This window comes from Pseudomonas parakoreensis (assembly GCF_021602155.1).
In the GTDB taxonomy this organism is placed as follows: Bacteria; Pseudomonadota; Gammaproteobacteria; order Pseudomonadales; family Pseudomonadaceae; genus Aquipseudomonas; species Aquipseudomonas parakoreensis.
Genome location: NZ_BQHY01000019.1, coordinates 1 through 57,067, shown reverse-complemented (window position 1 = coordinate 57,067; position 57,067 = coordinate 1). Strand labels below are relative to the sequence as shown.

Sequence of the window (57,067 nt, the reverse complement as noted above, 5' to 3'; positions counted from 1 at the left end):
CCCACCGCTGGCTCTATGCGCGCCCTGCGACCGGCCACGAATGGGGCACGCTGGCCGACGCCGATCTGGGCCTGTATGCCTGCGGCGACTGGTGTCTGTCGGGGCGCGTCGAGGGGGCCTGGCTCAGCGGCCAGGAAGCTGCGCGCCGTTTGCATGAACACTTGCAATGAACCGCATCAATCCGCAAAAGCTGCTGCTCTCGAAGTGGACAGCAGCCCACCCGCAAAACCGTGAAAAGCATTTTCTGGTCACCGAGCTGTTCCGTGATGAGGAAGGTACGGTGCTGGAGATCGAGTTGCAGGCAGTCCTGACGCAGCGCAGCGAAAGGCTTGATTGGCAGCGCCTGAAAATTTCGACTGAATGGCTCCAGGGCTGGAAGTAACCACTCCCCGTGATCCGACGCCTTCGCGAGCAAGCTCGCTCCCACAGTTGAGAGCGTTAAACCTGGAAAAACTTATACAAATGAGTTGACTTGTACACGCATGAATCTATGCTGAGGAAAAGTTGTACAGAAATAAATACCTGTACAGGAATAGATTCGAGGTGTGCATGTCCGATCTTTCTGCTTTGCGGCCCAAAATCGCCATCAGCGCCTGCCTGATGGGCGCCGAAGTGCGCTACAACGGCGGGCACAAGGAATCGCGGCTGTGCAGCCGCACCCTCGCCGAGCATTTCGAATTCGTCCCGGTTTGTCCTGAAGTCGCGATTGGCCTGGGCATTCCTCGCGAGCCGATCCGGCTGGTCGGGGATCCGGACGCTCCTGAAGCGGTCGGCACCGTCAACCCGCAGATCAATGTCACCGAACCGCTGGCGGCCTACGGGCAGAAAATGGCCGGCGAGCTCAATGACATTTGCGGCTACATCTTCATGCAACAGTCGCCTTCATGCGGTCTGGAGCGGGTCAAGGTCTATCACGCCAACGGCGCGCCGGTGAATGGCGGCGGCCGTGGCATCTATGCCCAGGCGTTCTGCGCACAGCACCCGGATCTGCCAGTGGAAGAAGCCGGACGTCTGAACGATCCGGTGTTGCGGGAGAACTTTATCACCCGCGTACTCGCCTACAGCGCCTGGCAACAAGTGCTCAAACAAGGCTTGAGCCGCCGCGCACTGACCGAATTCCACTCGCGCTACAAATACCTGTTGATGGCGCACAACCCTGAGCAATACAAAGCCTTGGGCAAATTGCTGGGCAACATGGCCCAGACCGATCCGGTCGAACTCGGCCCGCGCTATTTCAGCGAGCTGATGAGCGCGTTGAAGAAATGCGCCACCCGCCGCACCCACAGTAACGTCCTGCAGCACATCAGCGGCTACCTGAAACAGGCGATCAGCCCTGAAGACAAACAGGAAATGCAACATGTCATCGGCCAATACCGTCACGGCATCGTGCCGCTGGTGGTGCCGCTGACCTTGCTCAAACATCATTTTCGCCAACACCCGGATCCGTACATCGCGCAACAGGTGTACCTGCAGCCGCATCCGGAAAACCTCAGCCTGCGAAACGCCATTTGATGAACGACACACTCGACAGCAGCGCCCGGGAAGACCTCGGCGCGGACTTCAAGAAAGCCCTCGACGAGGGCTGGCTGCCCATCCGCGAAGTGGCGCGGCAGACCGGCGTCAACGCCATTACCCTGCGCGCCTGGGAGCGCCGTTACGGGTTGATCGTGCCGCAGCGCACGCCCAAGGGCCATCGTCTGTACTCCAGCGAACATGTGCAACGGATCCTGACCATTCTGACCTGGCTCAACCGAGGCGTGGCGGTCAGTCAGGTCAAACCGTTGCTCGACGCGCCGCAAGCCTTCACCGAGACGGTGGAGAATGACTGGCAACGACAGCGTCAGTCCTTGCTCGGCGCCGTCATCCAGCTCAATGAGCGCAATCTCGACGACAGCATCAACCAGGCCATGGCCCTGTACCCGCCACGCACGCTGTGCGAGCAATTACTCCTGCCGCTGCTGGCCGAACTCGAACAGCGCTGGCAAGGACAGTTCGGTGCGCAGATGGAGCGTGTGTTCTTTTATTCGTGGTTGCGCAGCAAATTCGGCGCGCGCATCTACCATAACAATCGGCAATTGCACGCTGCACCGCTGCTGCTGATCAATCACTCGGACCTCGCGCTGGAACCACACCTGTGGCTCTGCGCGTGGCTGATCAGCAGTGCCGACTGCCCGGTACAAGTGTTCGACTGGCCTCTTCCGGCCGGAGAACTGGCGCTGGCGGTCGATCATCTGCAAGCGCGAGGAGTGCTGCTGTATTCCAGCAAGGCAATGAACCTGGCGCAGCTGCCGAAACTGCTGAACGGCATCAGCGCGGCAAAAATGCTCGTCGGACCAACGGTATGCATCCACCAGACCGAGTTGTCCGTAAGACCCCTTGAGATCGCTGATTTGATCCTGGCCGAAGATTCGCTCTCGGCCCATCAGGTACTCGTTCAGCGTGGGCTGATTTAATGGAAACCGCGATGCAATTGATCTGGCTGCGCAGCGACTTGCGCCAACATGACAACACCGCCCTCGCGGCTGCCGCTGCGCGCGGCCCGACGGTTGCCGTGTATCTGTTGAGCCCGCAGCAGTGGCTGGAACATGACGACGCGGCGTGCAAGATCGACTTCTGGCTGCGCAACCTGCGTGAATTGAGTGCCAGCCTTGGTGCGCTGAATATCCCGTTGCTGCTGCGCACTGCCGACCATTGGGATCAGGCACCGGCGGTGTTGCTTGAGCTTTGCCGGCAACTGAACGTGGAAACCGTGCACGCCAATGAAGAATACGGCGTCCACGAAAGCCAGCGCGACGCCGCAGTCGCCGCGACCCTGAGAACCAGAGGCATCGCGTTTCACAGCTACCTCGATCAACTGCTGTTCAGACCCGGCACGGTACTGACCAAAACCGAAACTTACTTTCAGGTGTTCAGCCAGTTTCGCAAGGTTTGCTATGAGCGCCTGCATCGTTCGGTGCCAGCGTTGGTAAAAGCCCCCGGCAAGCAAGCGAAGCTGAATGTCGACAGCGATCCGGTGCCGGCCTCAATCAAAGGTTTTGCAGCACCGAGCGAGTCATTGCGCGCCCTGTGGCCGGCAGGCGAGCAGGAAGCCCGGCGCCGTCTCGACACCTTCGCCGACGCGCAGATCGACTACTACCAGAGCGAACGCGACTTCCCGGCCAAACCCGGCACCAGTCAACTCTCGGCCTATCTGGCCGCCGGGGTGATTTCGCCGCGCCAATGCCTGCATGCGGCCCTGCAAAGCAATCAGGGCGAGTTCGACAGCGGCAAGGTCGGCGCGGTGACGTGGATCAACGAGCTGCTGTGGCGTGAGTTCTACAAGCACATTCTGGTCGGCTACCCACGGGTATCGCGTCACCGCGCGTTTCGCACGGAAACCGAGGCCCTGGCCTGGCGTGATGCGCCGGACGATCTGGCCGCGTGGCAAGAAGCGCGCACCGGTTTGCCGATCATTGATGCGGCCATGCGCCAATTGCTGGAAACCGGCTGGATGCACAACCGTCTGCGGATGGTGGTGGCGATGTTCCTGACCAAAAACCTGTTGATCGACTGGCGTGAAGGCGAGCGTTTTTTCATGCGTCACCTGATCGACGGCGACCTGGCAGCGAACAACGGCGGCTGGCAATGGAGCGCTTCGACCGGTACTGATTCGGCACCGTACTTCCGTATTTTCAACCCGATCAGCCAATCGGAAAAATTCGACAGCGAAGGCTTGTTCATCAAGCACTGGCTGCCTGAGCTGGCTGGCCTGAACAAGAAAGAAGTACATGACCCGGCCAGCGCCGGCGGACTGTTCGGCGTCGCCAACTATCCGGCGCCGATCGTCAATCTCGGGGCTTCGCGCGAACGCGCGCTGGCGGCTTTCAAGAACCTGCCGTCGCGCTCGTCTACAGGAGAGGTCCATGAGTGAATTCCTGCGCCGCTTCGCCCACCAGTTTGCCGGGTTGAACAAAGACAACTTGCAACGCCTGGGCGAGCTGTACAGCGATGACATTCACTTCACCGACCCGCTGCATGAAGTGCAGGGTTTGAAACAACTGCGCCATTACTTCAGCGAGTTGTATGCCAACGTCAGCGAGCTGCGCTTCGATTTCCACGGCTTCGACCAGATCGCTGACGGCGAAGGCTACTTGCGCTGGGTCATGAGTTACCGCCACCCGCGTCTGGCCGGCGGCCGTTTGATTCGCGTCGCCGGGTGTTCGCACCTGCTCTGGCGAGACAAGGTTTATCGCCACCGGGATTATTTCGATGCCGGGGCCATGCTGTATGAACATTTACCCGTATTGGGCCGGGCGATCGCCTGGTTGAAAAGGAGAATGGGATGAGTCGTACACCTCCGCGGCGGTATTGGCTGACCGGTGCCAGCAGTGGCATCGGCGCAGCACTGGCTGAAGAGATTCTGAAAAGCGGCGCGCATCTGGCCGTCAGCTCGCGGCAAGTGGCACCACTTAAAGTGTTGTCGCAACGCTATCCGGGGCAAGTGCTGGTGGTGGCGGGCGATCTGACCAACAGTCAGACCGTGCGCGAAATCGGTCAGCAGATCGAACAGGCCTGGGGGTCACTGGACAGCGTGATTCTCAATGCCGGCACCTGCGAATACGTGGACGCCCGCCAGTTCGATGCCTCGATCATCGAACACGTGGTGCGCACCAACCTGCTCGCCAGCAGTTACTGCATCGAAGCCGCCCTGCCGTTGTTGCGCAAAGGTACCGCGCCGCATCTGGTCGGCATGGCCAGCTCCGTGACCTACCTGCCGCTGCCTCGGGCCGAAGCCTACGGCGCGTCGAAAGCCGGGCTGCGCTATCTGTTCGAATCGCTGCGGATCGATCTGGCCGTCGAGGGCATCGAAGTCACCATCATCAGCCCGGGTTTTGTCGAAACCCCGCTGACCGCGAAAAACGACTTCCCGATGCCGTTGAGCTGGCCTGTGGATAAAGCCGCGCGGCACATCTTCGCCAAGCTCAAGGATCGTCCGCTGGAGATCGCCTTTCCCGCACTGTTCATGGCGGCGCTGTGGCCACTGTCGAAGCTGCCGGCGCGCCTGCAACTGGCGATCGGCAAGCGCATGGTGCGCAGCAACCCACCGCTGCGAGACCCGATATGAAGATTGCCATTGTCGGCAGCGGGATCGCCGGCCTGACCTGCGCCTACCTGCTCAATCGCCGACACGACATCACGGTGTTCGAGGCCAGCGACTGGGTGGGCGGCCACACGCATACCGTGCAGGTAACCGTCGACGGCCGCGAATACCACGTGGACACCGGCTTCATCGTGTTCAACGACTGGACCTACCCGAACTTCATTCGTTTGCTCGGCCAGCTCGGTGTGTCGTTCAAACCGACCGAAATGAGCTTCTCGGTGACCGACCCGGACACCGGCCTGGAATACAACGGCAATAACCTCAACAGCCTGTTCGCCCAGCGCAGCAACCTGCTGTCACCGGGCTTCTGGGGGATGTTGCGCGACATCCTGCGCTTCAATAAAGAAGCCCAGCGCGACCTCGCCGAACAGCGGATCGCCGCCGACACCACCCTCGACGATTACCTCAAGGCTGGCGGTTACGGTGAACGTTTCATCCTGCACTACATCGTGCCGATGGGCTCGGCGATCTGGTCGATGCCGATGGCCGAGATGCTCAATTTTCCGCTGCAATTCTTCGTGCGTTTCTTCAAGAACCATGGCCTGTTGTCAGTCAGTGACCGCCCGCAGTGGCAGGTGATCGAGGGCGGCTCAAGTGCTTATGTCGCGCCGCTGACCGCCGCGTTCGGGGACAAGATCCGTCTCAGTTGTCCGGTGACGCGCATCGATCGCGATGAACACGGCGTGGTTATCCACAGCCCGGCCGGCATCGAGCGTTTCGACAAAGTCGTGCTCGCCTGTCACAGCGATCAGGCCCTGCAACTGCTGGGCACGCCCAACCATAATGAACGCTCGATCCTCGGCGCCCTGCCTTATGCCGATAACGAAGTCGTATTGCATACCGATACCCGTCTGCTGCCGACCCGAAAACTGGCGTGGGCCAGCTGGAACTATCGCTTGAGCGGCGCCGGCCATACTCACGCGGCAGTCACTTACGACATGAACATCCTGCAGGGCATTCAGAGTGACACCACGTTCTGCGTCAGCCTCAACCAGAGCGCCGGGATCAGCCCGTTCAAGGTACTCGCCAAATACACCTACGCCCACCCGCAATTCAGCCTTGCGGCCGTTGCGGCGCAAAACCGCTGGGCCGAAATCGACGGTCAGCAGCACACCCACTACTGCGGCGCTTACTGGGCCAACGGCTTTCATGAGGACGGCGTGGTCAGCGCATTACGCGTGGCCGCCGCGTTCGGGGAAAGCTTATGAACAGCGCCCTGTACAGCGGCTGGATCGGTCATCGGCGCTTTGCGCCCAGACGCCACGAATTCCGCTACCGCATCGGTCTGTTGTACCTCGATCTGGCCGAACAGGACGCCGTGTTCGAACTGTCGCCGTTTGCCAGCCGCAGCCGTTTTGCGCCGTTTTCGTTTCGCGAAACCGATTACCTGAAAGCCTTTACCGGCAGCGGCATGCGCCTGATCGACGCGGTACGCCAGCAGGTCGCAGGCGCCATTGGCTATCAGCCGCAAGGTTCGGTCTGCCTGCTGACCCAGCCGCGCAGTTGGGGTCTGGCGTTCAATCCGGTGAGCTTCTTTTATTGTCACGAAGCCGACGGGCAACTGGCGGCGATTCTTTGCGAAGTGACCAACACGCCGTGGCGCGAACGTTATCACTACGTTTTGCCCGCCCGCACGCCGCCCCACTTGCAAGACTTTCATCAGCATTTCGCCGTGGCCAAGGCCTTTCATGTTTCGCCGTTCCTGCCGCGCGATCTGGAGTACCGCATGAGTTTCAGCCCGGCTGCGCAAAACCTCGGCGTGCACATGGCCGACTGGCAGGGCGACCTCAAGCTGTTCGACGCCACGCTGAACTTGCAACGCGAGCCCCTTGATCGCCGCAGCCTGCACCGCTACTTGCGGCGTTTTCCGTGGATGACCGCGAAAACCTGTCTGGCCATTTATTGGCAAGCCCTGCGCCTGTTGCTCAAACGCGCGCCGATTTTTGCTCATCAGGCTGCCGACGGCAGCTTCCAAATCGCCACTGTGCCTCCCAAGGAGCACCGCCATGAAATCCTCTAGCCTGACTGTCAGTCGCTTCAGCACCAACGGCTTGACCGGCTCGCTGCTGCGGCGCGGCGTATTGCGGCAACTGAGCCGACTCAAACACGGGCAATTACTGGTGGTCGAGGACGGCGAACGCCTGATGTTCGGTACGCCGGGCAGCCACCTGCTCGGTGAAATCCATGTCCAGGATGCAGCAGTGTGGGGCATGGTCGCCGGCAACGGCTCGATCGGTGCCGGTGAAGCGTTTATCCACGGTTACTGGAGTTCGCCGGACCTGACCGCGGTGGTGCGCGTGTTCGTCAGCAACCTCGACGTACTCGACGCCATGGAACGCGGTCTGGCCCGCCTCAGCCGGCCACTGGTGCAAGGCCTGCACTGGCTCAACCGCAACACGCGCAAGGGCTCGCAGAAAAACATCGCCGCGCACTATGACCTGGGCAACGATCTGTTCGAACAGTTTCTCGACCCGACCATGATGTATTCGGCCGCGCAGTTCCTCACGCCCGAGGACAACCTGGAACAGGCACAACTGAACAAGCTGGAACGGATCTGCCAGAAGCTCGCGCTCCAACCCGAAGACCACCTGCTGGAGATCGGCACCGGCTGGGGCAGCATGGCGCTCTATGCTGCGCAGCATTACGGTTGCCGCGTCACCACCACGACCCTGTCGAAAGAGCAGTACGCGTTTACCGCCAAGCGCATTGAAGCCCTGGGGTTGCAGGATCGGGTGACGCTGCTGCTCAAGGATTACCGCGACCTCACCGGCGAGTACGACAAACTGGTGTCGATCGAAATGATCGAAGCGGTTGGCCATCGCTTCCTGCCGACCTACTTCAAACAATGCGCGCACCTGCTCAAGAGCAACGGCCTGATGCTGTTGCAGGCAATCACCATCCGCGAGCAGCGCTACGAGCAGGCCAAGCGCGGCGTCGACTTCATCCAGCGCTACATCTTCCCCGGCGGCGCCCTGCCCTGCGTACAAAAAATGCTTGAAGTGGTCAGCCGCGAAACCGACATGAACCTGCTCCACATGGAAGACTTCGGCCTGCACTACGCCCGTACCCTGCGCCTGTGGCACGAAAACTTTCGCCGCGCCCATGGCCGTTTGAGCGAATTGGGTTACGACGATTACTTCCTGCGGCTGTGGGAGTTTTACCTGTGCTACTGCGAAGGCGGTTTTCTGGAGCGCACCATCGGCACGGCGCAATTGCTGCTGGCGAAACCGGCGGCCATGCCGGCGCCGTTGCTCGGGCGCTTCGATGCTTGAGCGAGTGGCCAATGCCGTACTGTTTCAGGTCGGCTGGCTGGCTTGTGTCATCGGTGGCAACAGTCTGTGGCTGCTGCTGGCGCTGGCGGTGTTGGTGATTCACCTGGGCTGGATCAGCAGTTGGGCGGCGGAAGGTCGCTTGATCCTCAGCGTGGTGATTGTCGGCACGGCGGTAGACAGCCTGTTGCGGGCTGCCGGGGTGTTCGAATTCCAGGATCTGTCGCCGCTGATTCCGCTGTGGCTGATGCTGCTCTGGGCCTTGCTCGCCACCACGTTGCGGCATTGCCTGCAATGGAGCGCCCGTCCCTGGTGGCTGGCCAGCGCACTCGGTGCAGTGGGCGGCGCTGTCTCCTATTACGGCGGCGGACATCTGGCCGGCGTGCGATTCCCCTACGGTGAAGTGCCGACCCTGATCGGCATCGGCCTGCTGTGGGCCCTGCTGTTTCCGTTATTGCATGCCATGGCGCGGCGCTTGAGCCACTGAGCGTCTGTCAGACCTTTCACACGACAACCGGCGGCTGCCTTACACTGCCCGGCATGAAAACCATTCCCCACCAGCAAATCACCGAGCCAGCGGTCACCTGCTCGACCTGCGCGGCGTGCTGCTGCCAGCTTGAAGTGATGCTGATCACCGACACCGGCGTGCCTGAGCGCTTTATCGATAACGATGAGTGGGGCGGTGAAGTGATGCTGCGTCTGGACGACGGCTGGTGCGCGGCGCTGGATCGCGACAGCATGATGTGCACGATCTACGAACGACGTCCGCTGATCTGTCGCGAGTTCGAGATGGGAGCACCGGAGTGCCTTGAAGAACGCAAAGGCATTGCCACGGCCTACCGTTGATTAGATGCAAAAAGATCGCAGCCTGCGGCAGCTCCTACAGGGGATTGGGTTTTCCTGTAGGAGCTGCCGCAGGCTGCGATCTTTTGATCTTGCTTACAGCGGCATCGTGTAATGCAGCGCGTAGCTTTCTACACCGTCGTTGCTGCTGGCCAGGCCGGCGTTGGAATAGTGCGTCGCACGGATCCCGACTTCATGCCCGCCATTGAAGCGCAGGCCAAAACCGATGCGGTCTTCGAACTGCAAAGAGCCGCCGATGTTGTTGCTTTCATATTTGGTGTTGGAGAACGCTGCGACACCAATGCCCGCTTCAACATACGGCTTGACCGACTGACCGGCAAACTCGTAAACGAACACCGGCGAGAACGACAGGCTGTTGTTGCTGGAAGTCTTGTCACCCTCCCAATACGTGTAGGCACCGCTCCAGTAACCGGTCAGGCGACCGACGTCACTTTGCAGCCAGCTCTTGTCCCAATCGAAATTCATGCCGAGGCGATACGTCATTGTCGAATCGCTGGTCGCACCCACTGCAAACTCAACGCCTGCCGCTTGTGCGGTAATACTTTGCCCCATCAGTGCAGCCGCAATCGCGGCCAAGCAGAATAGTCGCTTCACTTTGAAACTTCCTTTTCCGGAACGATCGTTTGGTTTTTTAGTAAACCCAGCGGTATAGAAATCAGCGCTTGAGCAGAAGTTCAGCTGACTTTTTAGATATTTCACATTTTTTTTACAAGGTGAATTTTTTGACGTCGCCAGTGGCTTGGCCCAACAGGGGCAGGATTTTGCGAAAGGACGCCGGATCCGCGCTGGTCCAGAATCTGACTGGCTGGTTCGGTCCGTGGGCGAGCAACCCGCGCTCGGCCAGCAGCCGCTGCAACTGGCGGGCGACGGCGGCACCGGTGTCAATCAGGCTGATGCTGTCGGGAATCATCGTCTTGAGCATCGGCTTGAGAAACGGATAGTGAGTGCAACCGAGAATGATCGTGTCGCAACCATTGGCCAGCAGCGGCTCGACATAGTGCTGGAGCAATGCGCGCAGCTCGGCGCTATGCAGATCGCCGCTTTCAATCAGCTCGACCAGACCGGGGCACGGCTGGGTGATGACGCGAACGTCGGTAGCGAAACGATCAAGCAACGCGGCGAACTTGGCGCTCTGCAACGTGCCGGTGGTGGCAAGTACGCCAACCACACCGCTACGGGTCGCGGCAGCAGCAGGTTTGACCGCGGGCTCCATGCCGACAATCGGCCACTCGGGGAAATCCCGGCGCAGATCGGCAACAGCGGCCACCGTCGCGGTGTTGCAGGCAATCACCAGGGCCTTGGCGCCCTGCTCGCGGAAAAAACCGGCCATCACCTTGCAGCGCTGGCGGATGAACTCAGGGGATTTCTCGCCGTAGGGAATGTGCCCGCAATCGGCGAAGTACAGCAGTGACTCATGGGGCAGCAACCGCTGGACTTCGGCCAGTACCGACAAGCCGCCGACACCGGAATCGAACACCGCGATCGGTGCCTCACGCATCGTGCGATCCGCAGACGCTGCAGCCCGGATCGCGCTTGACCCGCAGCTCACGAAAGCGCGAACCCAAGGCATCGATCAGCAGCAAGCGGCCTACCAGTGGTTCGCCGAAACCGACCAGCACTTTCAAGGCTTCGAGCGCCTGAAGACTGCCGACCAGGCCCACCAGTGGCCCGACCACACCGGCCTCGCTGCACGTCAATTCGGCTTCGCTGCCATGCCCGTACAGGCAGTGGTAGCACGGACTTTCCGGGCGACGCGGGTCGAACACCGCCAACTGCCCTTCCAGACGAATCGCCGCGCCGCTGACCAGCGGCTTGCGCGCGGCCACGCATGCGGCGTTGACCGCTTCGCGGGTGGAGAAATTGTCGGAACAGTCGAGCACCAGATCCACCGCCGACACGGCAGCGGCAAGGGAGTCCTCGTCCAGCGCCTGACGGTGCGGCACCAGTTGAATCTCGGGGTTGATCGCGCCGAGGCGCTTGAGCGCCGAGTCGACCTTGCTCATGCCGACGCTGTCGGTGTCATGAATGATCTGACGCTGCAGATTGGTCAGGTCGACCGTGTCGAAATCCGCCAGATGCAACTCACCGACACCGGCCGCTGCCAGATACAGCGCGACCGGCGCACCGAGACCGCCAAGGCCGACGATCAGCACGCGGCTGTCTTTGAGCTTCAGTTGCCCATCGATGTCGATGTGTTGCAGCAGAATCTGCCGGCTATAGCGCAGCAATTCCTGATCATTCAGCACGGCAGGCGCCCCAGGCTGATCCGTTGATGGCCGCCCAGATCGGTGCGGCTGTGGACTTGTTCAAAACCGCGGGTCAGCAACAGATCACGCACGGCCTCGGCTTGATCATAGCCGTGTTCGAGCATCAGCCAGCCGCCGGCTTCCAGATGATCCGGCGCCTGGGCGACGATCAGGCGCAGATCATCGAGCCCGTCGATACCGGCCACCAGCGCACTGGCCGGTTCGAAGCGCACGTCGCCCTCGACCAGATGCGGGTCGGCAGCGGCGATGTAGGGCGGGTTACTGATGATCAGATGGAAGCGCTGGCCTTCGAGGGAGCTGAACCAGTGGCTGCTCAGCACCGTGGCGTTGTTCAGGCTCAAGCGCTGGCGGTTGCGTTCGGCCAGGGCCACGGCTTCCAGCACGCGATCCACCGCCGTGACTTGCCACGCCGGGCGTTCGCTGGCCAGAGCCAAGGCAATCGCGCCGCTGCCGGTGCCCAGATCGAGCACTTTGGCCGGCGTCGCCGCCAGCAACTCCAGCGCGGCTTCGACCAGCAATTCGGTGTCCGGGCGCGGAATCAGCGTGTGCGGTGCAACTTCCAGATCGAGTTTCCAGAACCCCTGCTGACCAAGAATATAGGCCACCGGCTCACCGCCGCGACGTCGCTGCAGATACTCGGCGAAGAGCAGCGCCGCTTCGCTGGGCACGATGCGCTCAGGCCAGGTGTGGAGGAAGCTGCGCGGCTTGCCCAGTGCCGCCGCCAGGAGCAATTCGGCATCCAGACGCGCCGTCGGCGAATCCGGCAGTTCGGCGGCACGCAACAGACTGGCAATGATGGTCATTTATTCACCTATCGCTGCAAGCTGGTCGGCCTGGTATTCGGCCAGCAAAGGCTCGATCACCGCTTCAACGCCACCGGCGAGAATTTCATCCAGGGAGTACAGAGTCAGGTTGACGCGATGGTCGGTGACCCGGCCCTGAGCAAAGTTGTAAGTACGAATACGCTCGGAACGGTCGCCGGAACCGACCAGCAATTTACGCTCGCTGGCAATCGCATTGGCCGCTGCGGCGGTCTGCTGGTCGTTGAGCTTGGCCGACAGCCAGGCCATCGCCCGCGCGCGGTTCTTGTGCTGGGAACGTTCTTCCTGGCACTCGACGACGGTGCCGGTCGGTATGTGCGTGATGCGGATCGCCGAATCGGTGGTGTTGACGTGCTGACCACCGGCCCCGGAGGAGCGGTAAGTGTCGACACGCAAATCCGCCGGGTTGATCTCGATGGCTTCCCGCTCGTCCGGCTCGGGCAACACCGCCACGGTGCAGGCCGAGGTGTGGATACGGCCCTGGGACTCGGTGGCGGGTACACGCTGTACGCGGTGCGCGCCGGACTCGAATTTCAGCTTGCCGTAAACGTTGTCGCCTTCAATGCGGGCGATGACTTCTTTATAGCCACCGTGCTCGCCTTCGTTTTCCGAAAGGATCTCCACGCGCCAGCCACGCCGTTCGGCGTAACGCGAGTACATGCGAAACAGATCGCCGGAGAAGATCGCCGCTTCGTCGCCACCGGTACCGGCGCGAATTTCGAGAAAGACGTTACGCCCGTCATTGGGATCCTTGGGCAGCAACATGCGCTGCAGATCATCTTCCAGTCTGATCAGCAATTCCTTGGCTTCGCGGACTTCCTCCACGGCCATTTCACGCATGTCCGGGTCGCTGTCCTTGAGCAGCGCCTGGGCGCCTTCAAGATCACTTTGTACGCCGAGCAGCTTTTTATAGCCTTGTACCACCGGCTCGAGTTCGGCGTATTCCTTGGAATAAGCGCGGAATTTGGCCTGGTCGGCAATGACTTCGCCGTCGCCGAGCAGCGCGGTCAGTTCCTCGAAACGGTCCTGGAGGGTGTCCAGCTTGTTGAGCAGTGACGCTTTCATTGCGGTTTTTTATCCGAAAAACTATCCGGTGAGCCCTCGAGGGCGAAGAGTTCCTGGGCCATGGCCAGCGCATCGAGGCGGCCTTCGGCAGAAAGCTTTTTCAACTGCACGCTGGGCGCATGCAGCAGTTTATTGGTCAGGCCACGGGCCAGTTGCCCGAGCACCTCTTCGGCGTTGCCGCCGTTGGCCAGCAGACGCAGGGCCTTTTGCAGCTCCTCGTCGCGCAGGCGTTCGCTCTGTTGCCGATAAGCCTTGAGCACATCGACCGCCGCCAGTTCGCGCAGACGCACCATGAAATCGTCGGCGCCGACCGAAACCATCTCTTCCGCCGCCTGGGCTGCGCCCTGCCGACTCTTGAGGTTCTCGGCGACCACTTCGTGCAGATCGTCGACGCTGTACAGGTAAACGTCGTCGAGTTCGCCGACTTCCGGCTCGATGTCGCGGGGTACGGCGATGTCGACCATGAAGATCGGCTTGTGCTTGCGCTGCTTCAGCGCGCTTTCGACGGCGCCTTTACCGAGGATCGGCAACTGGCTGGCGGTCGAACTGATCACGATATCGCTGCGCACCAGTTCTGCCGGAATGTCCGAGAGCAGCACCGCATGCGCGCCGAACTGCTCGGCCAGCAGGCTGGCGCGTTCCAGCGTACGGTTGGCCACCACGATGCGCTTGACCCCCAGCTCGTGCAAATGGCGGGCGACCAGCGTGATGGTCTCGCCGGCGCCGATCAACAGGGCCTGGCTGCGCTGCAAATCACTGAAAATCTGTTTGGCCAGGCTGACGGCGGCAAACGCCACGGACACCGGGTTTTCGCCGATGGCGGTGTCGGTACGGACTTGCTTGGCGGCGTTGAACGTCGCTTGAAACAGCCGCCCCAGCAGCGGGCCGATGGTGCCCGCCTCACGCGCCACGGCGTAGGCCGATTTCATCTGGCCGAGAATCTGCGGTTCGCCCAGCACCAGCGAGTCGAGCCCGGAGGCGACGCGCATCATGTGACGAACTGCCGCATCATCTTCGTGCACATAAGCGCTCGCGCGCAGCTCATCGAGGCTTAAATGGTGATAATCCGCCAGCCAGCGCAGAACCAGATCAGCGGAAATCTGATCCTGTTCTATATAAAGCTCACTGCGATTGCAGGTGGAGAGGATCGCAGCTTCGCGGCTGTCGGTGAGTCGGCAGAGCTGCTGCAAGGCCTCAACCAGCTGCTCAGGGGTAAAGGCCACGCGCTCGCGGACGTCTACTGAAGCAGTCTTGTGGTTAATACCGAGTGCAAGGAAGGCCATTCAAGGTCGCTGATGGTGACGTGAAGCCGGCAATTGTCCTACTTCGTCAGATTCAGAACAACTACCGCTGACTATTGTCCCAATTGTCGGCCACTATAAAGGCCACATTCGAGACTCGGTTATGTTTGACCGAAGGCTTGTGTCATGATGATCCGACCGCAGGTTAGTCGTCCTTCTCCTATATGAATAGATCTTCCGCGTTGCTCCTTGCTTTTGTCTTCCTCAGCGGCTGCCAGGCCATGGCACCCGTTTCGCCGGACGGTACCCCGCCGGTCGAAGACACCACGCCCGCGCCTGAAAAACCCAAGGTTTACAGCTCGTTCAGCGAAGAAACCGTGTTCAGCCTGCTGAGCGCCGAACTCGCCGGCCAGCGCAATCGTTTCGACATTGCCCTGGACAACTACGTGACCCAGGCGATCAACACCCAGGATCCGGGGGTTTCCGAGCGCGCGTTCCGCATCGCCGAATACCTCGGTGCCGACCAGCCTGCGCTGGATACCGCACTGATCTGGGCAAAAAACGCCCCGGACGACCTCGAGGCGCAGCGCGCCGCTGCCGTGCAGCTGGCCCGCGCCGGGCGTTACGACGACTCCATGGTCTACATGGAGAAAGTTCTGCAGGGCAAGGGCGACACTCATTTCGACTTCCTCGCACTGTCGGCGGCCGACACCGATCAGGAAACCCGCAACGGTTTGATGAAAAGTTTCGACCGTCTGCTGCAGCGCCACCCGAAGAACAGTCAGCTGATTTTCGGCAAGGCCCTGTTGCTGCAACAAGACGGCGACAATAAAGCCGCACTGACCCTGCTCGAAGACAACCCGCCGGAAGAAGGCGAGATTGCGCCGATCCTGCTGCGCGCGCGCCTGCTGCAAACCCTGAATCGTGGCGACGAAGCATTGCCACTGCTGCGCAAAAGCATCAAGCAATACCCGGACGACAAGCGCCTGCGCCTGACGTATGCGCGCACCCTGGTCGAACAGGACCGGATGGACGACGCCAAAGTCGAGTTCTCCACCTTGGTTCAGCAATACCCGGAAGATGACGAACTGCGTTACTCGCTGGCATTGGTCTGCCTGGAAGCCAAGGCCTGGGACGAGGCCAAGGGCTACCTGGAAGACCTGATCGCCCGGGAAAGCCACGTCGATTCGGCACACCTGAACCTCGGCCGCATCGCTGAAGAGCGCAACGATCCACAGGGCGCGCTGATCGAATACGCCCAGGTCGGCCCAGGCAATGACTATCTGCCGGCGCAACTGCGTCAGGCGGACATTCTGATGAACAACGGCAAGACCGCCGAAGCCCAGAGCAAACTGGCGGCCGAGCGCGATGCCCAGCCGGATTACGCAATCCAGCTGTATTTGATCGAATCCGAAACCCTGTCGGCCAACAAACAGGACGACAAGGCCTGGAAGGTCCTGCAGCAAGCGCTGCTGCAATACCCGGACGATCTGAATCTGCTCTACACCCGCGCCATGCTCGCGGAAAAGCGCAATGACCTGGCGCAGATGGAAAAAGACCTGCGCCTGATCATCAAGCGCGACCCGGACAACGCCATGGCGCTCAATGCGCTGGGCTACACCCTGTCCGATCGCACTACCCGCTATGCCGAAGCCAAAGCCCTGATCGAACAGGCGCACCAGATCAATCCGGAAGACCCGGCGGTACTCGACAGCCTTGGCTGGGTGAATTTCCGCATGGGCAATCTGGACGACGCCGAGAAGTATCTGCGTCAGGCTCTCGAGCGCTTCCCGGACCACGAAGTCGCCGCGCACCTGGGCGAAGTCCTGTGGGTCAAGGGCAATCAGCGCGAAGCCAAACAGGTCTGGGGCAAATTCCTCAAGGATCAGCCCGACAGCACCATCCTGCGCAGTACCATCAAGCGCCTGACCGGATCCGAGACTCTTTAACTCATGTTTTTGCGCCACGTTATTGTTTTCAGTTTCATCGCCCTGCTCGCCGGTTGCGCGGGCTTCGGTGCTCGCGAATCGGTCGAGGGCCACGGCAGTCCGGCTCAGTGGGCCGCGAACAAACAACAGCTGACCGGCCTCGACGGCTGGCAGATCGACGGCAAGATCGGCATCCGCGCACCGAAAGATTCCGGTAGCGGCACGCTGTTCTGGCTGCAACGCCAGGACTATTACGACATTCGTCTGTCCGGCCCGCTGGGTCGTGGCGCGGCGCGTCTGACCGGGCGTCCGGGCAAGGTCTCGCTGGAAGTCGCCAATCAGGGCCGCTATGACGCCGAGTCGCCGGAAGCGCTGCTCGAAGAGCAACTGGGCTGGAAGCTGCCCGTGTCGAATCTGGCCTGGTGGGTCCGTGGCCTGCCGGCGCCCAGCAGCAAAAGCCGTCTGACCCTGGATAACGACAGTCGTCTGGCCAATCTGGAACAGGACGGCTGGAAGGTCGAGTACCTCAGCTACGCCGAGCAGAACGGTTACTGGCTGCCCGAGCGGATCAAACTGCATGGCACCGATCTGGACGTGACGCTGGTGATCAAGACCTGGCAACCGCGTAAATTGGGGCAATAACCCATGACCGCTCCACGTCTGACGCTGCCGTCGCCGGCCAAGCTCAATTTGATGCTGCACATTCTCGGGCGCCGTGCAGACGGTTATCACGAACTGCAGACGCTGTTTCAGTTTGTCGATTACGGCGACGAAATCACCTTCGCCGTGCGCGACGACGGCGTGATTCAGCTGCACACCGAATTCGCTGGCGTGCCCCACGACAGCAATCTGATCGTGCGCGCGGCGAAAATGCTTCAGCAACAGTCCGGCTGCACACTGGGCATCGACATCTGGATCGACAAGGTGCTGCCGATGGGTGGCGGCATCGGTGGCGGCAGCTCGAACGCGGCCACTACCCTGCTCGGTCTCAATCACCTGTGGCAACTGGGCTGGGATGAAGATCGCCTCGCGGCACTGGGCCTTTCGCTCGGCGCTGACGTGCCGGTTTTCGTTCGTGGTCACGCGGCATTTGCCGAAGGCGTGGGCGAAAAACTGACCCCGGTCGAACCCGAAGAACCGTGGTATCTGGTGCTCGTGCCGCAAGTCTCTGTAAGTACGGCAGAAATTTTTTCCGATCCTTTGTTGACACGTAACACGCCGCCCATTAAAGTGCGCCCCGTTCCCGAGGGAAACAGTCGAAATGACTGCTTGCCGGTGGTTGCAAGGCGTTATCCAGAGGTACGTAACGCATTGGATTTGTTAGGTAAATTTACCGAAGCAAAACTCACCGGAACTGGAAGTTGTGTGTTTGGGGGCTTCCCAAGCAAAGCTGAAGCTGATAAAGTCTCGGCCCTTCTTACAGAGACCCTTACAGGGTTTGTAGCAAAAGGAAGCAACGTTTCGATGTTGCATCGCAAGCTGCAAAGTCTGCTCTAAAAGGAATCAAGTGCCAGGCACTTGAAGCAACAGATACAGGGGCGTCGCCAAGCGGTAAGGCAGCAGGTTTTGATCCTGCCATGCGTTGGTTCGAATCCAGCCGCCCCTGCCATTTTCTATACTCATCCAGGTTACCCTCAGCCTCTAGGTACTGCGCGTGTCCAAGATGATGGTCTTTACGGGGAACGCTAACCCCGATCTGGCTCGGCGTGTTGTACGTCAGCTGCATATCCCTCTCGGTGACATCTCTGTCGGCAAGTTTTCCGACGGCGAAATTACTGCCGAGATCAATGAAAACGTTCGCGGTAAAGACGTTTTCATTATTCAGCCGACTTGCGCCCCGACCAACGATAACCTGATGGAACTGGTCGTGATGGCTGATGCCTTCCGCCGCTCCTCGGCTACTCGTATCACTGCTGTTATTCCTTATTTTGGTTATGCCCGTCAGGATCGCCGTCCGCGTTCCGCACGTGTGGCTATCAGCGCGAAAGTCGTTGCTGACATGCTTACCGTAGTCGGCATCGACCGTGTGCTCACGGTTGATCTGCATGCTGACCAGATTCAGGGCTTCTTCGATATTCCGGTAGATAACATCTACGGCTCCCCGGTTCTGGTGGATGACATTGAAGATCAGCGCTTCGAAAACCTGATGATCGTGTCCCCGGACATTGGTGGCGTCGTGCGTGCACGTGCCGTTGCCAAATCCCTGGGCGTGGATCTCGGGATCATCGACAAACGCCGTGAGAAAGCCAATCACTCTGAAGTGATGCATATCATCGGTGATGTCGAAGGGCGTACCTGCATTCTGGTCGATGACATGGTCGATACCGCCGGCACTCTGTGCCACGCGGCCAAGGCCTTGAAAGAGCATGGCGCAGCCAAGGTCTTTGCCTACTGCACACACCCTGTGCTGTCGGGTCGGGCCATCGAGAATATCGAAAATTCCGTGCTGGACGAGCTGGTGGTGACTAACACCATCCCGCTGTCCGCTGCAGCACAAGCCTGTGCACGTATCCGTCAACTGGATATCGCACCGGTTGTTGCCGAAGCGGTTCGCCGCATCAGCAATGAAGAATCGATCAGCGCGATGTTCCGTTAAGGGCCCTGCCCTTCTCGAAATGTCTCGTTGACGAAAAGCGCCCCGCCCCGGCATTCCTGTCGGGGCGGGGCTTTTTTGCCCATACCGTGTTTGGCGCTGGTCGCAAACGCCGCTCGGTCATGGCTATTTTGGAGATACAAAATGAACGATTTTACTCTGAATGCTGAAGTGCGTTCCGACCTGGGGAAAGGTGCGAGCCGCCGCCTGCGTCGTCTCGCCGCTCTGGTTCCAGCTGTTGTTTACGGTGGCGACAAAGCCCCTGAATCCATCAGCATGCTGGCCAAAGAAGTTGCCAAACTGCTCGAAAACGAAGCGGCTTACAGCCACATCATCGAGCTGAACGTTGGTGGCAAGAAACAAAACGTCGTGATCAAGGCACTGCAACGTCACCCGGCCAAAGGCCACGTGATGCACGCTGACTTCGTACGCGTTGTCGCTGGCCAGAAACTGACCGCTATCGTTCCTGTGCACTTCATCAACGAAGCTGCTCCAGTGAAGAAAGGCGGCGAAATCTCGCACGTTGTTGCCGAGATCGAAGTTTCCTGCCTGCCAAAAGACCTGCCTGAGTTCATCGAAGTCGACCTGGCTAACGCTGAAATCGGCACCATCGTTCACCTGTCGGACCTCAAAGCTCCTAAAGGTGTCGAGTTCGTTGCTCTGGCACACGGCGATGACAAGGCAGTAGCCAACGTCCACGCTCCACGTGTTGCTCCAGAAGCTACCGAAGAAGGCGCAGCAGAGTAATTTCACTCTGTTCGTCGGAGTGAGTGAAACATCGCGGACTGGAACGTAGCGAGAAAGCGGGCGGGAACGCGGAGTTTACATTCATGGTAAATGAGCAATTTTCGTCCACTTTCGCCGCCTTCACTGATCGCGGCGATGTCAAACACCACTCCAAGGAAGGGCCCCTATCGTGACTGCCATCAAACTGATCGTTGGCCTGGGAAATCCAGGCGCCGAATACGAACAGACCCGGCATAACGCAGGGGCCCTTTTTGTTGAGCGCATCGCTGCCGCGCAAGGTGTGAACCTTGTGGCCGATCGCAAATATTTCGGCCTGACCGGGCGCTACTCGCATCAGGGTCAGGATGTTCGTCTGCTGATTCCCACCACCTACATGAACCGCAGCGGCCAGGCCGTCGCGGCACTCGCCGGGTTCTTCCGCATCAAGCCTGAAGAAATCCTGGTGGCGCACGACGAACTCGATCTGCCTCCGGGCGTCGCCAAGCTCAAGCAGGGCGGCGGCCATGGCGGTCACAACGGGTTGCGCGACATCATTGCGCAACTGGGCAATCAGAATACGTTCTACCGCCTGCGGCTCGGCATCGGCCACCCGGGCGTCGCCAGTATGGTTTCAAATTTCGTCCTGGGTCGTGCGCCACGCGCCGAACAGGAAAAACTCGATGCCAGCATCGACTTTGCCCTCGGCGTGCTGCCGGATATCCTCGCCGGTGAATGGAACCGCGCGATGAAAAACCTGCACAGCCAGAAGGCCTGACTCTAATCCGAGGGGAAACACCATGGGATTCAATTGCGGCATCGTCGGCCTGCCTAACGTCGGCAAGTCCACCCTGTTCAACGCCCTGACCAAATCCGGTATCGCGGCCGAGAACTTCCCCTTCTGCACCATCGAGCCGAACAGCGGCATCGTGCCGATGCCGGATCCGCGTCTGGACGCTCTGGCGGCCATCGTCAATCCGAAGCGCATCCTGCCGACCACCATGGAATTCGTCGACATCGCAGGCCTGGTAGCCGGCGCCTCGAAAGGTGAAGGTCTGGGCAACAAGTTCCTGGCCAACATCCGTGAAACCGACGCCATCGCTCACGTGGTGCGCTGCTTCGAAGACGACAACGTGATCCACGTGTCCAACAGCGTCAACCCGAAGCGCGACATCGAAATCATCGACCTGGAACTGATCTTCGCCGACCTCGACAGCTGCGAGAAGCAACTGCAGAAAGTCGCGCGCAATGCCAAGGGTGGTGACAAGGACGCAGTGGCTCAGAAAGCCCTGCTGGAGCAATTGATCCCTCACTTCACCGAAGGCAAGCCTGCGCGCAGCCTGATGAAGAACATGAGCGCCGACGAGAAGGCGATCATCAAGGGTTTCCACCTGCTGACCACCAAACCGGTCATGTACATCGCCAACGTCGCTGAAGACGGTTTCGAGAACAACCCGCACCTGGACGTGGTCAAGGCCATCGCCGAAGAAGAAGGCGCCATGGTGGTTCCGGTGTGCAACAAGATCGAAGCGGAAATCGCCGAGCTCGAAGACGGCGAAGAGAAGGACATGTTCCTCGAGGCGCTGGGCCTGGAAGAGCCTGGCCTGAACCGCGTGATCCGTGCCGGCTACGAAATGCTGCACCTGCAGACCTACTTCACCGCAGGCGTCGAAGAAGTCCGCGCCTGGACCGTCCGCGTCGGTGCCACCGCACCCCAAGCTGCCGGCGTGATCCACACCGACTTCGAAAAAGGCTTCATCCGCGCCGAAGTCATCGCTTACAACGACTTCATCCAGTACAAGGGCGAAGCCGGTGCCAAGGAAGCCGGTAAATGGCGCCTGGAAGGCAAGGACTACATCGTCAAGGACGGTGACGTGATGCACTTCCGCTTCAACGTGTAAGCGTTACGTCCAAGAAAAAGCCGCGTTTGATACGCGGCTTTTTTGTGCCTGAAATTTACTGCTGAACATATTTCCCCTGTGGGAGCGATGTGGAGTCAGGCCTTTTTAGTGCGTGGCAAGAAGATCGCCAGCACGCCAAACAACGGCAAAAACGAGCACAGGAAATACACGTACTCGATGCCGTGCACATCCGCCAGATGCCCGAGCAACGCCGCACCGATCCCGCCAAAACCGAACATCAAGCCGAAGAACACGCCGGCAATCATCCCGACATTACCCGGCACCAGCTCTTGCGCGTACACCACAATCGCCGAGAACGCCGAGGCGAGGATGAAGCCGATCACCACACTGAGGACAGAGGTCCAGAACAGATCGACGTGCGGCATCAGCAAGGTGAACGGTGCCACGCCGAGAATCGAAAACCAGATCACCGCCTTACGCCCGATCTTGTCGCCAATCGGCCCGCCGAAGAACGTCCCCGCCGCCACCGCACCGAGAAACAGGAACAGGTGCAACTGCGAACTGGCCACCGACAGGTCGAACTTCTCGATCAGGTAGAAGGTGAAATAGCTGGTAAGGCTGGCCATGTAGAAATACTTGGAAAACACCAGCAAGCCGAGCACCACCAGCGCACTGATCACCCTGCCCTTCGACAGCCCGTGAGTCGCCGCCTGGCCAGCCTTGAGCTTGAACAGGTTCAAGTGATGGGCGTACCAGCGACTGATGCGGTACAGCACGAACAGCGCAAACACCGCGAACAGACCGAACCACGCCACGTTGCCCTGACCGAACGGAATAATGATCGCCGCTGCCAGTAACGGGCCGAACGCGGAACCGGCGTTACCGCCGACCTGGAAGGTCGATTGCGCCAGACCAAAGCGCCCGCCCGAGGCCAGCCGGGCAATTCGCGAGGCTTCGGGGTGAAAGGTCGAAGAACCGATACCGATCAATGCCGCCGCCAGCAGAATCAACGGGAAACTGCCGACCACCGACATCATCACGATGCCGATCAGCGTGCAGATCGAGCCCGCCGGCAACAGCCACGGTTTTGGATGGCGATCCGTGTGATAACCGACCCAAGGCTGTAACAACGATGCTGTCAGTTGAAAGGTCAGGGTAATCAAACCGACTTGGGTGAAGCTCAAGCCATAGTTGGCTTTGAGCATCGGATAGATCGACGGTAGCACTGACTGAATCAGGTCGTTGATCAAATGCGCCAGCGCCACCGCGCCGATGATACGCATCACCAACGGGCTGCTTTGGGAAGGAGAGGACGCCGAGGCAGCGGCGGTCTGAGCGTTGCTGATAGCCATGGAAGTTTCCGTACAGCAGATGGGTGCACGCGGGCAGGTGCGTCAATGTGCCATTTTTCGGTGCATCAGCGCCATCCCCTTAGCCAGCTAACTAATCAACCGAATAACAGACCAATCTCTGTAGGAGCTGCCGAAGGCTCGGGCCGCGATCGGACGATCTTTTGATCTTGATCTTAAAAACAAAGATCAAAAGATCGTCCGATCGCGGCCCGAGCCTTCGGCAGCTCCTACATGGGATAGGTGATAGCTCAACGCCATGGTCTGAATCTTGCCTTGCTTCTCCCCTCGAACGCGGCGGCCTTACAAAGGTCGTCGAGAATGGGAAGTTTCGCTACAGAGCCGGCCTACCGAGCGGGCGAGAGTGAACTTTCGAGGCCTTTTAGCAGGGCACAACATCGAGGTCGCACGACCGCGATGCACGCCATTGGTGCGTGGTGTCCAGAGGAGTCATGGGGCATGCAGGCTTTCCTTTCACCGGGGATCAAATTGCTGGGGCGGTTTGGCTTCGCGCGTAAATTCCAGCTGTTGTTTCTGCTGTTCATTCTACCGTTGGCCGGCAGCCTGTTGATGATTGGTCAGGACTATCGCAACAAACTCAATCTGATTGCCGGTGAGCGTGCCGGCGTGCGCCAGTTGCTCAGCCTCGATGCCCTGGACAACTTGCTCGCCGCCCAGCGTGACCGCGCCGCCCGTTGGCGCGCCACCGAAACCAATCGCCAGCCGACCCCGGCCACCCTCGCCGCCATGGCGGCATTCGATGCAGTGCAACCGGCCCTCCAGCAAGCCACCAGCGATCTGGGCAATGCTCTGAACAAGGAAGGCGCCGAAGGTGAAACTTTCGCCCGCTATCAAGCCCTGCAAACTGCGCTCGGCGGTCTGGATTCGAAAAGCCTGAGCAGCGTCGGCTGGTGGCCGGACGGTTACGACCGCTTCACCAACGCCCTCAGCGCCCTGCAAGCGTTGCGCGAGCAAATCGTCATGGACAACCGCCTGACGCTGGCGCCATGGCTGGAAACCTATCTGCTGACGCAGATCTCCACGCAGCACGCACCGGATCTGATCGAGCGCGTAGGCCGCCTCGCTGCCGTCGGCCAGGCTTCGGTGGTCTCGGGACAATTCACTTTGCAGAGTCGCTTGCAACTGCGCGATCTGCGTGGCCGCATCGGCGATGCCCGCGAACAGCTTGTCAAAACCGCAGGTCTGCTCGAAGCGCGTCTGCCGAGCGATTTGCACGCCTGGGCCGGTCAGTATCACGACAGCCTCAAGCGCCTTGATGCCGGGCTGAAGGTGCTGGATGACGGCGTGTTTGGCGGCAGCATTACACTCAAACCGGAAGACTTCGAACGCAACCTTGATGCTCTGCTGGGCGATCTCGCCTCATTGCGCCAGCAATCACTGCTGTCGCTGGATCAGCGCCTGGACGCTTACCACGGCTCGGCGATTCGCCAATTCATCGTGGTCGCCGCGGTGTTCGGTTGCCTGTTGCTGGCGGCGTTGTACCTGTTCGTCTGCCTGCAAGCTTCGATCCGCCGCAGCGCCAGCGGCATTACCCTGCTTGCCGAAGCCCTGCGTGACGGCAACCTGAGCCTGCAAGTGCCGGTGGTGGGCCGCGACGAGCTGGCGGCGATCAGCACCGCGCTCAACGTCGCCGTAGTGCAACTGCGCGCGAGCATGCTCGGGGTCGATCACGAAACCTCACAACTGAGCCACGCGGTGCGCAGCCTCAACGATCATTCCAGCGGCGCGCTGAGCGAAGTCGAAGCGCAGCAGTTGCAGATCAGCCAGATCGCCGCCGCTGCGACGCAACTGGCCGCCACTTCGCAAGGTGTGGCGCAGAGTTGCGAACAGGCCTCCGGCAGCGCCCAACAGACCCGGCGCATCGCTGCCGACAGCAGCCGCGACAGCCAGCGCACCACGGCGAGCATTCAGCAACTCAACCAACGCCTGAACGACACCGCAGCGGCACTCGGTCGCGTCAGCGAGCAGGGGCAGCAGATTCAACTGGTGGTCGACACCATCCGTGGCGTCGCCGAGCAGACCAACCTGCTCGCGCTCAACGCCGCCATTGAGGCCGCGCGCGCCGGCGAACAGGGACGCGGCTTTGCCGTGGTCGCCGATGAAGTGCGCAGCCTGTCGCAACGTACCCAGTCATCGACCGCGCAAATCGCCGGCACGGTCGACAGCCTGCGCGCCACGGTCAACGAGGCGGTGAGCCTGATGGAAGCCGCCTGCGGCCAGGCGCAGTCGGATGCCGAAGCCGTGACCGGACTTGGTGAACGTCTCGGCGAAATCGCCAGCGCGGTGCAGAGTGTCACTGACACCCTGGCGCAGATCGCCACCGCCGTGGAGGAACAGGCAAGCACCGCCGATGAAGTCAGCGGCAATATCCAGCAGGTCGATCAAGCCGCGGTGCGTCTGCTTGAGGGCGCCCGCGCGGTGAATCTCGCGGCGGATACCCTGAGTCAGGGCAGCAAGGCTCTGAGCGACAACACCGCACGCTTCCGGCTCAGCTGATCACGGCTTCGGGGAAGTCCGCTTCCAGCTCGGTCTTCAGCCACTGGATAAACCACGCCACATCCGCCGAGAACTCGGCGGACGGCGTGAGGACCCGATAGCTTTCCAGCTTCACCTGCGCGTCCACCGCGCGCACCAGTTTGCCGGACTTGAGCTCCTCGCGAACCAGCACTTCATTGGCCAAGGCAATGCCCTGCCCGCTCTCGGCCACCGACAGCGCGTGATCGTTGTTGACGTAAAGCATGTCGGAATTGAGGTGAATATCCAGCTCGTTGGCGGCGAACCACAGGTTCCACCACTCGCCGTCATCGACGTGGATCAGTTCATGGCGAACCAGATCTGCCGGGCCGATCACAGGCTCGATGCTGGCGAGGTATTGCGGGGTGCAGATCGGAAACACGCGCGGGCAGATCAATGCTGCACGGGAGTCGGCGTACTGCCCGTCGAGGCCATAGACGATGCCCAGATCGGCACTTTTGCCGTCGACTTCGGTGAAGGTCGAGTTTGGCTCGATCGCCAGTTTCAATCCCGGTCGCAGATGCCGCAGGGTTTCGATCCTTGGCATCAACCAGCGCTTGGCAAACCCCGGCACCACCATGATCCGCAACCAGCGCTCGGCATCTTTCGGCCGCGCCTCCTTGCCGGCTTCGATGATCAACTGCAACGCGGCGCTGATCTTGCGGTGGTACTTCTCACCCGCTGGCGTCAAATTGACCCCGCGCGAGGTGCGTTCGAACAGCTGAATGCCCAGCCAGTCCTCCAGCAACTTCACATGCCGACCAATCGCTGGCTGGGTCACGTGCAGGGCTTTCGAGGCTTCGACGTAGCTGCCCAAGCGTGCGGCGGCATCAAACGCACGCACCGCGTTGAGCGGTGGCAAACGGTGGTCGGGCATGATTCCTGGCACCTTTGGCTGTTAAATTAACTAACAGCTGCCATGTTTAAATTGAAGTGTCGCCTCACGCAAGCACTGGCTGATAATCGAGCCACAGCAGAACAATAAAACAGCTGGTTTCACCCCGTACGCAATCTCGATCCTGCCCAGAAAAATAATATCCATGGCCCGACGACTTCGCTGATTCGCAGCGCAATCGCAGGCGATGGGGGAATCGGAGGTAACGCATGAATGCCCTGCATTCGCTGCAAACGCTGGCGGTGTCGATCCGCTCGGTGCGCAAGGTTTACGGTGATCCGGACACCGGTCCGGTGGCGTTGAAAAACATCGATCTGGACATCCGCGACAACGAATTCTTCACCCTGCTCGGCCCTTCCGGCTGCGGCAAGACCACCCTGCTGCGGATGATCGCCGGCTTCGAGTTTCCCACCGAAGGCGAGATTCTGCTGTACGGCGAAAACATCGCTGATCGCCCGCCCTTCCAGCGCCCGGTCAACACGGTGTTCCAGCATTACGCACTGTTCCCGCACATGACCATCGCCGAGAACCTGGCCTTCGGCCTCGAATCGCAGCCGATGGGCAAGGTGCTGAACAAAGCGCAAATCACCGAGCGCGTGCGGGAGATGCTCGCGCTGGTGCAGATGGAACGCTTCGCCAATCGCAAGCCGGCGCAGTTGTCCGGTGGCCAGCAACAGCGCGTCGCACTCGCCCGCGCCCTGGCACCCCACCCGAAAGTATTGCTGCTCGACGAACCCCTTTCCGCGCTCGATCTGAAGCTGCGCCAGGCCATGCGCGAAGAGCTGAAAACCATTCAGGCCAAGACCGGCATCACCTTCATCTTCGTCACCCACGACCAGGAAGAAGCGCTGACCATGTCAGACCGCATCGCCGTGTTGTCCGAGGGCGAAGTGCAGCAGGTCGGCCGTCCGGAAGATATCTACGAACGCCCGCGCAATCGCTTCGTCGCCGACTTCATCGGCGAAACCAATTTCATCCAGGGCACGGTGACGAAGATCGAGGACGGCATGGCCTGGTTCGCCGGGTCGGCCGGGCACCCGCTGCCGGCGCAAGCGTGCAGCGACGTGGCGATCGGCGCCAGCGTGACCTTGTCGGTACGCCCCGAGCGCCTGCATCTGGTGCCTGCCGCAACCGAGGCCGCGCTGCCGTGCCGGATCGAAGCGCAGATCTACCTCGGCACCGATCTGCAATATCAGGTCAGCCTCGGCGACGGCTCGCGCCTCACCGTGCGCACTCCCAACTGCGTCGACCAGAGCCTGCGCTTTGCCGTCGGTTCTCAGGCCGGTCTGCTGTTCGACCGGGGAAGCGCCAGCGTCCTGCACGATTGAGTCCGAGGAGTTGCCATGCACGCCTTACCGATTACCAATACGCTGGAACGCCGCAAGGCCTTCCAGAGCTTCCTCGGAGTCAGCCCGGCGCTGGTCGCCATCGGCCTGTTTCTGCTGGTGCCGATCCTGATCGTCATCGGCTATTCGCTGATGGAAGCCAACCCCTACGGCGGGGTCAACAAAGTCTTCAGCACCGATGCCTACACCTCGTTGCTGTTCGAACGGCAAATGGACGACAGCCTGGCCTTCGCCGATTCCTACCTGATCATCGCCCTGCGTTCGGTCGGCATTGCCGGGCTGACCACGCTCATCACGCTGTTGATCGGCTTCCCGGTCGCGGTCTGGCTGGCAATGCAACCGGCGCATCGGCGTGGCCTGCTGATCTTCCTGATCACCGTGCCGTTCTGGGCCAACCTGCTGATCCGCACCTACGCGTGGATTCTGCTGCTGCGCAACACCGGGGTGATCAACAACAGTCTGCTGGGCATGGGCGTCATCCATGAACCGTTGCAGCTGTTGTACACCGACGGCGCGGTGCTGCTGGGGCTGGTTTATACCTACGCGCCGTTCGTGGTGCTGCCGATCTACGCCACGCTGGAAAAGATGGATATCCGCTTGCTCGAAGCCGCTCAGGATCTGTACGCCGGCCGCGTGCGCACCTTGCGCAAAGTGGTGTTGCCGATCGCCAAACCGGGAATTCTCGCCGGCGCCATCCTCACGTTCGTGCCGTGCCTGGGTGCGATGATCGCCCCGGAACTGCTCGGTGGCGGCACGCGGATGATGCTCGGCAACCTGATTTTCCGGCAGTTCAGCGATGCACGTAACTGGCCTTTCGGCGCCGCGCTGTCGCTGGTGCTGATGGCCGCCGTGATGCTGGTCTTGACCGTGTATGCCCTGCGCGCCGAGCGCCAGCGCATCGCTAAAGGAGGTGCGTGATGCTCGCGCCATTCAAACGCAAAGGGCTGGGCGTGCAGGACTTCCCCGGTTTCGGCGGCTTCAGTTTCCTGTTCTATCTGTACCTGTACGCGCCGATCGTGGTGCTGGTGGTGTTCTCGTTCAACGCCAACCAGTCGGCAACGGTGTGGACCGGCTTCAGCCTCGACTGGTATCGCGCCGCGTTCGCCAATCAGGCCTTGCGTCAGGCCGCCGGCAACAGCCTGTTGATCGCGGTCTGCGCGAGCATGATCGCCACGGCAATTGCCACCCTCGCCGCCCTCGGCACCTCACGCGGCGCCAAGTTCAAAGGGCTGCAACTGTCGATGGGCGCGATCATGTTGCCGCTGGTGCTGCCGGAAATTGTCGTCGGTGTGGCGACCCTGGCGCTGTTCTCGACCATTGGCCTGTCGCTGGGTTACGGCAACCTGATCATCGCGCATACGGTGTTCTGCATTCCGTTCGCCTACCTGCCGATCCGTGCGCGTCTCAACGACATGGACCTGTCGCTGGAGCAAGCCTCGGCCGACCTGTATGCCGGCCCGTGGCGGACCTTCCGCAAGGTGACCTTGCCGCTGCTGATGCCGGGAATTTTCTCCGGGCTGATGTTGGCCTTCATCGTCTCGCTGGATAACTTCGTGATCTCGATGATGGTCGCCCAGGCCGGTACGACAACGCTGCCGATCTTCATCTTCGGCCTGTTGCGCATGGGCGTGACACCCGACGTCAACGCCGTGTCGACCCTGATCCTCGGCGTCTCGGTGCTGTTTGTGAGCCTCTCTTACCTGCTGGGCAAAAAGAACGCCTGAACCTTCCAAGAACTGTGGGGAAATAGCATGAGCAAGTGGATAAAAAGCGTCAGCACTGCGTTGTTCCTGACTGTGCCGCTGGCGATGGCCGGCAGCGTTCAGGCTGCGGAAAAACTCAACGTGGTGAGCTGGAGCGGCTACTTCTCGCCGGAGATTCTCGCCAAGTTCCAGAAGCAGACCGGCATCGAAGTCACCGTCGATTCCTACGACTCCAACGAGACCCTGCTGGCCAAACTGAAACAGGGCGGCGCCGGTTACGACGTGGCGATTCCTTCGCACCAGTTCATCCCGATCCTGATCAAGGAAAACCTGTTGGAGCGCTTCGACCCGGTCAAGGAGCCGTACTACGCCAGCGTTGTGGATAACCTGAAAAAACCGAGTTGGGACCCGGAGGGCGCGTACTCGGTGCCATTCATCTGGGGCACCACCAGCGTGGTCCTCGACACCGCGCGCTATAAAGGCCCGACTGACAGCTACAAGGTTTTGTACGAGCCGCCAGCCGAGTTGCAGGGACGGATCAACATGTTCGACTCGACCAGCGAAATGGTCGACATGGCCAGCCTCTATCTGAATGTGCCGCTGTGCAGTGAAGACCCGAAACAGATGCAACAGGTGCTGACGCTGCTCAAGGCGCAGAAGCCGTTCGTAAAGACTTACAGCTCCAAGGCCGGCTCGATCCGCGAAAACCTCGCCTCGGGTGAAATCGACATGTCGATGTTCTGGGGCGGCTCATCGATGCGCGCCCGCGAGATGAAACCGAGCCTGAAATACCTATACCCGAAAGAAGGCGTACTGGCCTGGGTCGACAACATGGTCATCCCCACCGGCAGCAAGAACCCGGCGAATGCCAAGGCGTTCATCGCCTTCCTCAGCCAGCCGGAAAACGCGGCGATGACCCAGAACTTCCTCAAACACCAGAGCCCGATCAAAGGCGTCGAACCGTTCCTCGATGCGACGCTCAAGGATGCGCCGGAATTGCACATTCCCGAGGGCACCCACGTAGTGTTCAGCAAGACCTGCGGCGAAGGCGCGATCCGCCTCGCTGACCGTCTCTGGACCAACCTGATGCGTTGACTCCTGCCGCCTCGGCATGACGCCGGGGCGTTTCTTCAGCCGTCTGAAAGGCGCCGTTGTCATGAATTCCAATAACATCAGCGAACTGGTCCTTTTACAGGCCCACGCCCTCGCCGACCGCATCCGCCTGCGCCAAGTGTCCTGCCGCGAAGTGATGCAGACTTATCTTGCCCACATCGAACGCTTCAACCCGCAGGTCAACGCGCTGATCAGCCTGCAGGCACCGGATGTTCTGCTGGCCCAGGCCGATGCGCGCGACGCCGAACTGGCGCGCGGTGAATACCGTGGCTGGATGCACGGCCTGCCCCACGCGATCAAGGATCTGTCGCTGACCCAAGGCATCCGCACCACGCTCGGCTCACCGTTGTTCAAGGACTTTATCCCCGAGCGCGACGGCATCATGGTCGAGCGGATCAAGGCTGCCGGCGCGATCATCATCGGCAAGACCAACACCCCGGAATTCGGCCTCGGTTCGCAGAGCTACAACACGCTGTTCGGCGCTACCGGCTGCGCCTTTGACCCGAGCAAAACCGCCGGAGGCAGCAGCGGCGGCGCAGCAGCGGCGCTGGCGATGCATCTGGTGCCAGTTGCCGATGGCAGCGACATGATGGGTTCGCTGCGCAACCCGGCGGCGTTCAACAATATCTTTGGATTCCGCCCGTCTCAGGGCCGCGTGCCGTTTGATGACAGTGCCGATCTGTTTTTCGATCAACTTGGCTATGAAGGACCGATGGCCCGCAGCGTGCGCGATGCGGCGTTGCTGCTGTCGGTGCAGGCTGGGGGCGATGCGCGGGCGCCGCTGTCGATCAGCGAATCGGGAGCGGCATTCGCCGCGCCGCTGGCGCGTGACTTCAAAGGCACGCGATTGGGTTGGCTGGGAGACTTCAACGGTTATCTGCCGATGGAAAACGGCGTTCTGTCGCTGTGCGAGAGGACCTTTGCCGACTTTGAAAGCCTTGGCTGCCACGTTGAATCCGTTCAGCCGGGGTTCGCGCCTGAGCGACTGTGGAGCAGTTGGCGCACTTTGCGGCACTGGATGGTCGCGGGTTCGTTGGGCGCGGCCTACGCCGATCCGCAGAAACGCGCGCAGTTGAAACCGGAAGCCTGTTGGGAAGTGGAAAACGGTCTGAAGCTTTCGGCGAGCGAAGTGTTCGCCGCGTCGGTGGTGCGCAGCGATTGGTATCGGGCGATTTCCCGGTTGTTCGAACGCTTCGATTACCTGCTGCTGCCCAGTGCACAGCTCTTCCCGTTCGATAAAACCCAGCCTTGGCCGACGTCTATCGAGGGCGTGAGCATGGACACGTATCACCGCTGGATGGAGGTAGTCATCCCCGGCACGCTGTCGGGTTGCCCGGTGGCGAGCGTTCAGGCCGGCTTCAATGCGCAGGGGTTGCCGATGGGGCTGCAGATCATCGGCCGGCACCAGGCCGACTTCGCGGTTCTGCAACTGGCGCACGCCTATGAACAGGCCAGCCGCTGGTTCGAACGTTGTCCTTCGCCGCTGCTTGGCCTGTGATTTTGATAAACGGTTGAAAGCGTAGAAAAAATTTTTAAATTTACGCTTGACGCTTTTCCGTTTCAGGGGAATAATGCGCGCCACTTGGCTACATAGCTCAGTTGGTTAGAGCATAGCATTCATAATGCTGGGGTCCGGGGTTCAAGTCCCTGTGTAGCCACCAAGTACTAAAAACGGCTTACCGAAAGGTAGGCCGTTTTTTTATGCCTCAAGAAAAGTCCGATTTTGTGATGAGGGGATTTCTCCCCTCATCTGGTTTTCAGCTTGCCAGTGCTGTCAGTCCTTTCGCCCAGATCTGCCGAGTGCGCAACCCGACCATCGCACGCCAGTCCGGATCGGCCGGATAAAACTGCTCCAGCAGATTCAACTTGATCGCCCGCCCCGTCGCATCCAGCGGATCACCATGCAGGTGCAGCCATTGGTCATCGCGCAAATAACGATGCACCTCCGGCCCCGGATACGTTCCGCACTCAATCACGAACGGCATCAGTTGCACACCCGGTAATGCGTTGAGCAACGCCTGCGAGGTGTAGCCGGTCGCCGTCGCTGCGACACCGGTTTCGCTCAACGTTTGCGCGCCGGTGTGCAAGGTGTAAAGCCACGGGCCGTAGATCGATTGCGCTTGCACCAGCGCCGGGTAAGGCGCTTGGGTGATGGTCAGCAACATCGGATGGCCGTACTCGCCAGCACCGGTGTGCAGGTCGAAGCACATCACGGTTTCCGCACCGGTCAAATGCGCGTCGATAATCTGATGCAAGGTGCGATTCGACCAGCTCGGTGCGCGGCCGCCATAGAACAGGCCATCGGGATGACTGTGCTGACCGCCCTCGACAATCGACATCACCGCCGGCCAGCCGTGTTCGGCAATCTCTGCGTCGAGCAAGGCATCGGCCTGCGCGCGCTGCGGTCCGTGCAAATCGGTGCAGGCGTATATCTCGTGCAGCGTGGCGTAGGCGCGGTTATCCGGCAACGGGGCGGTGAAATCCAGATGATTGCGGTTGAGGTCGATGTTGTCTTCGTTGACCCGGCGCAGCCACGCGGTGCCCCATGGGTTGATCAAGTGGATCATCACAACCGCGACATCCTTGGGCAGCGAGCCGGGAACGAAAGCTTGCAACCAGTCGATCTGGCAATCCGAACCGTAATAGCCCTCAACTCCGTGAGTGCCGCTGAGTGCCACCAAACGACGTTTGGCCTGCGGATCACCGAGCACAGCGACGTCGGTGCTCAAGGGTTCGCCGAAGGGGCCGCAACGCGGATGGGCGTACGAGGTGAGCGTGGCTCCGGCAGTTTGGGCGGCGGTCAGAAACTGTTCGCGCTGATCACGGTAACTGGACTCGGTGGGAAACTCGCTGTGCATGTCGGCCTCTTGTTGGTTTTGTAGGTGTGGGAGCGAGCTTGCTCGCGAAGGCGATTGCGCATTCAACATTTTGATTGCCTGACACGCCACATTCGCGAGCAAGCTCGCTCCCACAAGGGCTTTGTTTCAGTTCGATCAATTTGGCATTGACCCTAGCGAACATCCGCCCCGAAAAGAAAGGCAAAAATGCCCGGCGGTTTGCGTCGCGACCGGCCGGTCGATAAAGTCCGTCAGACCTTTTACCCCACGGACGGAGAGCCCCACGTGTTCCCAGCCCTGCCCCTGAGCCGCTTTCGCCTGCCTGCCCTGACGCTGATCATCAGCGCCCTGACCCTCACCGCGTGCAACGCCCCGCCTTCCTCGACCTTGCCGCTGGCACCGGAAGCCGCTTCCGGTTACCGCACCGACCTGCAGACTCGCCACGCCAGTCAACACATGGCCGCAGCCGCCAACCCGCTGGCCGCCGAGGCCGGGCGCGAGATGCTGCGCAAGGGCGGTTCGGCCATCGACGCGGCGATTGCCATGCAAGCCGTGCTGACCCTGGTCGAGCCGCAATCCTCCGGGATCGGTGGCGGCGCGATGATCGTGTTGTGGGACGGCAAACAGGTGCGCACCTACGACGGTCGCGAAACCGCCCCGGCGGGTGCCACAGAGAAGCTGTTCCTGCAGGCCGACGGCAAACCGATGCCGTTCCCGCAGGCGCAGATTGGCGGGCGCTCGGTGGGCACGCCGGGCGTGTTGCGTGCACTGGAAATGGCGCACAAGCAACACGGCCGGCTGCCGTGGGCCACGCTGTTCGAACCGGCGATCAAACTCGCCGAGCAAGGCTTCGTGATTTCGCCGCGCCTGCATTCGCTCTTGGCGTCCGACCCGGTGATCGGTAAATCGCCGGACATGGCCGCCTACTTCCTCAACCGCGACGGCAGCGTCAAAGCTGTCGGCACGCGCCTGCAGAATCCGGCACTGGCCGCCGTGTTCAAGCGCATCGCCCACGAAGGTCCGGACGCGCTGTACAAAGGCTCGATCGCCGAAGAGATCGTCGCCAAGGTGCAGGGCCACGCTAACCCCGGCAGCTTGTCGCTGAATGATTTGCAAGGCTACAAGGCCAAAGAGCGCGCTCCGCTGTGCACCGACTATAAACGCTGGCAGGTCTGCGGCATGCCGCCGCCGTCGTCGGGCGGGATCGCCGTGGCGCAGATTCTCGGTACCCTGCAAGCGCTGGAAAGCCGCGATCCACGCCTGTCGCTGACGCCGCTCAAACCCGTGAAAACCAACAAACCGGCCGGTATCGAACCCAATCCACAAGCCGTGCACCTGATCGCCGAAGCCGAACGCCTGGCCTATGCCGACCGCGCGCAATACGTGGCCGACACCGACTTCGTCCCGGTACCGGTCAAGGGTCTGGTAGATCCGGGTTATCTGGCCAGCCGCGCCAGCCTGATCGGCGAACGGAGCATGGGCAGCGCCAAACCCGGCACGCCGCCGGGCGTACAGGTGGCCTACGCGCCGGATCGCTCACCGCTGCGTATCTCCACCTCGCAAGTGGTGGCGGTGGATGACCTCGGTGGCGCGGTATCGATGACCACCACCATCGAAGCGGCGTTCGGCTCGCACCTGATGGTGCAGGGCTTTTTGCTGAACAACCAGATGACCGACTTCTCGTTCATCCCCGAAGAGAACGGGCAGAAAGTCGCCAACCGCGTCGAACCCGGCAAACGCCCGCGCTCGTCGATGGCGCCAACATTGATCTTTGATCGCGACAGCGGCGAGTTCCTCGCCAGCGTCGGCTCGCCGGGCGGCTCGCAGATCATCGAATACGTGGCCAAGACCACTGTCGGCCTGCTCGACTGGAACCTCGACCCGCAAAGCGCGATCAGCCTGCCCAACTTCGGCAGCCGCAATGGCCCGACCGAACTGGAACAAGGCCAGTTCAGCCCTGCGTTGATTCAGGCGTTGAAAGACAAGGGCCACACAGTCAATGAAATCGACATGACCAGCGGCACCCAGGCCATCGTGCGGGTCAAGGATGCGCAGGGTAAAGCGTCGTTGGCGGGTGGTGCGGATCCGCGGCGTGAAGGGGAAGCGTTGGGAGATTGAGGCTACGCACGGAAAACAAAAGGCTTACTGCGAGGTAAGCCTTTTTTATGCCTGATAAATTGTGCTCATCTGCCGCAAAAGGCTCGCGAATCAAACCGGCAGGGTTTTACCGTCCACCGCATCGCCAATCGTCAGGAAATGCCCGCCGGCCACGTGGTGCAGCGTGCGCAAGCCGTCGTGCCCGTCGAAGTGCCAGCGGCCGTCGCTGAACACCCGTTCATCGGCCTGAGCGGCGATGACTTCGGCGAGGAACAGGTCGTACTGCTCGTGATTGCGCGGTTCCGGCAGCAAGCGGCATTCAAGCCAGGCCACGCAGCCTTCAAGCAACGGCGCCTCGACAGTTTCACCGGTGAAGGTTTGCAAGCCGTAAGCCTGAAACTTGTCCTGCCCCTGACTCTGCTGGATCTCCAGCCCCGAGGTATTGCCGACGGTTTGCACGATGTCAGCCTGATTGACACACGGCACGTTGAGCACAAAAGTGCCGGACGCTTCGAGCAACTGCCGGGTCCAGGTGGACTTGTCGAGGACGACGGCCACTTTCGGCGGTTCGAAATCCAGTGGCATTGCCCAAGCGGCGGCCATGATGTTGCGCTGGCCTTCATAAGCGGCGCTGACCAGCACGGTAGGCCCGTGATTGAGCAGACGGTAGGCTTTGTTCAGGGGAACCGGGCGGCGGTGGGAGGCGCTCATGGGGATCTGCTCCGGGAAAAAGGAACAGATTGTAGCGCCAGCCGCTGGTGAAAACCTGTAGGAGCTGCGGCACGCTACGATCTTTTGATCTTGATGTTGATCCTTGAAATCAACATCAAAAGATCGCAGCCTCGTTGCACTCGGCAGCTCCTACAGGTATTGGCGGGGGAATCAGTTAGAGAGTTGATTGGCAAACTGCCCGACCGCATCCACCACTTTCTGCGCGCCGTCCTGAATCTCGACGATCACCGTGCCCGCCTCCGCCGCCAGCGCCAGGCCTTGTTCTGCCTGCAGCTTGCCATCGGTCATCAGGGCCACGGCGTTACGGGCCATCTCCTGGTTCTGCCGCACCACGCCGACGATCTCTTCGGTCGCCTGACTGGTGCGCGAAGCCAGTTGGCGCACTTCGTCGGCCACCACCGCAAAGCCCCGGCCCTGCTCGCCAGCGCGGGCCGCTTCGATGGCCGCGTTGAGCGCCAGCAGGTTGGTTTGTTCGGCAATGCCGCTGATGGTTTTGACGATAGTCCCGATCACCTGCGACTGCTCGTTCAGTGCCTCGATGCCCTCACCGGCCGCCTGCATATGGCGCGACAGATCACGCATCACATTCACCGCCTCGGTGACCACCGTGGTGCCACGTTGCGCGGTGCTGTCGGTTTGCTGCGAAGTGCTGTAGGCAATGCTGGCCGCGTCGGCAACCGCTTGTTCACGGTTGACCTGATCGGTGATCACCGTGGCGAACTTCACCACTTTGTACAGTTTGTTGTTGGCATCGACCACCGGGTTGTAGGACGCCTCCAGCCACACCGTACGACCGTGGCTGTCGACCCGTTTGAAACGGTCGGCGACAAATTCGCCATTGTTCAGGCGACGCCAGAAATTCTGGTACTCGGCGCTGTTGTACTCCTCAGGCGTGCAGAACATCCGGTGATGTTTGCCTTTGATCTGCGCCAGGCTGTAACCCATGCCCTGCAGAAAACGCTCGTTGGCATTGAGCACATTGCCGTTGAGGTCGAATTCGATCACCGCTGTCGAGCGCACCAGGGCGCCGATCAGGTTTTCGTGTTCGCGAGAGGCTTCGATGGTGCGGGTCAGGTCGCTGGAAAAGATCGAGAAATGCTTGATCCGCCCGTCCGAAGCGCGCACCGGCTGCACGATCGAGCGCAGCCAGGCTTCTTCGCCATTGCCGCGCAGCAGGCGCACTGCACCAGCGAAATGTTCGCCACGGGTCAGGGCAGCCTTGAAACGATGGTGAAAGTCATCGGCCTTCACGTGCGCCGGAACGATGTCTTCAATGGCGCGCCCCACCAGGTCCTGGCTCTTGTAGAGCATCTCGCCGAGGAAGTTGTGGTTGACCGACTGAATCCGGCCATCGGGTTCCAGGGTCAGCACCAGCATCTCGCTTTCCAGGCTTTCCTTCACCTGCAGCAGGCTGGAGAGTTCTTCACGAAGAGTGGCCAGCTCTTGCTTGAGGCGTTTGTTGAACATGGGCAGATACCGATGGAAAGAAAGCGGGATGCAGACTAGCCATCGGCCTTGAATTTCGTTTCTGAAGAGCGCTTGAGACCCGTCGATCAAAAATAGTTCACGGGCGTGCGATCAGACAGTTCCGGCCACCTGGCATTGCCCTGTACGCGGCATTCGCGAGCCGAAATACAGCGCACTCAACAGCCCCACCACGCCCATCACCGCACAGAACATCACGCAGATCCACGGGCTCCACGGCATCAGACCGATCAGCAACAACGGTGTGATGCTCGCCCACGCGGCGTAGGCAATGTTGTAGGTGAAGGAGATGCCCGACACGCGAATTCGCGCCGGGAACAACCCGACCATCACCGACGGCACCGCACCCACCACACCGCAGGCCAGACCGGCGATGGCGTATGCCAGCCCGATCCAGTGACCGCCCATGATCAAGCAGCTGTAAAGCACGCCGATTCCCAAGGGCAGCAGCAGGCTATAGAGCATGACGGTGCGCCAGGCCCCCAGACGGTCGACCAGCAGCCCGGCGATCACACAGCCGATGTTGAGGAAGACAATGCCCAGCGCACTGAGGGCGAAGGTATGGCTGGCGGTCATGCCAAAGGTTTTCTGCATCATGGTCGGCGTAATGACCACGAATACCACCACGGCCGAGGTCAGCACGCAGGTCAGCAGCATGGCCGGCAACATCGCCAGTCGATGCTCGCGCAGCACCGTACGCAGCGGCAGTTCAACCCGCGCTTCACGCTGCGCCTCCATGGCCATGAACACCGGGGTTTCGCTCAACCAACGGCGCAGGTACACACCGATCACGCCGAACACGCCACCGAGCAGGAACGGATAACGCCAGGCGTAATCGAGGATTTCCGCCGGGCTGAACACTTGTGCAAGGAAAGTCGCGGTCAGCGCACCAATCAAGTAACCGAAGGTCAGCCCGGCCTGCAAAAAGCCCAGCGCGTAACCGCGATGTCCGGCAGGCGCGTGCTCGGCGACGAATACCCAGGCACTCGGCACCTCCCCTCCAACCGCTGCGCCTTGCAGGATGCGCAGCGCCAGCAACAGCAGCGGCGCGAAATAACCGATCTGGGCATAAGTCGGCATGATCCCGATCAGCAGGCACGGCAGCGCCATCATCAGGATACTCAGGCTGAAGACCTTTTTCCGGCCCAGGCGATCGGCGAAATGCGCCATCAGGATCCCGCCCAGCGGACGCGCCAGATACCCGGTAACAAAGATCCCGAAGCTTTGCAGCAGACGCAGCCATTCGGGCATTTCCGGCGGGAAGAACAACTGGCTGAGGGTCAGGGCGAAGAACACGAAAATGATGAAATCGTAGATCTCCAGCGCCCCACCAAGGGCCGCAAGGCCGAGGGTCTTGTAATCGGAACGGCTGAACGGCGCCGGTCGGGCTGGGGATTGGGCAGTCATGGCAAAGCACTCTGGCAGGCAAAAAACCAAGGCGCTCATGGTCTACGCAAATCCGCCCGGGGACAACCCGTTAGACCATGGTCACGGTTTGGCAGAACCTGCTCACAATATGGCGGCGGTTGATTTACTGTTGAGGCTTGTCTGGCGGGACACATCTGAATCAGGTCTACCTCTGTGGCGAGGGAGCTTGCTCCCGCTGGGTCGCGAAGCGGCCCCCTCTGAACTTTAGAAGAAGGGGACTGCTACGCAGTCCAGCGGGAGCAAGCTCCCTCGCCACAGGGTTGTCGGGTTTGAATGTCCCAAGGACCACAATAACCATAAAAATCCGAGGTACTCCCTGTGGCCGTTGATATCGAAGATAGCCGCTCCGCGCGCTTTGCCTTGCGCTGTTCAAACTTTGCCGAACGCTGGTTCCCCGACTCCTGGGTGTTCGCCGCGTTGGCTGTGATCATTGTCGCGTTGGCCACGCTGGCCATGGGTGCCAAACCCACCGATGCCGCGATGGCCTTCGGTGACGGGTTCTGGAGCCTGATCCCGTTCACCATGCAAATGGCCTTCGTGGTGATTGGCGGCTACGTGGTCGCCAGTTCGCCGCCGGCGGTCAAACTGATCGACAAACTGGCGCGCATCCCGAAAAACGGCCGCTCCGCCGTGGCCTGGGTCGCACTGATCTCGATGATAGCTTCGCTGTTGAACTGGGGTCTGTCGCTGGTGTTCGGCGGGTTGCTGGTGCGCGCCCTCGCCCGCCGCACCGATCTGAAAATGGATTACCGCGCGGCCGGTGCGGCGGCGTATCTGGGCCTCGGTGCGGTCTGGGCCCTGGGCCTGTCATCATCGGCGGCGCAATTGCAGGCCAACCCGGCCAGCCTGCCGCCGGCGATCCTGTCGATCACCGGGGTTATTCCGTTCACGCAGACCATTTTCCTCTGGCAGTCCGGTGCGATGCTGCTGGCGCTGATCGTGATTTCGATCATCGTCGCCTACGCCACCGCGCCCGGCCCGAACTCTGCGCGCGACGCCAAGGATTGCGGCATCGACCCGGCGTTCAATCTGCCACCGCTGCAACCGCGCACCCGGCCAGGGGAATGGCTGGAGCACAGTCCCCTGCTGATCATTCTGCTGGTATTGCTGGCGGCCGGCTGGCTGGTCCACGAGTTCTCGACCAAACCGGCGATCACCGCGATTTCCGGGCTCAACACCTATAATTTCCTGTTCATCATGCTCGGCGCGCTGCTGCACTGGCGCCCGCGCAGCTTCCTCGATGCGGTGGCCCGCGCGGTGCCGACCACCACTGGCGTGCTGATCCAGTTCCCGCTGTACGGCTCGATTGCTGCGCTGCTGACCACGGTCAAAGGTGCCGATGCGCAGACGCTGGCGCATCACATCTCGACCTTTTTTGTCAGCATCGCGTCCCACGACACCTACGCGCTGTTGATGGGCGTGTACTCGGCGATTCTCGGTTTCTTCATCCCGTCCGGCGGCGGCAAGTGGATCATCGAAGCGCCGTACGTGATGCAAGTGGCCAACGATCTGCAATACCACCTCGGCTGGGCGGTACAGATCTACAACGCCGCTGAAGCGCTGCCGAACCTGATCAACCCGTTCTACATGCTGCCGCTGCTGGGTGTGCTCGGCTTGAAGGCGCGGGACCTGATCGGCTTCTCGTTCGTGCAATTGCTGGTGCACACGCCGCTGGTGCTGTTCCTGCTGTGGGTGCTGGGGACGACATTGGCGTATACGCCGCCGGTGATGCCATAGATTGACGAGATAGCACCTGCCTCAGGGCAGGTGCTATCAATGTTACTCGGAGGGCAAGACTCTCAATAGCTCAGGCAGGGCAACCTGAACTGTTTCCCAAACGACATCCAGATTGATGTCGAAATAACCATGAGCGATCCGGTTACGCATCCCGCGCATGCTGCGCCAGGGAGTTTGAGTGTTCTGAGCCGCGAACTCCGGAAACCGGTCCATTATTTTGGTTGCCGCTTCGCCAATAATGACCAGGCTCATGATGACCGCTTGTTGCGTCCGTTTGTCGTCGACGAACTCTTCCTTGCTCAGACCTTCGACGAAGACCAGCGCATCGCTTGCAGCTTGACGCATATGCTCAAGGTAATCGCCAAGCCGGTTCGCGATCATACGGGACGGGCCTGTTCAAGTACCTGCTGACGAAACTTCAGCGGAAGATCTCCTGGGGTCAACAGGTCGACGGTAACGCCCAGCAAATCTTCGAGCTCAACCTGAAGCCCGCCGAGATCAAACAAGGTGGTACCGGGCAATGGATCGACCAACAGATCAAGGTCACTGCCCTCCATATCGGTACCTAGCAGCGTCGAGCCAAACACACGCGGATTGGCCACACGGAATCTGCCGACAACCTCACGAACGGCAGCTCGTTGCAGATCAAGAGCAATGGAAGGCTTCATGGTTCACTCAGGCCAGTTTCGCTATTGCAGCAGTCTAGCAGTGCGAAGGGGTCGTAGACACCGCACGATTTTGTAACCCAACCGTCACATTCCCTTGCTAGCGTCCGCCCGAAACAAACTGAAACAATTAAGCAAAACGGGCTGACAGATGAAAGACGAAACAGACAGCACTGACGCACCTGAATCCGACACCCTCACCGACACCAGTCGCCGCCGCTTCCTCGGTGGAGTTGCCGTCCTCGGTGTGGGCGCGACGTTGGCCGGTTGCGGTAACGCCAGCAACCCGCCGGGCAAACCGGCCGAGCGCCCGCTGACGTCAGCCGAGCTGGACAAGGCCCTGCGCGATCAAGTGAAAACCGTGGTGGTGATCTATGCCGAAAACCGCAGCTTCAACAACCTGTTCGGTGATTTCCCCGGTGTCGAGAAGCCGCTGTCTGCGCTCAAACCTGCCGATTACCAGCAACGTGATCGCGACGGCAGTCTTTTGCAGACACTGCCGCCCGTCTGGGGCGGCGTGTTGCAGATCGGCCCGCAAACCCTCGATGGCGTGACCTACCCCGCCGCCGTGCAGTTTCAGGAAAACCTGCCCAACGCACCGTTCGCCCTCAAAGGCCCGAACGGTGAAGACCTGCCATTCGGTCTGGTCACCCGCGATTTGTGGCACGTGTTCTATCAGAACCAGATGCAGATCAACGGGGGCAAGAACGATGGCTTTGTTGCCTGGGCTGATTCCGGCGGGCTGACCATGGGCCATTATGCTCAGAGCCGTTATTCCCTGCGTCTGTGGGACGTGGCTCAGGAATTCGTGCTGTGCGATAACTTCTTCCAGGGCGCATTCGGTGGCTCGTTCCTCAACCACCAATACCTGATCAGCGCCACCGCGCCGTTCTATCCGGACGCGGCCAATTCGGTGGCCAAGTCGCAGATCGCCGCGCTGCAAAGCGCTGACCCGACCGATCCGCGCCTCAAGCCGTTGGAGGCATCGCCAGCCAGCGCCATGAGCGGCCCGCCGCAGTTCGGCCCGAGTGCGCTGACGCCGGACGGTTACGGTGTCAACACCCTTGCCCCGCCGTACTGGCCGACATGGATTCGCGACCCGGAGCGTCCGGCGTACTCCAAACCGGATCTGCCCAACGTGCTGGTGCCGCAGACCCACGAGCACATCGGCGACAAGCTGTCGAAGAAGAATGTCGATTGGGCCTGGTACGCCGGCGCGTGGCAGGCGACGCTGGATCAATACAAGGATTCCGGCGGGATTCCGAAGATCCCCAACTTTCAATATCACCACCAGCCGTTCAACTATTTCCAACAACAAGGCCCGGAAAACCCGCAGGAGCGCAGCAAACGCCTGCGCGATGCCGGGCTGGGGGATGAATCGAGCACCAACAAATTCTTCGCCGACGCCGAGGCCGGCAAGTTGCCAGCGGTCACGTTCTACAAACCACAAGGCAACCTGAATATGCACGCCGGATATGCCGACGTGGCCTCCGGTGACCGGCACATCGTCCGCGCCATCAAAGTGCTGCGCGAAAGCCCGCAATGGAAAAACATGGTGGTGATCGTCACCGTCGATGAAAACGGCGGCTGGTGGGACCACGTGGCACCGCCCAAGGGCGATCGCTGGGGGCCGGGATCGCGGGTGCCGGCGCTGGTGGTGTCGCCGTTCGCCCGCAAAGGCACGGTGGATCACACGGTCTACGACACGGCGTCGATCCTGCGCCTGATCACCCGGGTGTTCCAACTGGAAACCCTCGACGGCCTCAAGCAGCGCGATGAAGCAATGATTGCCCGTGGCCAGAAACCCATGGGCGATCTGAGCAACGCCCTGCATTTTCAGGCGTGAGCCGAGCGCGGCGAGCTGACGAAAAAATCCGCGAATGACAGCTTCACTGTGCAACACGGCTGATCCAATATGAAGCGCCCCAAACTCCGGGGAACCCACGCTGAAAAGGATCTGAGCATGTTCAAACTCGCAGGATTTACCCCCGCCGCGCTGACACTCGCCGCGCTCACATTGAGCGCGGCGGCCCACGCCGATGTCGATCTGAAGCTGGGCAGCACCGAGCGCGTCACTCGCCTTTTTGCCTACCCCAACAACTGCAGCGTGATCTGCTATCGCAACTGGTCGCTGGAGCAGACGGTCGCCCACTATTTGAGCCAGAGCGTGCAGCGCGATGGTTACGCCAATGCCAAAGTGCTGGTGAAGAACGATAACGGGCAGATTTACGTTGAGATCAGTGGCGTACCGAAAGGCTACGACAAGCCGCTGTCGGCGCTGCTCGACGCCGGTGATCTGGCCTATACCGGCGCCAGCAAGCTCAATGCCGATGGCAAATGGGCGTACAGCTGGTACCTGTTCCTGCCGTTGGGCATGGCCCTGGAAAACCGCAAAAGCGTCGAGCTGCTGCACTTCCCGCCGGATTACTCGCTGACCCAGGCCCAGGATTATCTGCGCTCGAACACCACGGATCGCTGGGCCACGCTGTTGACCGCCAACGGCATTCCGGCCGACCAGACGCCGGCCTATCAGACCATCATCGACATCGCCCCCATCGCGGCGCCGTCCAATGCCGGCAGTGACCTGGAAGGTGTCTACGACTACTTCAAGGATTATCAGACCACGCTGGTCAAGCAGTTCAGCCAGACCAGCGCCGGCACCACCCTGCCGATGGTCGCGTTCGGCGCACCGGTGCGTAACTGGATCAAGCAGCAATATGGCCCGACCGTCGCCGTACTGGGTCTGGCGACCATCAGCCCGAGTGCGGGGGTGAACGTGCCGGTGCTGGGTTCGAACCATCCGAGCTACATCTGGTACGCCGCCGATCCGGCCAGCTACGACGGTGATGAAGCGAAAGCCGATGCCGCCGGCTTGAAGGTCATGGGGCAGGACTTGAGCGCGGCCTGCTGGCAGGCCGGGATGGGCAGCAAGCCCGGCACCGATGCGAAAACCCTGCTCAACAGCTGTACGCAAACCTGGCAAGTGACGCAAAAGGGCAAGACCTGCGAGTTGTTCTACACCTCGATCCGCAATCTGACCCCGGCCGAAGCTGCTGCCAAGTGCTCGACCACGCCGATCAAGGCACAACTGCAACAGCTTCAGGGCGAAATGCCGGCCACCGCCGTTCCCGCGCCACACCTCTGATGGGCTGAAAGCCTTCCCGTGTCAGTCGATGCTGACACGGGAAGCAGTCGATCACGCCTGTCAGATCTGACAGTAGACGCTTTGACGTATACGCGAGAGGATTGGATCCAAACATGTTGCAGCGCTGACAGGACGTCAGACCAGGGAAGTCGCAACTTTTGCCGACAGGGATCGTTATGAACAATCAGGCTCATCAGCATCACATCCCCCGCGACGCACCCGGTATCTATCCGTTTGCCGGATTGCCCGTGCGCCTGGGTTTCCCATCCAGCGAGGATTTCGAAATCGTTCAGCAAGACGATGGCCGCGCGTCGGTGGTAGCGCGCCGGGCGTTCCTGCGGATCACCCGGATGTGTCGGGTGTCCGGGCAATTGCTGCCCTATCGCTGCCGCCAGACTCGCCAGCTACTGGTCGGCATCCATCTCTACGATCCGCGTTTTTGCGGATTGCTCGAACATGCCTGCGACCCGAATGCGTTCCTCGACATGAGCGAATTGTGGTTATGGGCGCTGCGCGATATTCAGCCGGGAGACCACCTGACCATCGACTTCGCGGCCACCGAAGACCGTTTGCTGCAACAGTTCGCCTGTACTTGCGGCTCGCCGCGCTGCCGTGGGTGGATCACCGGTTACGATGAACCACCCACGATCGAGGGTCAGCACTTTTTGCAGCGCTGGCGACATCCAGACTGAGTTACAACGCTCCGACCGGACGCAGACGGTACTGCGGCGGCAGTTGCTCGAAGCCGCTGATGGTGGTGTTCAGGCTTTTCCAGCGACCGTCCTTGATGCCGTAGATGCAACCGTGAATCGACAGGCTCTGGCCGCGATGCCAGGCGTTCTGGATGATGCTGGTATGGGCGACGTTGGCCACTTGCTGGATAACGTTCAGCTCGCAGAGGCGGTCGACCTGTTCTTCCTCGGTCGGCAGCTTGGCCAGTTCTTCACGTTTTTCGTAGTACAGGTCACGGATCGAGCGCAGCCAGCCATCAATCAGGCCGAACTGGCGATCCTGCATCGAGGCACGCACGCCGCCACAGCCATAGTGGCCGGTCACGAGAATGTGTTTGACCTTGAGCACGTCGACCGCGTACTGGATCACCGACAGGCAGTTGAGGTCGGTGTGCAGCACGACGTTGGCAACATTGCGGTGTACGAACAGATCGCCCGGCAGCATGCCGACGATCTCGTTGGCCGGCACTCGCGCGTCGGAGCAGCCGATCCACAGATATTCCGGGGTCTGCTGGCGCGCCAGTTTGGCGAAGAACTCCGGATCTTCCTTGGTGATCGCGTCAGCCCAGCGCTCGTTGTTATCAATCAGGTCTTGTAAGTCGTGCATGGTTAAGGCCTCAAGAAAGATGCGCAGGTATGACAGACGACCACCCGTCGGGGTCACGCAAGGGTCGCAAGTGTTTTCGTTGGAATTCCTGGGTGTGCGGTGAGTCCACCTAGTAAGGCCCACAGTATGAGGATTTGCCATGACTGATTCACGACGACCGTACGATGCGGTGCAACCGGAACCGATCGATGATAACGAGGACCGCATGGGCTCGGTGCATGAACTGGATTTCGATGAAGACGAACCCAGCGCGAAAATCGGTGACGAGATTCCGGAACGTGAACGCGAGCAGTTGATGCCCAATGAGCGAGTGCGTGAGGCCGGGTTCACCGGCGCATCGACCGCTGACCATGAACCCACCGATGATGACCTGAGCCCGGAAACGCTGATTCATGAAGATGGCGCCCGGGATGCCGAGGAAGCTGGCGAAGGCAATCAGGCGGATTGGGATCTGAGCATTGTCGACGAAGATGACATCGGCGGCGGCAATGGTCTGGATGAGGCGGAGCTGGCGCAGCGCGATCCGCTGGATGGCAACCGCTAGTCACCGCCATCATGCAATCCCCTGTAGGAGCTGCCGCAGGCTGCGATCTTTTGATCTTGCTTCTAAAAACAAAATCAAAAGATCGCAGCCTGCGGCAGCGCCTACAGGTATTCAGTCAACCAGGGTGCAGGCCATGACCACGGCGTCTTCACGCCCGCCCACCGCCGGATAATAATCCCGGCGTCGGCCAATTTCGTTGAAGCCATAGCGCTCATACAGCTTGAACGCTGCGGTATTGCTGTCACGCACTTCCAGAAAGCATTCCCGAGCGTCAGCCTTGTAGGCAATCGACATCAGATGCTCCAGCAGCGTCAGCCCCAGCCCTCGCCCCTGATTCTCCGGTTTGACCGTGATGTTGAGCAGGTGCGCCTCATCCAGAATGATCTGCACCACGCCATGGCCGACTTGCTGCTGGCCTTCGAACATCAGCCAGATCTGATACTTACCCAGCCCGTCGAGAAAAATCCCGCGCGTCCAGGGATGGCTGTACGCCGCGTATTCGATCTTCAACACCGCGTCCAGGTCCGCCTCGGTCATCGGGCGGAACGATACAGCTTCACTCATTCGATGGTTTCCAGCGCGCCATCAGCCGACGCATGGCTTGCCACACAGCGGCTTTGCGCTGTGGCTCTTCCATTAACAATTCCAGACCGGGAATGGCCCAGGCCAGGCCCAGGCCTTCGATCTGCAACTCACTGTTGAACGCTTCAGCGTCCGCTTCACCGGCAAAGCGCACCGCCGGCAGGCCAATCAACCACAGGCAGGCGCAAGGTGCCGCTTCCATCTGTACCGAGAGGAAACCCTGAACAAAGTCGCGCGCCGCTTCCGGACCTTGATCCATGGTTCCGCGGTTCAGCCATGGCCAGCGCACCGGCTCGCCGACAATTTGTGGCGCATCCGGCAGTCCGGCGGCGCGCAGCATGTCCTTGAGCAACAGATAGGCCGGATCGCGGCTCTGGAACGCTTCGCCGGTGGGTAACTCCACCAGCAGCAGGCAAGCCCCGGCGCGCAGCAATTGCAGGGCGAAACGCGGGGGCGGCACCGGCGCGGGTCTGACGACAACTGGCGCCTCCTCGACCTCTTCCACCGGTTTGGCGCCGTTGCGGGTACTGGCGAGCGACGGGCGCGGCACTTCGATCTTCGGCCGTTCGACCGGACGGGCGGCAGGCTGCGCCGGAGCCTCGGCCTGCACTACCGGCATCACCGCGACCTCTGGCTCAGGCTCGGGCATGTCCAGCAGCTCGGGCCGCGACGGGGCGGCGAAAGGCAATTCGGTGCGCGGCAGCCAGTTGACCACCTGCATGGCGTTCAAATAGGCGCGGCGGCGGGACTCGATAAGCAAAGGGTCGGCCACTTGTGGATAACTGAGGTGGGCTGATTCTACAGCCCTTCGTTCAAGATCGCTTGCTGTTGATCGATAGCCTTTACCTGGGCTCGCTCCCTTAGAAAATGCGACAGCCCGTCCCGAGAGTGAATCGCATCCCTCCTGATGCAGTACAATCGCGGCTTTTAATCGCCAACCAGCCGGCCATTCCGATGATCGAACCCAAGCGCGTCTTGCGCGCCCTCGCTGAACACTGGGCACTTCTTGAGCCACTGTGCGAGCACTTCGACCAAGGCACCCTGAGCCTCAACGAACTGCGCACGCAACTGGCCGCCCAACAACTGGACAGCACGCCGCAGGACATCACCAGCCTGCTCGACGTGTGGATTCGCCTCGACATTCTGGTCCCCGTGGCGAAAAGCCCGAACCGTTTCGAGCTCAATGCGCAAATTCACGACTTCCTTGCCTACCTGCGCCGGGAACACCGGCTGGGCCTGTGCCTGGAAATCGAAGCCTATCTGCGCCACCTCGAACGGCTGGCCGGCTACATTCAGGACGCGTTCGATGTGCGCGACGGCAACGACCTCGCCCGTCAGCTGCGTTTGCTCGACATGCGCGTACGCGACGTGCTGAAGAAACTCGACAACGACGAACAGGCGCTGGTGGCCGTCGCCGAACGGGCCAAGACCAGCGACCGGCAGATTCCGCTGCGTCAGCGTTATGCCGAAGTGTTGGCGACCTGGGACGAATACGTCGAGCCGATGATCGATCTGGTGAACGCGGACGGCGCCTTCGAACAAGGCGTGCGCAAGGTCGAAACCGTGCTGCTGAAAATGCTCAGCGAACAGCAGCGCCTCGGCCACCTGGTCGATGACGACATGCTGCTGCGCACCCACGCGCGCATCCTCGAAATGCAGACCAGTGCCCAGCTGACCCTGCGTCATGCCCGCGAACTGCTGCTGCCGCTGCGGGAAGAAGCGCGCCGACACAACGCCGTGACCCGTGGCGCCGCGCTGGCACTGGCGGCGATCCGTCGCAAAGGTATCGATGCGGTGCCGCAAGCGGCGATGCCGCTGTTCACCCGGCCGCAAAGCACCTTCCTCGGCAGCGCCAGTCAGGTCGAAGCTTACGTCTACGCCCTGGCGCGTTTCGAGCCGAAACCGGCGCGGTTCCCCAAAGCCCACAAGACCCAGAAATCCGGCGACGCCCCGCGTGCACCGCGCACCGTGCGCGAGATGGTCGAGCGTTGCGAAGAGTCCCTGCCAATGCCGGATCTGATGACCTGGCTGCTGGAACAGGAACCGGACGGCGCCACCGACGAATTGCTGTACTGGTTCTCGCGCCTGTCGCGGGAAAAACGCTTCACCCGCGAGCGTCTGGAACGCCGCGAATACCACACTCACGAGCATCAGGTCAGCCTGCGCTCCTTCGCCCTGCTCTCGGCCCGCGACCCTGCCGCCGCCGAGGATTCTGCGAGCATCCCCAATGCATCTTGATCTATCCGAACTGTCCCAACTGGCGCCGATCTTCCGCGAGCTGTTCAAGGGCTACCACGTCAGCCGCCGCGACCCGGAACTGTACGCGCAACTGTCGAACTTCCAGGATCAATACCGCACGCTGTTCAAGGCGCTGGGGTTCGAGCTGGTCTGCGACACCCGTGGTTTCTACTACTTCGTGCCGGACATGGCCGCTGCGGCGGTGAACAAGACCGCCCAGCGCCTGGCACTGTTCACCTTCATCCTCGTCGAGCATCTGGCCGATCAGGGCCGCGACCCGATCGCCGTGCTCGACGGCGGCAGCCTCGGCCGTGAAGAGCTGCCGTCGCTGCTGGATAAATACCGCGACCTGTTTATCCAGGCCGAAGTGCAGACCGTTGAAGAGCTGGAAGAAAAAATCATGCGCCGCATGACCCAGCTCGGTTTCGCCAGCGAAGAAAACGGCGTGTACCGTTTCCTGCCGCCGATGCACCGTTTCCTCGACGTGTGCCTGTCGGTGCAGCAGGACCGCGATCTGGCGGCCAGCGTGCACAGCGTGCTGCCACTGCCGGCACCGGTGCTGATCGACGAAGAGGCTGAAGCCAGATTCCTCGAAACCGACGATCCGCTTGATCTGTCCGAATTCGAAGAAGAAAGCGAAGAAGACGCACTGGCCCGCGCCATTGCCGAAGAACAGGAGTCCGACGCATGAGCCAGGAACGCTACGGCATTCGCCGCTTTGCCCTTTTGAACACCGCCGGTTACAGCCTCGGCCTGTTTCCGCTGGAAGAACCGTTATCGGTTTACGGCGCGAACAACCTCGGCAAATCCGCCTCGATCAACGCCTTGCAGTTCCCGATTCTGGCGCGCATGTCGGACATGAGTTTCGGCAAGTACAGCCTGGAACAATCGCGGCGCTTCTACTTCGCCTCCGACACCAGTTACATCCTCGTCGAAGTCAATCTGCCTCACGGCCCGCACGTGATCGGCGTGGTCGGTCGCGGCCCGGGCGGTGGTTTCGGTCACCAGTTCTTCGCTTACGCCGGCAAGCTCGACCTGGCGCATTACCAGAAAAACGATACCTGCCTACGGCAGAAAGAGCTGTTCAGCAACCTTGAGAAAGAAGGCCTGAAAGCCTACGAACTCAAGCCTGATGAATTGCGTCGTCTGCTGGTGGGCGGGCACACCTCGATCCCGCTGGACCTGACGCTGATTCCGCTGCGCTCCACCAGCGAGCAGAGCCTGAAGACCTTCCGCGCGCTGTTCATCAACCTGCTGCACATGCGCGAAATCACTGCGGCCAAGTTGAAGCAACTGTTCCTCGATGCCTTCGAGCACAGCCTGCGTTCCGGCAGCGTCGATTACATTGCTGCGTGCGAAGAAGCCTTCCGCGATGTGCGCCGGATGGAGCAGGACTACAACTCGCTGGTCGCCGCCGGCCCATTGGTCGAGGCCTTGGCCAACGGCGTGAAACAGCGCGACGTGTTGCGCGGCAAACTGCATCGTCTGTCGCCGCTGCTCGACTCGTTGCTCGGCACCTGGTCGGACTACGCCAATGCACGCAAGGAAGAACTGACGATTCAGGCCGAACACTACCGTCGCGAGCAGGACGATCTGCAAAACGACCAGCGTGGCGGCACGCAGGAGCTGATGCGTCTGGAGCGGGAAATCTCCGGTATCCAGCGCTGGCTCGGCGAGTTGTCGGTGCTGAAGAACCGCTTTGCGCTGGTCGATGACGTCAAAGTGCTGGAGCAACAACTGCTCGCAGCCAAGGACGCTCACGACGAACTGGCCGGTGCGCTGGCCCAGTCCCGGCAGTTCAGCGCCGAGGATCTGGAAGAACGTCTGCGCGATCTGGAAAAGCGTCTGAAGTCGGTGAAGCAGCAACTCGATCACGCCGACAACAACAGCTACGCCCGCCTGCGTGAAGAATTCTCGCAGCAGGACGTCGAGCGCCTGATGCGCCTGTTCAACAGCGCGCTGTTCAGCCTGCCGCTGGGCGAGCACGGCATCACCCTCGACGACGATGGCGAGTGGGTCAAATCGGTCGAGCTGATCCTCGATGGCTTCAAGGGCGAGCGTTTCGAAGTGCCGGGGCTGTCGATCGACATCTCGCACATCGAGCCGCCGGCTCTGCAAGCGCTGGCCGACCGCGCCGCGCTGCGTGACCAGAAAGAGCGTCTGGAAAAAGAGCTCAAGCAGCTCAAGACTCAGCAAGCCGTGGCCGCCGACCGCGCCGCGAGCAAGACCCAGACCGAAGCGCTGTACCAGCAAGTGCTGGATGCGCAGAAAGCCCTGGAAGATTTCCGTCGCACTCAAACGCTGAGCGCCGAAGAGGGCGACAAGCTCGAGCAACTGGCGCAGATGGAAGCGGCGCAGGACGAACTCAAGCGCTCCAGCGACGCGTTCACCGAGCGCGTCCAGCAACTCTCGGCCAAGCTGCAACTGGTCGGCCGGCAGATCGCCGACATGGAAGCCAAGCAACGTACCCTCGACGATGCCCTGCGCCGCCGTCAGCTGCTGCCGGCGGATCTGCCATTCGGTACGCCGTTCATGGATCCGGTCGACGATTCGATGGACAACCTGCTGCCGCTGCTCAATGACTATCAGGACAGCTGGCAGGGTCTGCTGCGCGCCGACGGACAGATCGAAGCGCTGTATGCGCAAGTGCGTCTGAAAGGCGTGGCCAAGTTTGACAGCGAAGACGACATGGAGCGCCGTCTGTCGTTGCTGATCAACGCTTACGCGCACCGCACCGACGAAGCCCTGACATTGGGCAAGGCGCGGCGTGCGGCGGTCACCGACATCGCCCGGACCCTGCGCAACATTCGCAGCGACTACGACAGCCTCGAGCATCAACTGGCGCTGTTCAACCGCGAGATCAACAAGCGTCAGGTGTCCAACCTGCAGAGTTTCCGCATTGTCCTGGCGCCGAACAAGGAAGCGCTCAAGCACATCGACCAGATCATCCACAGCGCCGGTCAGTACGAAGAAGGCGAAACCCTGTCGGTGTTCGACCTGAGCCAAAGCGCGGAGCAGGACAACAAGAACGAAGAGGCCAAGGAATACCTCGCACGGCTGGTGGCGGCGAACCACAACCAGCTCGGCCTCAAGGACTTGTTCGAACTGGCGTTCGAGATCACCAAGGTCAACGGTCAGCCGGTGATTCACACCGACATCGACGGCGCGGCCTCCAACGGCACCACCATGACCATCAAGGCGCTGACCAACATGTACTTGTTGTTGCACCTGATGGATCGCGACCTGGCCGGTCGCGTGCGCCTGCCGTACTACCTCGATGAGGCGGCAGACATCGATGAGAAGAACCAGGCCGCATTGCTGGAAACCAGCCTGCAATTGGGCTTCGTGCCGATTCTGGCGAGTGTGAAGCCGCAGGTCTGCGCCAGTGTCGCCATCGACCTGGAAGGCGGCAGCGGCCCGGCGGGGATCTACATCGATGAGGCGGACTGGAAGTACATCCGCCGGCATGATGTGGTGAAGGCCACCGTCAACGTGCAAGCCGATGAGCCGGAGCTGGATGAGGTTTGATCTGCTTTAGCTGAAAACCAAAAAGGGCCGCGATCTGTTGGGATCGCGGCCCTTTTTTATGGCTTTGGATTTGTGCTGAATAGGAGGAACTCATCGCTGGCAAGCCAGCTCCCACAGGTTTTTGCGTTGAACACACATTCTGTATACGACATGAAACCCTGTGGGAGCTGGCTTGCCAGCGATGGCGTCTTTGTAGACGCCACATCAATTCCAGATTACTTACCGAGCGAAATCTTCGGCGCCCAAGTCAGCCACTCATCCTCGAACTTGTCGAACAGCGGGAACGTCTGTTCCGCACGCGCCGGGTTGCCCATCCGTTCACCGTCCGGGGTAGCGAAAGCGATGCCCCCCTGAATCGCCGTCTCCAGCGACTCTGTGCGTACTGTCAGACCATTGAACAAACCGATGTCAAAACCGACGCCGCTGGTATTCCAGAATCGGCTGCCGCTGCGCACCAACGGCGCATATTTCGGCTCGATCAGAATGTGCACCAACACCCGGTCGGCCGTCTGCCCCAGTTCATAACCGGTGACTTTGCCCACGGTGATTTCCCGGTAGGTCACGGGTACGCCCGGTTTCAGCGAGCCACGACGGGCGGCACTCAACACCAGACTCAAACCGGCCTCTTGCTTGACCACCTCCGGCGGATTCGCCAGCGCGACGAAGTTCTTCTGCGGGCCAAGATTTTTCGCCGCCGGCTGCACTTCCACGTACTGCCCGGTGACCAGGGTTTCCAGATTCTGGGTCTTGATCAGCCCCAACTCCGGCTTGACCACCCAGAACTGGCTGCCGACCCGGGCAATCTTCTCCGGCACTTCAGTGATCCGCGCGGTAATCATCACGGCTTGCAGATCGTCGGTCAGATCGACGTCTTCAATCTTGCCGACATCCAGCCCCTTGAAACGAATCGGGGTGCCCGGGCGCAAACCATCGGCGCGGTCGACCTTGATCGTCACCAGCGTGCCTTTCTGGTTGGCCTCGTCATGGTTGGCGAACAGACGGAAGCGCGGAATACGCTTCTGCAACGGCGCCTTGGCTTGCGGGGTTTCGAAAGCGATACCGCCGGCCATCAACGTCTGCAACGACTCGCTCTTCACTTGAATTCCGCCCGTCAGACCACCGGTGAGGGTGATGCCGCTGACATTCCAGAAGCGCGTCGAGGCGTTGACCAGGTTTTCGTACTCCTTCTCGATATGCACGCCAATGACGATCTGTTTTTTGGTCTTGGAGAATTGATAGCTCTGGACCGAGCCAACCTTGACCTGTTTGTACAGAATCGGACTGCCGACTTCGATCGAACCGAGAACATCGGTGAACAGCACCAGATGCAGACCGGGGGCGCGCAGATCCAGTGGCGGGGCTTTTGGCCGCGCCTCGAATTCGCGTTTCGGCGCAGCACCTTTGTCGCCCGGACGCACGGCGATGTAGTTGCCTTTTACCAACGCTTCGAGCCCGGTAATACCGGCCAGGGAAATCGACGGCTTGACCACCCAGAACTGCGTGCCATCGACCAGGTAGTCTTCGGCCAGAGGATCCAGCGTCAGTTCGGCCGTGGCGCTGTTGAGATCCGGATCGATTTTCAACGCTTTCAGGTTGCCGACCTGAATGCCCTTGTACATCACCGGCGTGCGACCGGCCTGCAGGCCTTCAAAGTCACTGAGTTTGACCTTGACCCGAATGCCGGCAGCGGCGGCGTCGAAGTCCTCATACAAACGGAACGGCAGGCTTGGATCGGTGGGTGGACTGTCCTTGCGATTCTCCGGAGTGGCGAAGGCGATACCGCCGGCGACGATGCTCGCCAGGGACTCGCTGCGCACTTTCACCCCCGACAGGTTGGCGTCGATGCTGATGCCGCTGGCATTCCAGAAACGCGTGTGTTTGCGCACCAGTTTGGCGTAGGTCGGTTCGATGAACACTTTCAGTTCAACGGTGCTCTGGTCTTCAGACAGCACGTAGCTTTTGATCTGACCGACTTTGATCTGCTTGTAGAACACCGGGCTGCCGCGATTCAGCGAACCGAGGCGATCGGCCTTGATAGTCAGGTGCAGGCCAGGCTTGGAATCCGACAATGGCGGCTCTTCAGCCAGGGCCTTGAACTTGCGGGTCGGCTCGCCTTCACCCGGGCTGATGGCCACGTAGTTCCCCGAAACCAGTGTTTCCAGTCCTGTGATGCCGGCCAGGGTGACGCTTGGTTTCACCAACCAGAAGCGGGTGCTGGTCTTGAGGTATTGTTCGACGTCCTTGTTCATCTCCACAGTGGCGATCACGCCTTTGGAATTGCCTTCGTCGTCGAGCTTGAGCGTCTTCACCTTACCGACCGACATGCCTTTGTACATGACCTCGGTTTTGTTGGCCTGGATGCCTTCACCGCTTTCGAAACGAACCTGAATCTCGATACCGGTTTCGTTATAGGCACGCCAGCCAAGCCAGCCGCCGATGATCAGGGCGATCAGGGGCAGTACCCAGATGGCAGACCAGTTGGAGGCCGGTCGGGTTTTCGCTACAGGCAAATCAGTCATGGTCGTCGTCCGACTCCGTGTTATCCCAAATCAGTCGGGGATCGAAAGTTACTGCGGCAAGCATCGTCAGAATCACCACGCTGGCGAAAGCGATGGCGCCAAGATTGGCTTCGACACTGGCAAGCCGGCCGAAGTTGACAACCGCCACCAGAATGGCGATCACAAAAATGTCGAGCATCGACCAGCGACCGATGAACTCAATGAAGCGGTACATCCAGATCCGCTGCCGTGCAGACAATGGCTGGCGGCGCTGTACAGAAAACAGCAACAGCGCGATACCGACCAGTTTGAACGTCGGCACTAGAATACTGGCGATGAACACCACTGCGGCAATCGGGATCATGCCGTGCTGCACCAACTGGATCACGCCGGACATGATGGTGCTGGGATCGCCCTGACCCAGCGAACTGACCGTCATGATCGGCAACACATTGGCCGGGATGTAGATAATCGCAGCCGTGATTAGCAGGGCCCAGGTTCGGGCCAGACTTTTCGGACGACGAGCGTGAACCAGCGCACCGCAGCGGGTGCAGGTCTGCTCGTCGATGTCCGCATCCAGTTTGTTCAATTCATGGCATTCGGTACAGATCAGAATGCCCGCATCAATCGCCCGCATGGGCATCCTCTCCTGATAACGCCTGCCAGATCTGATGCGGTGACATCACCACTTCCAGCCAGATCTGAACTAACAACAAACCGATGAAACACGCCAGACCGAGGCCGACGGTGATGGCCGCCATGTCCGCCAGTTTGACGATCGCCACGAGGACGCCCATGAGGTAAACCTCGAGCATTCCCCAATCTTTGAGGTGGTGATAAATGCGATACAGCAGCAAACCGTAGCTACGCCCGACGTTGAAACGGATCGTCAGCAATACGAATAACTGGCACAGCAACTTCAGCAACGGAATAGCCATACTGCACAGGAATACAACGATCGAAACGCCCTGCATGTCCGTATTGAACAAGCCGAGCACGCCGCTCCAGACCGTATCCTGCGAAGATTGTCCGAGGATATTGAGTTGCATGATGGGTAAAAAGTTTGCCGGGATGTACAACAACAGTGCTGCGATTACCAAGGCAAGGCTGCGCTGCACCACATTATGGCGATGGGCGTACAACTCGTAACCGCAGCGAGGGCAGAGTGCTTTTTCGCCATGGGCAAGCTTGGGCTTGCGCATCAGCAGGTCGCACTCATGACAAGCCACCAAGTCTTCCAGCGGTAAATCTGACAGCCCTTGGGCGTCAACCGGATCTGACATAAAGGCTCTGGCTCCGAAAAGGATGGGGCTATTCTAGTGTTCTGATTCGAAAATAACTGTGCAAAATTGTTCGCTGCCTAAGTAAAAATACTTTCCTGCGGACAAAACAAAACCCCAACTGCTTTCGCAATTGGGGTTTCGGAATTTAATCTTGACGATGACCTACTCTCACATGGGGAAACCCCACACTACCATCGGCGATGCATCGTTTCACTT

Annotated in this window: 53 protein-coding genes, 2 tRNA genes and 2 pseudogenes (1 of these 57 cut by a window edge); 36 read left to right on the top strand and 21 right to left on the bottom strand. The window is 60.6% G+C overall.

The features are described from left to right. The 12 genes from L6D63_RS24010 to L6D63_RS23955 all read left to right on the top strand — a co-directional run. Positions 1-170 carry the end of an NAD(P)/FAD-dependent oxidoreductase gene (locus tag L6D63_RS24010; protein ID WP_047296478.1) on the top strand. It extends 817 nt beyond the left edge of the window, so only the last 170 of its 987 coding nucleotides appear in the window; its start codon lies beyond the left edge, outside the window; its stop codon occupies positions 168-170. Next, positions 167-382, top strand: a complete 216-nt coding sequence (locus L6D63_RS24005) for a TIGR02450 family Trp-rich protein (protein WP_047296480.1) — start codon at positions 167-169, stop codon at positions 380-382. Before L6D63_RS24010 ends, L6D63_RS24005 begins: the two co-directional genes overlap by 4 nt. A gap of 167 nt (positions 383-549) precedes the next feature. Continuing rightward, positions 550-1,512: a YbgA family protein gene (locus L6D63_RS24000; protein ID WP_041072444.1), complete on the top strand. Its 963-nt coding sequence runs from the start codon at positions 550-552 to the stop codon at positions 1,510-1,512. Beyond that, a complete protein-coding gene (locus L6D63_RS23995; RefSeq protein ID WP_047296481.1) occupies positions 1,512-2,453 on the top strand; it encodes a MerR family transcriptional regulator in 942 nt (313 codons plus the stop codon). The genes L6D63_RS24000 and L6D63_RS23995 overlap by 1 nt, the downstream gene beginning before the upstream one ends. 11 nt (positions 2,454-2,464) lie before the next feature. Further along, the gene (gene phrB, locus L6D63_RS23990) at positions 2,465-3,910 is read left to right on the top strand and encodes a deoxyribodipyrimidine photo-lyase (protein ID WP_131671052.1); all 1,446 of its coding nucleotides are present in this window, start codon (positions 2,465-2,467) and stop codon (positions 3,908-3,910) included. Next, positions 3,903-4,325 (top strand): nuclear transport factor 2 family protein, encoded by a 423-nt coding sequence (locus L6D63_RS23985; RefSeq protein WP_047296486.1) that lies wholly within the window; start codon positions 3,903-3,905, stop codon positions 4,323-4,325. The genes phrB and L6D63_RS23985 overlap by 8 nt, the downstream gene beginning before the upstream one ends. Then, entirely contained in the window at positions 4,322-5,104 is a 783-nt protein-coding gene (locus L6D63_RS23980) for an SDR family NAD(P)-dependent oxidoreductase (RefSeq protein ID WP_047296488.1), read from the top strand. The genes L6D63_RS23985 and L6D63_RS23980 overlap by 4 nt, the downstream gene beginning before the upstream one ends. Next, positions 5,101-6,348, top strand: a complete 1,248-nt coding sequence (locus L6D63_RS23975; RefSeq protein WP_121187161.1) for an NAD(P)/FAD-dependent oxidoreductase — start codon at positions 5,101-5,103, stop codon at positions 6,346-6,348. The genes L6D63_RS23980 and L6D63_RS23975 overlap by 4 nt, the downstream gene beginning before the upstream one ends. Beyond that, the gene (locus tag L6D63_RS23970; RefSeq protein ID WP_131671051.1) at positions 6,345-7,160 is read left to right on the top strand and encodes a DUF1365 domain-containing protein; all 816 of its coding nucleotides are present in this window, start codon (positions 6,345-6,347) and stop codon (positions 7,158-7,160) included. The genes L6D63_RS23975 and L6D63_RS23970 overlap by 4 nt, the downstream gene beginning before the upstream one ends. Then, positions 7,147-8,412 (top strand): SAM-dependent methyltransferase, encoded by a 1,266-nt coding sequence (locus L6D63_RS23965; RefSeq protein ID WP_131671050.1) that lies wholly within the window; start codon positions 7,147-7,149, stop codon positions 8,410-8,412. Before L6D63_RS23970 ends, L6D63_RS23965 begins: the two co-directional genes overlap by 14 nt. After that, positions 8,405-8,896, top strand: a complete 492-nt coding sequence (locus L6D63_RS23960) for a DUF2878 domain-containing protein (RefSeq protein ID WP_086791601.1) — start codon at positions 8,405-8,407, stop codon at positions 8,894-8,896. Before L6D63_RS23965 ends, L6D63_RS23960 begins: the two co-directional genes overlap by 8 nt. A 53-nt stretch (positions 8,897-8,949) precedes the next feature. After that, on the top strand, positions 8,950-9,255 hold the full coding sequence (locus tag L6D63_RS23955) for a YkgJ family cysteine cluster protein (RefSeq protein ID WP_047296498.1): 306 nt from the start codon (positions 8,950-8,952) through the stop codon (positions 9,253-9,255). A 93-nt stretch (positions 9,256-9,348) separates the two neighbouring features. Here the strand turns inward: L6D63_RS23955 and L6D63_RS23950 are convergent, their stop codons facing one another. From L6D63_RS23950 to hemA, 6 genes are all read right to left on the bottom strand, one after another. After that, positions 9,349-9,867, bottom strand: a complete 519-nt coding sequence (locus L6D63_RS23950) for an acyloxyacyl hydrolase (protein WP_047296500.1) — start codon at positions 9,865-9,867, stop codon at positions 9,349-9,351. Positions 9,868-9,979: 112 nt separating this feature from the next. Next, positions 9,980-10,771: a glutamate racemase gene (gene murI, locus L6D63_RS23945; protein WP_095668331.1), complete on the bottom strand. Its 792-nt coding sequence runs from the start codon at positions 10,769-10,771 to the stop codon at positions 9,980-9,982. Then, positions 10,764-11,519, bottom strand: coding sequence for a molybdopterin-synthase adenylyltransferase MoeB (locus tag L6D63_RS23940; RefSeq protein WP_086791597.1), 756 nt, complete (start codon positions 11,517-11,519; stop codon positions 10,764-10,766). Before L6D63_RS23940 ends, murI begins: the two co-directional genes overlap by 8 nt. After that, positions 11,513-12,343, bottom strand: a complete 831-nt coding sequence (gene prmC / locus L6D63_RS23935) for a peptide chain release factor N(5)-glutamine methyltransferase (protein ID WP_131671049.1) — start codon at positions 12,341-12,343, stop codon at positions 11,513-11,515. Before prmC ends, L6D63_RS23940 begins: the two co-directional genes overlap by 7 nt. Beyond that, complete coding sequence (gene prfA / locus L6D63_RS23930) at positions 12,344-13,426, bottom strand: peptide chain release factor 1 (protein WP_027612234.1); 1,083 nt, start codon at positions 13,424-13,426, stop codon at positions 12,344-12,346. After that, the gene (gene hemA, locus L6D63_RS23925; RefSeq protein WP_041072472.1) at positions 13,423-14,709 is read right to left on the bottom strand and encodes a glutamyl-tRNA reductase; all 1,287 of its coding nucleotides are present in this window, start codon (positions 14,707-14,709) and stop codon (positions 13,423-13,425) included. The genes prfA and hemA overlap by 4 nt, the downstream gene beginning before the upstream one ends. A 182-nt stretch (positions 14,710-14,891) precedes the next feature. Between hemA and L6D63_RS23920 the strand changes: the two genes are divergently transcribed. From L6D63_RS23920 to ychF, 8 genes are all read left to right on the top strand, one after another. Next, positions 14,892-16,616, top strand: coding sequence for a tetratricopeptide repeat protein (locus L6D63_RS23920; protein WP_047296508.1), 1,725 nt, complete (start codon positions 14,892-14,894; stop codon positions 16,614-16,616). 3 nt (positions 16,617-16,619) lie between these two features. Then, positions 16,620-17,237: a lipoprotein insertase outer membrane protein LolB gene (lolB, locus tag L6D63_RS23915; RefSeq protein ID WP_041072477.1), complete on the top strand. Its 618-nt coding sequence runs from the start codon at positions 16,620-16,622 to the stop codon at positions 17,235-17,237. Positions 17,238-17,240: 3 nt separating this feature from the next. Next, complete coding sequence (gene ispE / locus L6D63_RS23910; RefSeq protein ID WP_131671048.1) at positions 17,241-18,092, top strand: 4-(cytidine 5'-diphospho)-2-C-methyl-D-erythritol kinase; 852 nt, start codon at positions 17,241-17,243, stop codon at positions 18,090-18,092. A 37-nt stretch (positions 18,093-18,129) separates the two neighbouring features. Beyond that, positions 18,130-18,204, top strand: a tRNA-Gln gene (locus L6D63_RS23905). 45 nt (positions 18,205-18,249) lie between these two features. Further along, positions 18,250-19,191, top strand: a complete 942-nt coding sequence (locus tag L6D63_RS23900; RefSeq protein WP_003171603.1) for a ribose-phosphate pyrophosphokinase — start codon at positions 18,250-18,252, stop codon at positions 19,189-19,191. 141 nt (positions 19,192-19,332) lie between these two features. After that, entirely contained in the window at positions 19,333-19,935 is a 603-nt protein-coding gene (locus tag L6D63_RS23895) for a 50S ribosomal protein L25/general stress protein Ctc (RefSeq protein WP_007967646.1), read from the top strand. Positions 19,936-20,104: 169 nt separating this feature from the next. Beyond that, positions 20,105-20,689 (top strand): aminoacyl-tRNA hydrolase, encoded by a 585-nt coding sequence (gene pth, locus L6D63_RS23890; RefSeq protein WP_003228164.1) that lies wholly within the window; start codon positions 20,105-20,107, stop codon positions 20,687-20,689. 22 nt (positions 20,690-20,711) lie between these two features. Next, complete coding sequence (gene ychF / locus L6D63_RS23885) at positions 20,712-21,812, top strand: redox-regulated ATPase YchF (protein ID WP_041072487.1); 1,101 nt, start codon at positions 20,712-20,714, stop codon at positions 21,810-21,812. A gap of 95 nt (positions 21,813-21,907) precedes the next feature. Here ychF and L6D63_RS23880 read toward each other — a convergent pair whose 3' ends face one another. Continuing rightward, complete coding sequence (locus tag L6D63_RS23880) at positions 21,908-23,125, bottom strand: MFS transporter (RefSeq protein WP_041072489.1); 1,218 nt, start codon at positions 23,123-23,125, stop codon at positions 21,908-21,910. A gap of 456 nt (positions 23,126-23,581) precedes the next feature. Between L6D63_RS23880 and L6D63_RS23875 the strand changes: the two genes are divergently transcribed. Then, complete coding sequence (locus L6D63_RS23875) at positions 23,582-25,639, top strand: methyl-accepting chemotaxis protein (RefSeq protein ID WP_131671047.1); 2,058 nt, start codon at positions 23,582-23,584, stop codon at positions 25,637-25,639. On the opposite strand, the gene L6D63_RS23870 is transcribed toward L6D63_RS23875, so the two are convergent. Continuing rightward, the gene (locus L6D63_RS23870) at positions 25,632-26,534 is read right to left on the bottom strand and encodes a LysR substrate-binding domain-containing protein (protein ID WP_047296518.1); all 903 of its coding nucleotides are present in this window, start codon (positions 26,532-26,534) and stop codon (positions 25,632-25,634) included. The genes L6D63_RS23875 and L6D63_RS23870 overlap by 8 nt on opposite strands. Before the next feature lie 227 nt (positions 26,535-26,761). Here L6D63_RS23870 and L6D63_RS23865 point away from each other — a divergent pair, with 227 nt between their 5' ends. The 6 genes from L6D63_RS23865 to L6D63_RS23840 all read left to right on the top strand — a co-directional run bounded on the left by L6D63_RS23865 (position 26,762) and on the right by L6D63_RS23840 (position 32,375). Beyond that, positions 26,762-27,880, top strand: coding sequence for an ABC transporter ATP-binding protein (locus L6D63_RS23865; RefSeq protein WP_131671046.1), 1,119 nt, complete (start codon positions 26,762-26,764; stop codon positions 27,878-27,880). A gap of 15 nt (positions 27,881-27,895) precedes the next feature. After that, positions 27,896-28,816 carry an ABC transporter permease gene (locus L6D63_RS23860; RefSeq protein ID WP_131671045.1) on the top strand — a complete coding sequence of 307 codons (921 nt, stop codon included), beginning with the start codon at positions 27,896-27,898 and terminating at the stop codon, positions 28,814-28,816. Continuing rightward, positions 28,816-29,622, top strand: a complete 807-nt coding sequence (locus tag L6D63_RS23855) for an ABC transporter permease (RefSeq protein WP_047296524.1) — start codon at positions 28,816-28,818, stop codon at positions 29,620-29,622. Before L6D63_RS23860 ends, L6D63_RS23855 begins: the two co-directional genes overlap by 1 nt. A gap of 27 nt (positions 29,623-29,649) precedes the next feature. After that, positions 29,650-30,696: an ABC transporter substrate-binding protein gene (locus tag L6D63_RS23850; protein ID WP_047296526.1), complete on the top strand. Its 1,047-nt coding sequence runs from the start codon at positions 29,650-29,652 to the stop codon at positions 30,694-30,696. A 61-nt stretch (positions 30,697-30,757) separates the two neighbouring features. Then, a complete protein-coding gene (locus L6D63_RS23845; protein WP_095669286.1) occupies positions 30,758-32,212 on the top strand; it encodes an amidase in 1,455 nt (484 codons plus the stop codon). Positions 32,213-32,298: 86 nt separating this feature from the next. Continuing rightward, a tRNA-Met gene (locus L6D63_RS23840) sits at positions 32,299-32,375 on the top strand. 96 nt (positions 32,376-32,471) lie between these two features. On the opposite strand, the gene L6D63_RS23835 is transcribed toward L6D63_RS23840, so the two are convergent. Then, complete coding sequence (locus tag L6D63_RS23835) at positions 32,472-33,572, bottom strand: DUF2817 domain-containing protein (protein WP_047296528.1); 1,101 nt, start codon at positions 33,570-33,572, stop codon at positions 32,472-32,474. A 264-nt stretch (positions 33,573-33,836) separates the two neighbouring features. Between L6D63_RS23835 and ggt the strand changes: the two genes are divergently transcribed. After that, on the top strand, positions 33,837-35,669 hold the full coding sequence (ggt, locus tag L6D63_RS23830) for a gamma-glutamyltransferase (RefSeq protein ID WP_131671044.1): 1,833 nt from the start codon (positions 33,837-33,839) through the stop codon (positions 35,667-35,669). Between the two features lie 90 nt (positions 35,670-35,759). Here ggt and L6D63_RS23825 read toward each other — a convergent pair whose 3' ends face one another. The 4 genes and pseudogenes from L6D63_RS23825 to L6D63_RS23815 form a co-directional block, all read right to left on the bottom strand. Further along, positions 35,760-36,359 (bottom strand): flavin reductase family protein, encoded by a 600-nt coding sequence (locus tag L6D63_RS23825; protein ID WP_131671043.1) that lies wholly within the window; start codon positions 36,357-36,359, stop codon positions 35,760-35,762. A 171-nt stretch (positions 36,360-36,530) separates the two neighbouring features. After that, positions 36,531-36,968 (bottom strand): annotated as a pseudogene (locus L6D63_RS28855) (methyl-accepting chemotaxis protein); the annotation flags it as partial. Positions 36,969-37,118: 150 nt separating this feature from the next. Continuing rightward, positions 37,119-37,757: pseudogene (locus L6D63_RS28850) on the bottom strand (PAS domain-containing protein); the annotation flags it as partial. A 201-nt stretch (positions 37,758-37,958) separates the two neighbouring features. Further along, on the bottom strand, positions 37,959-39,272 hold the full coding sequence (locus L6D63_RS23815) for an MFS transporter (RefSeq protein ID WP_095668323.1): 1,314 nt from the start codon (positions 39,270-39,272) through the stop codon (positions 37,959-37,961). Positions 39,273-39,611: 339 nt separating this feature from the next. Here L6D63_RS23815 and L6D63_RS23810 point away from each other — a divergent pair, with 339 nt between their 5' ends. Beyond that, positions 39,612-41,030: a short-chain fatty acid transporter gene (locus tag L6D63_RS23810; protein ID WP_131671042.1), complete on the top strand. Its 1,419-nt coding sequence runs from the start codon at positions 39,612-39,614 to the stop codon at positions 41,028-41,030. 42 nt (positions 41,031-41,072) lie between these two features. On the opposite strand, the gene L6D63_RS23805 is transcribed toward L6D63_RS23810, so the two are convergent. Both L6D63_RS23805 and L6D63_RS23800 read right to left on the bottom strand, forming a co-directional pair. Beyond that, positions 41,073-41,411: a HepT-like ribonuclease domain-containing protein gene (locus L6D63_RS23805; RefSeq protein ID WP_047296538.1), complete on the bottom strand. Its 339-nt coding sequence runs from the start codon at positions 41,409-41,411 to the stop codon at positions 41,073-41,075. Then, positions 41,408-41,698 carry a nucleotidyltransferase family protein gene (locus L6D63_RS23800; protein ID WP_041074825.1) on the bottom strand — a complete coding sequence of 97 codons (291 nt, stop codon included), beginning with the start codon at positions 41,696-41,698 and terminating at the stop codon, positions 41,408-41,410. The genes L6D63_RS23805 and L6D63_RS23800 overlap by 4 nt, the downstream gene beginning before the upstream one ends. Before the next feature lie 148 nt (positions 41,699-41,846). Here L6D63_RS23800 and L6D63_RS23795 point away from each other — a divergent pair, with 148 nt between their 5' ends. From L6D63_RS23795 to L6D63_RS23785, 3 genes are all read left to right on the top strand, one after another. Next, positions 41,847-43,541, top strand: coding sequence for an acid phosphatase (locus L6D63_RS23795; RefSeq protein ID WP_131671041.1), 1,695 nt, complete (start codon positions 41,847-41,849; stop codon positions 43,539-43,541). A 117-nt stretch (positions 43,542-43,658) separates the two neighbouring features. Beyond that, positions 43,659-44,840 carry a hypothetical protein gene (locus L6D63_RS23790; protein WP_131671040.1) on the top strand — a complete coding sequence of 394 codons (1,182 nt, stop codon included), beginning with the start codon at positions 43,659-43,661 and terminating at the stop codon, positions 44,838-44,840. A gap of 176 nt (positions 44,841-45,016) precedes the next feature. After that, a complete protein-coding gene (locus tag L6D63_RS23785; RefSeq protein ID WP_095668319.1) occupies positions 45,017-45,532 on the top strand; it encodes an SET domain-containing protein-lysine N-methyltransferase in 516 nt (171 codons plus the stop codon). Position 45,533: 1 nt separating this feature from the next. Here the strand turns inward: L6D63_RS23785 and can are convergent, their stop codons facing one another. Beyond that, positions 45,534-46,178 (bottom strand): carbonate dehydratase, encoded by a 645-nt coding sequence (gene can / locus L6D63_RS23780; RefSeq protein WP_041074817.1) that lies wholly within the window; start codon positions 46,176-46,178, stop codon positions 45,534-45,536. Positions 46,179-46,317: 139 nt separating this feature from the next. On the opposite strand from can, the gene L6D63_RS23775 reads away from it, so the two are divergent. Then, positions 46,318-46,722, top strand: a complete 405-nt coding sequence (locus tag L6D63_RS23775) for a serine kinase/phosphatase (RefSeq protein ID WP_131671039.1) — start codon at positions 46,318-46,320, stop codon at positions 46,720-46,722. A gap of 111 nt (positions 46,723-46,833) precedes the next feature. Here the strand turns inward: L6D63_RS23775 and rimI are convergent, their stop codons facing one another. Together rimI and L6D63_RS23765 are read right to left on the bottom strand one after the other, a co-directional pair. Beyond that, positions 46,834-47,286, bottom strand: coding sequence for a ribosomal protein S18-alanine N-acetyltransferase (gene rimI / locus L6D63_RS23770; protein ID WP_041074813.1), 453 nt, complete (start codon positions 47,284-47,286; stop codon positions 46,834-46,836). Then, a complete protein-coding gene (locus L6D63_RS23765; RefSeq protein WP_131671216.1) occupies positions 47,279-48,025 on the bottom strand; it encodes an energy transducer TonB in 747 nt (248 codons plus the stop codon). Before L6D63_RS23765 ends, rimI begins: the two co-directional genes overlap by 8 nt. Positions 48,026-48,258: 233 nt before the next feature. On the opposite strand from L6D63_RS23765, the gene mksB reads away from it, so the two are divergent. The 3 genes from mksB to mksF are packed head-to-tail and all read left to right on the top strand — an operon-like array spanning position 48,259 to position 53,070. Beyond that, positions 48,259-49,542 (top strand): Mks condensin complex protein MksB, encoded by a 1,284-nt coding sequence (gene mksB, locus L6D63_RS23760; protein WP_047296550.1) that lies wholly within the window; start codon positions 48,259-48,261, stop codon positions 49,540-49,542. Next, positions 49,532-50,233, top strand: a complete 702-nt coding sequence (gene mksE, locus L6D63_RS23755) for an Mks condensin complex protein MksE (RefSeq protein ID WP_047296552.1) — start codon at positions 49,532-49,534, stop codon at positions 50,231-50,233. The genes mksB and mksE overlap by 11 nt, the downstream gene beginning before the upstream one ends. Next, a complete protein-coding gene (gene mksF, locus L6D63_RS23750) occupies positions 50,230-53,070 on the top strand; it encodes an Mks condensin complex protein MksF (RefSeq protein WP_047296553.1) in 2,841 nt (946 codons plus the stop codon). The genes mksE and mksF overlap by 4 nt, the downstream gene beginning before the upstream one ends. A 215-nt stretch (positions 53,071-53,285) precedes the next feature. Here mksF and L6D63_RS23745 read toward each other — a convergent pair whose 3' ends face one another. From L6D63_RS23745 to L6D63_RS23735, 3 genes are read right to left on the bottom strand one after another with little or no spacing between them, the layout of a single operon-like run. Then, positions 53,286-55,589: a PqiB family protein gene (locus tag L6D63_RS23745; protein ID WP_095668317.1), complete on the bottom strand. Its 2,304-nt coding sequence runs from the start codon at positions 55,587-55,589 to the stop codon at positions 53,286-53,288. Then, complete coding sequence (locus L6D63_RS23740) at positions 55,582-56,205, bottom strand: paraquat-inducible protein A (protein ID WP_131671038.1); 624 nt, start codon at positions 56,203-56,205, stop codon at positions 55,582-55,584. The genes L6D63_RS23745 and L6D63_RS23740 overlap by 8 nt, the downstream gene beginning before the upstream one ends. After that, positions 56,192-56,851 carry a paraquat-inducible protein A gene (locus L6D63_RS23735; protein ID WP_047296559.1) on the bottom strand — a complete coding sequence of 220 codons (660 nt, stop codon included), beginning with the start codon at positions 56,849-56,851 and terminating at the stop codon, positions 56,192-56,194. The genes L6D63_RS23740 and L6D63_RS23735 overlap by 14 nt, the downstream gene beginning before the upstream one ends. Between the last annotated feature and the right edge of the window lie 216 nt (positions 56,852-57,067).

Coding starts and splice junctions, on each gene's coding strand:
- L6D63_RS23785 (WP_095668319.1), top strand. CDS start 45,017: ATGAACAATCAGGCTCATCAGCATCACATCCCCCGCGACGCACCCGGT.
- L6D63_RS23745 (WP_095668317.1), bottom strand. CDS start 55,589: ATGACTGATTTGCCTGTAGCGAAAACCCGACCGGCCTCCAACTGGTCT.
- L6D63_RS23815 (WP_095668323.1), bottom strand. CDS start 39,272: ATGACTGCCCAATCCCCAGCCCGACCGGCGCCGTTCAGCCGTTCCGAT.
- L6D63_RS23735 (WP_047296559.1), bottom strand. CDS start 56,851: ATGTCAGATCCGGTTGACGCCCAAGGGCTGTCAGATTTACCGCTGGAA.
- L6D63_RS23865 (WP_131671046.1), top strand. CDS start 26,762: ATGAATGCCCTGCATTCGCTGCAAACGCTGGCGGTGTCGATCCGCTCG.
- L6D63_RS23825 (WP_131671043.1), bottom strand. CDS start 36,359: ATGAGCGCCTCCCACCGCCGCCCGGTTCCCCTGAACAAAGCCTACCGT.
- mksB (WP_047296550.1), top strand. CDS start 48,259: ATGATCGAACCCAAGCGCGTCTTGCGCGCCCTCGCTGAACACTGGGCA.
- L6D63_RS23870 (WP_047296518.1), bottom strand. CDS start 26,534: ATGCCCGACCACCGTTTGCCACCGCTCAACGCGGTGCGTGCGTTTGAT.
- L6D63_RS23855 (WP_047296524.1), top strand. CDS start 28,816: ATGCTCGCGCCATTCAAACGCAAAGGGCTGGGCGTGCAGGACTTCCCC.
- lolB (WP_041072477.1), top strand. CDS start 16,620: ATGTTTTTGCGCCACGTTATTGTTTTCAGTTTCATCGCCCTGCTCGCC.
- prmC (WP_131671049.1), bottom strand. CDS start 12,343: ATGACCATCATTGCCAGTCTGTTGCGTGCCGCCGAACTGCCGGATTCG.
- L6D63_RS23805 (WP_047296538.1), bottom strand. CDS start 41,411: ATGATCGCGAACCGGCTTGGCGATTACCTTGAGCATATGCGTCAAGCT.
- L6D63_RS23880 (WP_041072489.1), bottom strand. CDS start 23,125: ATGGCTATCAGCAACGCTCAGACCGCCGCTGCCTCGGCGTCCTCTCCT.
- L6D63_RS23765 (WP_131671216.1), bottom strand. CDS start 48,025: ATGCAGGTGGTCAACTGGCTGCCGCGCACCGAATTGCCTTTCGCCGCC.
- murI (WP_095668331.1), bottom strand. CDS start 10,771: ATGCGTGAGGCACCGATCGCGGTGTTCGATTCCGGTGTCGGCGGCTTG.
- L6D63_RS23850 (WP_047296526.1), top strand. CDS start 29,650: ATGAGCAAGTGGATAAAAAGCGTCAGCACTGCGTTGTTCCTGACTGTG.
- L6D63_RS23955 (WP_047296498.1), top strand. CDS start 8,950: ATGAAAACCATTCCCCACCAGCAAATCACCGAGCCAGCGGTCACCTGC.
- L6D63_RS23775 (WP_131671039.1), top strand. CDS start 46,318: ATGACTGATTCACGACGACCGTACGATGCGGTGCAACCGGAACCGATC.
- phrB (WP_131671052.1), top strand. CDS start 2,465: ATGCAATTGATCTGGCTGCGCAGCGACTTGCGCCAACATGACAACACC.
- L6D63_RS23995 (WP_047296481.1), top strand. CDS start 1,512: ATGAACGACACACTCGACAGCAGCGCCCGGGAAGACCTCGGCGCGGAC.
- mksF (WP_047296553.1), top strand. CDS start 50,230: ATGAGCCAGGAACGCTACGGCATTCGCCGCTTTGCCCTTTTGAACACC.
- L6D63_RS23860 (WP_131671045.1), top strand. CDS start 27,896: ATGCACGCCTTACCGATTACCAATACGCTGGAACGCCGCAAGGCCTTC.
- L6D63_RS23920 (WP_047296508.1), top strand. CDS start 14,892: ATGAATAGATCTTCCGCGTTGCTCCTTGCTTTTGTCTTCCTCAGCGGC.
- L6D63_RS23875 (WP_131671047.1), top strand. CDS start 23,582: ATGCAGGCTTTCCTTTCACCGGGGATCAAATTGCTGGGGCGGTTTGGC.
- L6D63_RS23970 (WP_131671051.1), top strand. CDS start 6,345: ATGAACAGCGCCCTGTACAGCGGCTGGATCGGTCATCGGCGCTTTGCG.
- L6D63_RS23845 (WP_095669286.1), top strand. CDS start 30,758: ATGAATTCCAATAACATCAGCGAACTGGTCCTTTTACAGGCCCACGCC.
- L6D63_RS24000 (WP_041072444.1), top strand. CDS start 550: ATGTCCGATCTTTCTGCTTTGCGGCCCAAAATCGCCATCAGCGCCTGC.
- mksE (WP_047296552.1), top strand. CDS start 49,532: ATGCATCTTGATCTATCCGAACTGTCCCAACTGGCGCCGATCTTCCGC.
- L6D63_RS23980 (WP_047296488.1), top strand. CDS start 4,322: ATGAGTCGTACACCTCCGCGGCGGTATTGGCTGACCGGTGCCAGCAGT.
- can (WP_041074817.1), bottom strand. CDS start 46,178: ATGCACGACTTACAAGACCTGATTGATAACAACGAGCGCTGGGCTGAC.
- L6D63_RS23960 (WP_086791601.1), top strand. CDS start 8,405: ATGCTTGAGCGAGTGGCCAATGCCGTACTGTTTCAGGTCGGCTGGCTG.
- L6D63_RS23965 (WP_131671050.1), top strand. CDS start 7,147: ATGAAATCCTCTAGCCTGACTGTCAGTCGCTTCAGCACCAACGGCTTG.
- L6D63_RS23835 (WP_047296528.1), bottom strand. CDS start 33,572: ATGCACAGCGAGTTTCCCACCGAGTCCAGTTACCGTGATCAGCGCGAA.
- L6D63_RS23895 (WP_007967646.1), top strand. CDS start 19,333: ATGAACGATTTTACTCTGAATGCTGAAGTGCGTTCCGACCTGGGGAAA.
- L6D63_RS23800 (WP_041074825.1), bottom strand. CDS start 41,698: ATGAAGCCTTCCATTGCTCTTGATCTGCAACGAGCTGCCGTTCGTGAG.
- L6D63_RS23795 (WP_131671041.1), top strand. CDS start 41,847: ATGAAAGACGAAACAGACAGCACTGACGCACCTGAATCCGACACCCTC.
- rimI (WP_041074813.1), bottom strand. CDS start 47,286: ATGAGTGAAGCTGTATCGTTCCGCCCGATGACCGAGGCGGACCTGGAC.
- prfA (WP_027612234.1), bottom strand. CDS start 13,426: ATGAAAGCGTCACTGCTCAACAAGCTGGACACCCTCCAGGACCGTTTC.
- L6D63_RS23790 (WP_131671040.1), top strand. CDS start 43,659: ATGTTCAAACTCGCAGGATTTACCCCCGCCGCGCTGACACTCGCCGCG.
- L6D63_RS23985 (WP_047296486.1), top strand. CDS start 3,903: ATGAGTGAATTCCTGCGCCGCTTCGCCCACCAGTTTGCCGGGTTGAAC.
- L6D63_RS23740 (WP_131671038.1), bottom strand. CDS start 56,205: ATGCGGGCGATTGATGCGGGCATTCTGATCTGTACCGAATGCCATGAA.
- L6D63_RS24005 (WP_047296480.1), top strand. CDS start 167: ATGAACCGCATCAATCCGCAAAAGCTGCTGCTCTCGAAGTGGACAGCA.
- ychF (WP_041072487.1), top strand. CDS start 20,712: ATGGGATTCAATTGCGGCATCGTCGGCCTGCCTAACGTCGGCAAGTCC.
- ispE (WP_131671048.1), top strand. CDS start 17,241: ATGACCGCTCCACGTCTGACGCTGCCGTCGCCGGCCAAGCTCAATTTG.
- hemA (WP_041072472.1), bottom strand. CDS start 14,709: ATGGCCTTCCTTGCACTCGGTATTAACCACAAGACTGCTTCAGTAGAC.
- L6D63_RS23975 (WP_121187161.1), top strand. CDS start 5,101: ATGAAGATTGCCATTGTCGGCAGCGGGATCGCCGGCCTGACCTGCGCC.